The 57,671-nt window shown below is 56.7% G+C and carries 56 protein-coding genes, 2 tRNA genes and 3 pseudogenes (1 of these 61 running past the window's edge); 40 read left to right on the top strand and 21 right to left on the bottom strand.

Annotation, left to right across the window (positions count from 1 at the left end):
* Positions 1-70 carry the start of a fumarylacetoacetate hydrolase family protein gene (locus AC0L8N_RS00605; RefSeq protein WP_473665668.1) on the bottom strand. It extends 761 nt beyond the left edge of the window, so the window shows 70 of its 831 coding nt (coding positions 1-70); the start codon lies at positions 68-70; the stop codon falls past the left edge of the window.
* Between the two features lie 171 nt (positions 71-241).
* Between AC0L8N_RS00605 and AC0L8N_RS00600 the strand changes: the two genes are divergently transcribed.
* The 8 genes from AC0L8N_RS00600 (at position 242) to AC0L8N_RS00565 (ending at position 5,498) form a co-directional block, all read left to right on the top strand.
* Positions 242-790, top strand: a complete 549-nt coding sequence (locus AC0L8N_RS00600; protein ID WP_473665667.1) for a hypothetical protein — start codon at positions 242-244, stop codon at positions 788-790.
* Positions 791-831: 41 nt separating this feature from the next.
* Complete coding sequence (locus AC0L8N_RS00595) at positions 832-1,680, top strand: Na+/H+ antiporter NhaC family protein (RefSeq protein WP_473665666.1); 849 nt, start codon at positions 832-834, stop codon at positions 1,678-1,680.
* A gap of 10 nt (positions 1,681-1,690) precedes the next feature.
* Positions 1,691-2,851 (top strand): MalY/PatB family protein, encoded by a 1,161-nt coding sequence (locus AC0L8N_RS00590; RefSeq protein ID WP_473665665.1) that lies wholly within the window; start codon positions 1,691-1,693, stop codon positions 2,849-2,851.
* Positions 2,852-2,971: 120 nt separating this feature from the next.
* Positions 2,972-3,062 (top strand) — tRNA-Ser (locus tag AC0L8N_RS00585).
* A gap of 102 nt (positions 3,063-3,164) precedes the next feature.
* Entirely contained in the window at positions 3,165-4,058 is an 894-nt protein-coding gene (locus AC0L8N_RS00580; RefSeq protein ID WP_473665664.1) for a hypothetical protein, read from the top strand.
* Positions 4,059-4,073: 15 nt separating this feature from the next.
* Positions 4,074-4,382: a hypothetical protein gene (locus AC0L8N_RS00575; RefSeq protein ID WP_473665663.1), complete on the top strand. Its 309-nt coding sequence runs from the start codon at positions 4,074-4,076 to the stop codon at positions 4,380-4,382.
* 55 nt (positions 4,383-4,437) lie between these two features.
* Positions 4,438-5,031 (top strand): phosphoglycerate mutase family protein, encoded by a 594-nt coding sequence (locus tag AC0L8N_RS00570; RefSeq protein ID WP_473665662.1) that lies wholly within the window; start codon positions 4,438-4,440, stop codon positions 5,029-5,031.
* A 44-nt stretch (positions 5,032-5,075) separates the two neighbouring features.
* On the top strand, positions 5,076-5,498 hold the full coding sequence (locus tag AC0L8N_RS00565) for a secondary thiamine-phosphate synthase enzyme YjbQ (protein WP_473665661.1): 423 nt from the start codon (positions 5,076-5,078) through the stop codon (positions 5,496-5,498).
* Positions 5,499-5,508: 10 nt separating this feature from the next.
* On the opposite strand, the gene AC0L8N_RS00560 is transcribed toward AC0L8N_RS00565, so the two are convergent.
* On the bottom strand, positions 5,509-6,000 hold the full coding sequence (locus tag AC0L8N_RS00560; RefSeq protein WP_473665660.1) for a peroxiredoxin: 492 nt from the start codon (positions 5,998-6,000) through the stop codon (positions 5,509-5,511).
* Entirely contained in the window at positions 6,001-6,480 is a 480-nt protein-coding gene (locus AC0L8N_RS00555; protein WP_473665658.1) for a GNAT family N-acetyltransferase, read from the bottom strand.
* A 77-nt stretch (positions 6,481-6,557) separates the two neighbouring features.
* On the opposite strand from AC0L8N_RS00555, the gene AC0L8N_RS00550 reads away from it, so the two are divergent.
* The 14 genes from AC0L8N_RS00550 to AC0L8N_RS00485 all read left to right on the top strand — a co-directional run bounded on the left by AC0L8N_RS00550 (position 6,558) and on the right by AC0L8N_RS00485 (position 21,785).
* Positions 6,558-8,510, top strand: coding sequence for a S9 family peptidase (locus tag AC0L8N_RS00550; protein ID WP_473665657.1), 1,953 nt, complete (start codon positions 6,558-6,560; stop codon positions 8,508-8,510).
* Between the two features lie 38 nt (positions 8,511-8,548).
* Positions 8,549-10,375 carry a MocR-like pyridoxine biosynthesis transcription factor PdxR gene (gene pdxR, locus AC0L8N_RS00545; protein WP_473665656.1) on the top strand — a complete coding sequence of 609 codons (1,827 nt, stop codon included), beginning with the start codon at positions 8,549-8,551 and terminating at the stop codon, positions 10,373-10,375.
* 99 nt (positions 10,376-10,474) lie between these two features.
* Positions 10,475-10,551: transfer RNA gene (locus tag AC0L8N_RS00540), tRNA-Arg, on the top strand.
* 308 nt (positions 10,552-10,859) lie between these two features.
* Complete coding sequence (locus AC0L8N_RS00535; RefSeq protein WP_473665655.1) at positions 10,860-11,918, top strand: SAM-dependent methyltransferase; 1,059 nt, start codon at positions 10,860-10,862, stop codon at positions 11,916-11,918.
* Positions 11,919-11,921: 3 nt separating this feature from the next.
* On the top strand, positions 11,922-12,470 hold the full coding sequence (locus AC0L8N_RS00530) for a DUF2878 domain-containing protein (protein ID WP_473665654.1): 549 nt from the start codon (positions 11,922-11,924) through the stop codon (positions 12,468-12,470).
* A gap of 5 nt (positions 12,471-12,475) precedes the next feature.
* Entirely contained in the window at positions 12,476-13,252 is a 777-nt protein-coding gene (locus AC0L8N_RS00525) for a DUF1295 domain-containing protein (RefSeq protein ID WP_473665653.1), read from the top strand.
* A 1-nt stretch (position 13,253) separates the two neighbouring features.
* The gene (locus tag AC0L8N_RS00520; protein WP_473665652.1) at positions 13,254-13,895 is read left to right on the top strand and encodes a DUF6134 family protein; all 642 of its coding nucleotides are present in this window, start codon (positions 13,254-13,256) and stop codon (positions 13,893-13,895) included.
* 58 nt (positions 13,896-13,953) lie between these two features.
* Entirely contained in the window at positions 13,954-14,442 is a 489-nt protein-coding gene (locus AC0L8N_RS00515) for a lipocalin family protein (protein ID WP_473665651.1), read from the top strand.
* A gap of 37 nt (positions 14,443-14,479) precedes the next feature.
* Complete coding sequence (locus AC0L8N_RS00510) at positions 14,480-15,757, top strand: NAD(P)/FAD-dependent oxidoreductase (protein ID WP_473665650.1); 1,278 nt, start codon at positions 14,480-14,482, stop codon at positions 15,755-15,757.
* Positions 15,726-16,496 carry a DUF1365 domain-containing protein gene (locus AC0L8N_RS00505; protein WP_473665649.1) on the top strand — a complete coding sequence of 257 codons (771 nt, stop codon included), beginning with the start codon at positions 15,726-15,728 and terminating at the stop codon, positions 16,494-16,496. Before AC0L8N_RS00510 ends, AC0L8N_RS00505 begins: the two co-directional genes overlap by 32 nt.
* Positions 16,493-17,764, top strand: coding sequence for a class I SAM-dependent methyltransferase (locus tag AC0L8N_RS00500; protein WP_473665648.1), 1,272 nt, complete (start codon positions 16,493-16,495; stop codon positions 17,762-17,764). Before AC0L8N_RS00505 ends, AC0L8N_RS00500 begins: the two co-directional genes overlap by 4 nt.
* A gap of 90 nt (positions 17,765-17,854) precedes the next feature.
* A complete protein-coding gene (locus AC0L8N_RS00495) occupies positions 17,855-19,246 on the top strand; it encodes a tetratricopeptide repeat protein (protein ID WP_473665647.1) in 1,392 nt (463 codons plus the stop codon).
* An 83-nt stretch (positions 19,247-19,329) separates the two neighbouring features.
* Positions 19,330-20,049: a dienelactone hydrolase family protein gene (locus tag AC0L8N_RS00490; RefSeq protein WP_473665646.1), complete on the top strand. Its 720-nt coding sequence runs from the start codon at positions 19,330-19,332 to the stop codon at positions 20,047-20,049.
* A 41-nt stretch (positions 20,050-20,090) separates the two neighbouring features.
* Positions 20,091-21,785 carry a M28 family peptidase gene (locus AC0L8N_RS00485; RefSeq protein WP_473665645.1) on the top strand — a complete coding sequence of 565 codons (1,695 nt, stop codon included), beginning with the start codon at positions 20,091-20,093 and terminating at the stop codon, positions 21,783-21,785.
* Between the two features lie 2 nt (positions 21,786-21,787).
* On the opposite strand, the gene AC0L8N_RS00480 is transcribed toward AC0L8N_RS00485, so the two are convergent.
* Complete coding sequence (locus tag AC0L8N_RS00480; RefSeq protein ID WP_473665644.1) at positions 21,788-23,110, bottom strand: APC family permease; 1,323 nt, start codon at positions 23,108-23,110, stop codon at positions 21,788-21,790.
* A gap of 19 nt (positions 23,111-23,129) precedes the next feature.
* Between AC0L8N_RS00480 and AC0L8N_RS00475 the strand changes: the two genes are divergently transcribed.
* Together AC0L8N_RS00475 and AC0L8N_RS00470 are read left to right on the top strand one after the other, a co-directional pair.
* Positions 23,130-23,390, top strand: coding sequence for a hypothetical protein (locus AC0L8N_RS00475; RefSeq protein WP_473665643.1), 261 nt, complete (start codon positions 23,130-23,132; stop codon positions 23,388-23,390).
* Between the two features lie 34 nt (positions 23,391-23,424).
* Positions 23,425-24,579, top strand: a complete 1,155-nt coding sequence (locus AC0L8N_RS00470) for a S9 family peptidase (protein WP_473665642.1) — start codon at positions 23,425-23,427, stop codon at positions 24,577-24,579.
* Positions 24,580-24,619: 40 nt separating this feature from the next.
* On the opposite strand, the gene AC0L8N_RS00465 is transcribed toward AC0L8N_RS00470, so the two are convergent.
* Positions 24,620-24,790 carry a hypothetical protein gene (locus tag AC0L8N_RS00465; RefSeq protein ID WP_473665641.1) on the bottom strand — a complete coding sequence of 57 codons (171 nt, stop codon included), beginning with the start codon at positions 24,788-24,790 and terminating at the stop codon, positions 24,620-24,622.
* Between AC0L8N_RS00465 and AC0L8N_RS00460 the strand changes: the two genes are divergently transcribed.
* From AC0L8N_RS00460 to AC0L8N_RS00440, 5 genes are all read left to right on the top strand, one after another.
* The gene (locus AC0L8N_RS00460) at positions 24,789-25,529 is read left to right on the top strand and encodes a prolyl oligopeptidase family serine peptidase (RefSeq protein WP_473665640.1); all 741 of its coding nucleotides are present in this window, start codon (positions 24,789-24,791) and stop codon (positions 25,527-25,529) included. The two genes, AC0L8N_RS00465 and AC0L8N_RS00460, sit on opposite strands and share 2 nt — an antisense overlap.
* 33 nt (positions 25,530-25,562) lie before the next feature.
* A complete protein-coding gene (locus AC0L8N_RS00455; RefSeq protein ID WP_473665639.1) occupies positions 25,563-26,120 on the top strand; it encodes a protein tyrosine phosphatase family protein in 558 nt (185 codons plus the stop codon).
* A gap of 99 nt (positions 26,121-26,219) precedes the next feature.
* A complete protein-coding gene (locus AC0L8N_RS00450) occupies positions 26,220-27,893 on the top strand; it encodes an amidohydrolase (RefSeq protein WP_473665638.1) in 1,674 nt (557 codons plus the stop codon).
* Complete coding sequence (locus AC0L8N_RS00445; protein WP_473665637.1) at positions 27,868-28,119, top strand: amidohydrolase family protein; 252 nt, start codon at positions 27,868-27,870, stop codon at positions 28,117-28,119. Before AC0L8N_RS00450 ends, AC0L8N_RS00445 begins: the two co-directional genes overlap by 26 nt.
* 37 nt (positions 28,120-28,156) lie before the next feature.
* Positions 28,157-28,741: a deoxynucleoside kinase gene (locus AC0L8N_RS00440; RefSeq protein ID WP_473665675.1), complete on the top strand. Its 585-nt coding sequence runs from the start codon at positions 28,157-28,159 to the stop codon at positions 28,739-28,741.
* Here AC0L8N_RS00440 and AC0L8N_RS00435 read toward each other — a convergent pair.
* The 9 genes and pseudogenes from AC0L8N_RS00435 to AC0L8N_RS00395 form a co-directional block, all read right to left on the bottom strand.
* Positions 28,684-29,532, bottom strand: coding sequence for an energy transducer TonB (locus tag AC0L8N_RS00435; RefSeq protein ID WP_473665636.1), 849 nt, complete (start codon positions 29,530-29,532; stop codon positions 28,684-28,686). The genes AC0L8N_RS00440 and AC0L8N_RS00435 overlap by 58 nt on opposite strands.
* 100 nt (positions 29,533-29,632) lie before the next feature.
* On the bottom strand, positions 29,633-29,806 hold the full coding sequence (locus AC0L8N_RS00430) for a hypothetical protein (RefSeq protein ID WP_473665635.1): 174 nt from the start codon (positions 29,804-29,806) through the stop codon (positions 29,633-29,635).
* Positions 29,807-29,847: 41 nt separating this feature from the next.
* Entirely contained in the window at positions 29,848-30,405 is a 558-nt protein-coding gene (locus tag AC0L8N_RS00425; RefSeq protein ID WP_473665634.1) for a transporter substrate-binding domain-containing protein, read from the bottom strand.
* A gap of 185 nt (positions 30,406-30,590) precedes the next feature.
* Complete coding sequence (locus AC0L8N_RS00420) at positions 30,591-30,782, bottom strand: penicillin acylase family protein (RefSeq protein WP_473665633.1); 192 nt, start codon at positions 30,780-30,782, stop codon at positions 30,591-30,593.
* Positions 30,767-31,060, bottom strand: a complete 294-nt coding sequence (locus AC0L8N_RS00415) for a penicillin acylase family protein (RefSeq protein ID WP_473665632.1) — start codon at positions 31,058-31,060, stop codon at positions 30,767-30,769. The genes AC0L8N_RS00420 and AC0L8N_RS00415 overlap by 16 nt, the downstream gene beginning before the upstream one ends.
* Entirely contained in the window at positions 31,053-32,597 is a 1,545-nt protein-coding gene (locus tag AC0L8N_RS00410; protein ID WP_473665631.1) for a penicillin acylase family protein, read from the bottom strand. The genes AC0L8N_RS00415 and AC0L8N_RS00410 overlap by 8 nt, the downstream gene beginning before the upstream one ends.
* On the bottom strand, positions 32,506-32,898 hold the full coding sequence (locus AC0L8N_RS00405) for a penicillin acylase family protein (protein ID WP_473665630.1): 393 nt from the start codon (positions 32,896-32,898) through the stop codon (positions 32,506-32,508). The genes AC0L8N_RS00410 and AC0L8N_RS00405 overlap by 92 nt, the downstream gene beginning before the upstream one ends.
* A complete protein-coding gene (locus tag AC0L8N_RS00400; protein ID WP_473665629.1) occupies positions 32,895-33,272 on the bottom strand; it encodes a hypothetical protein in 378 nt (125 codons plus the stop codon). Before AC0L8N_RS00400 ends, AC0L8N_RS00405 begins: the two co-directional genes overlap by 4 nt.
* Positions 33,272-34,860: pseudogene (locus AC0L8N_RS00395) on the bottom strand (S41 family peptidase). Before AC0L8N_RS00395 ends, AC0L8N_RS00400 begins: the two are co-directional and overlap by 1 nt.
* A 154-nt stretch (positions 34,861-35,014) precedes the next feature.
* On the opposite strand from AC0L8N_RS00395, the gene AC0L8N_RS00390 reads away from it, so the two are divergent.
* Positions 35,015-35,767 carry a hypothetical protein gene (locus AC0L8N_RS00390; RefSeq protein ID WP_473665628.1) on the top strand — a complete coding sequence of 251 codons (753 nt, stop codon included), beginning with the start codon at positions 35,015-35,017 and terminating at the stop codon, positions 35,765-35,767.
* Here AC0L8N_RS00390 and AC0L8N_RS00385 read toward each other — a convergent pair.
* Together AC0L8N_RS00385 and AC0L8N_RS00380 are read right to left on the bottom strand one after the other, a co-directional pair.
* The gene (locus AC0L8N_RS00385; RefSeq protein ID WP_473665627.1) at positions 35,764-36,798 is read right to left on the bottom strand and encodes a GGDEF domain-containing protein; all 1,035 of its coding nucleotides are present in this window, start codon (positions 36,796-36,798) and stop codon (positions 35,764-35,766) included. The genes AC0L8N_RS00390 and AC0L8N_RS00385 overlap by 4 nt on opposite strands.
* A 380-nt stretch (positions 36,799-37,178) precedes the next feature.
* Complete coding sequence (locus AC0L8N_RS00380) at positions 37,179-37,646, bottom strand: META domain-containing protein (protein ID WP_473665626.1); 468 nt, start codon at positions 37,644-37,646, stop codon at positions 37,179-37,181.
* A gap of 144 nt (positions 37,647-37,790) precedes the next feature.
* On the opposite strand from AC0L8N_RS00380, the gene AC0L8N_RS00375 reads away from it, so the two are divergent.
* The 3 genes from AC0L8N_RS00375 to AC0L8N_RS00365 all read left to right on the top strand — a co-directional run bounded on the left by AC0L8N_RS00375 (position 37,791) and on the right by AC0L8N_RS00365 (position 43,724).
* Complete coding sequence (locus AC0L8N_RS00375; RefSeq protein ID WP_473665625.1) at positions 37,791-38,717, top strand: alpha/beta hydrolase; 927 nt, start codon at positions 37,791-37,793, stop codon at positions 38,715-38,717.
* A 595-nt stretch (positions 38,718-39,312) separates the two neighbouring features.
* A complete protein-coding gene (locus AC0L8N_RS00370; protein ID WP_473665624.1) occupies positions 39,313-40,458 on the top strand; it encodes an efflux RND transporter periplasmic adaptor subunit in 1,146 nt (381 codons plus the stop codon).
* Between the two features lie 5 nt (positions 40,459-40,463).
* Positions 40,464-43,724 (top strand): efflux RND transporter permease subunit, encoded by a 3,261-nt coding sequence (locus AC0L8N_RS00365; protein WP_473665623.1) that lies wholly within the window; start codon positions 40,464-40,466, stop codon positions 43,722-43,724.
* 103 nt (positions 43,725-43,827) lie between these two features.
* Here the strand turns inward: AC0L8N_RS00365 and AC0L8N_RS00360 are convergent, their stop codons facing one another.
* Complete coding sequence (locus tag AC0L8N_RS00360; protein ID WP_473665621.1) at positions 43,828-44,424, bottom strand: rhomboid family intramembrane serine protease; 597 nt, start codon at positions 44,422-44,424, stop codon at positions 43,828-43,830.
* Between the two features lie 270 nt (positions 44,425-44,694).
* Between AC0L8N_RS00360 and AC0L8N_RS00355 the strand changes: the two genes are divergently transcribed.
* Positions 44,695-46,797 carry a prolyl oligopeptidase family serine peptidase gene (locus AC0L8N_RS00355; protein WP_473665620.1) on the top strand — a complete coding sequence of 701 codons (2,103 nt, stop codon included), beginning with the start codon at positions 44,695-44,697 and terminating at the stop codon, positions 46,795-46,797.
* Positions 46,798-47,035: 238 nt separating this feature from the next.
* Positions 47,036-47,968 carry an EamA family transporter RarD gene (gene rarD, locus AC0L8N_RS00350; protein ID WP_473665619.1) on the top strand — a complete coding sequence of 311 codons (933 nt, stop codon included), beginning with the start codon at positions 47,036-47,038 and terminating at the stop codon, positions 47,966-47,968.
* A 58-nt stretch (positions 47,969-48,026) separates the two neighbouring features.
* Here rarD and AC0L8N_RS00345 read toward each other — a convergent pair whose 3' ends face one another.
* Positions 48,027-48,983: a calcium/sodium antiporter gene (locus tag AC0L8N_RS00345; protein WP_473665618.1), complete on the bottom strand. Its 957-nt coding sequence runs from the start codon at positions 48,981-48,983 to the stop codon at positions 48,027-48,029.
* 281 nt (positions 48,984-49,264) lie between these two features.
* Positions 49,265-50,848, bottom strand: a complete 1,584-nt coding sequence (locus AC0L8N_RS00340; protein WP_473665617.1) for a M28 family metallopeptidase — start codon at positions 50,846-50,848, stop codon at positions 49,265-49,267.
* A 252-nt stretch (positions 50,849-51,100) separates the two neighbouring features.
* Between AC0L8N_RS00340 and AC0L8N_RS00335 the strand changes: the two genes are divergently transcribed.
* From AC0L8N_RS00335 to AC0L8N_RS00315, 5 genes are read left to right on the top strand one after another with little or no spacing between them, the layout of a single operon-like run.
* Positions 51,101-51,505, top strand: a complete 405-nt coding sequence (locus tag AC0L8N_RS00335) for a hypothetical protein (RefSeq protein ID WP_473665616.1) — start codon at positions 51,101-51,103, stop codon at positions 51,503-51,505.
* Positions 51,502-51,870 (top strand): hypothetical protein, encoded by a 369-nt coding sequence (locus AC0L8N_RS00330; protein WP_473665615.1) that lies wholly within the window; start codon positions 51,502-51,504, stop codon positions 51,868-51,870. The genes AC0L8N_RS00335 and AC0L8N_RS00330 overlap by 4 nt, the downstream gene beginning before the upstream one ends.
* A 15-nt stretch (positions 51,871-51,885) precedes the next feature.
* Positions 51,886-52,392, top strand: coding sequence for a DUF1993 domain-containing protein (locus AC0L8N_RS00325; RefSeq protein WP_473665614.1), 507 nt, complete (start codon positions 51,886-51,888; stop codon positions 52,390-52,392).
* 17 nt (positions 52,393-52,409) lie between these two features.
* Positions 52,410-53,084 carry a glutathione S-transferase gene (locus tag AC0L8N_RS00320; protein ID WP_473665613.1) on the top strand — a complete coding sequence of 225 codons (675 nt, stop codon included), beginning with the start codon at positions 52,410-52,412 and terminating at the stop codon, positions 53,082-53,084.
* Between the two features lie 26 nt (positions 53,085-53,110).
* On the top strand, positions 53,111-54,070 hold the full coding sequence (locus AC0L8N_RS00315; protein ID WP_473665612.1) for an SDR family oxidoreductase: 960 nt from the start codon (positions 53,111-53,113) through the stop codon (positions 54,068-54,070).
* Between the two features lie 74 nt (positions 54,071-54,144).
* Here AC0L8N_RS00315 and fusA read toward each other — a convergent pair.
* Positions 54,145-56,231 (bottom strand): annotated as a pseudogene (gene fusA, locus AC0L8N_RS00310) (elongation factor G).
* 269 nt (positions 56,232-56,500) lie between these two features.
* Positions 56,501-57,183, bottom strand: a pseudogene (locus tag AC0L8N_RS00305) (zinc metallopeptidase).
* Positions 57,184-57,671: the final 488 nt, after the last annotated feature.

Below are 57,671 nucleotides of genomic sequence, written 5' to 3'. Positions count from 1 at the left end.
TATCGGTTGCCGCCCACGCGTTCGTAAACAGGCCGGAGACGATCAACAGTGCTAACTGTAGTATTCGCATTCATTCCCCCTATACCGCCAGCGTTAACACTCGCGCTGCGACATGCAAGCGATGGCAATACGCTCTCTGTGCGGCAATCGGCATAGTCGAGTTTTCGCCTCGCAAATGCAAGTGATCGGACCGGGTGAAACCAATGAGTCACCGTCTTTCGGTGTTGTAGCGAGATTGTAATTGCCCGAAAAACTCGGCATCGTGAGCGCGGCTTGCGAAGGGGGATCTATGCAGGAGTTGGGTATCTGGGCGTTGCTGCCGCTGTTGACAACGCTGCTGCTTGCGTTCGTGACTCGCTCGGCCCTGATTTCAATGCTGGTCGGGACGTTGGTCGGCACCCTGTTGCTCGGCAGCATGCCGGGGGCAGGGCTGAACCAGCTGTTCCAGTCGTCACTGGGCAATGCGGATTTTATCTGGATCTGCGAAATCGTCGTGCTTATCGGTATCTTGTTCGCCCTGTTTCGCCGTGCCGACGTTTTGAACGCGCTCGCGGCACGTTTCTCGGGTGGGCACGGCAGCCGCCGGAAAGTCGAAGTGTCAGCCTGGTGCATGGGCTTCGTGATAGTTGACGATTACTTCAGCCCGTTGCTGACCGGCTCGGTAATCCGGCCGATGTCAGACAAGGCACGCGTACCGCGAGAAAAGCTCGCGTTTATCCTGGATTCAACCACGGCGTCAGTGTGCATCCTGGTGCCGTTCACCGCCTGGGTGCGTACGTTGCGAGCCTGATCGCCCAGCACGACGCGGTCGCGTCCGTGAATGAAGGGCTGATGATTTACATTTCGGCGATCCCGTACAATTTTTACCCGTTGCTGCTCATCGCCTTTACGTTCTTCATGTGCCTCGGCGTCATCCCTGATTTCGGACCAATGCGCACAGCCGAACGCCGGGTGCGGGAGACCGGGGCGCTTGTCAGGCCGGGCGGCAAGCCGCTGTCCGGTGCGGACGACGGCATGCCTGAGGTCAATCGCAAGTCGGCACCCTCAATAATGTTTGAATTGGCTGCGCCGGTATTCCTCTTGATTGGCTTTGGAGCCTGGTCGCTCATAGTTGGTGGCTCGGTGATGATCGTTGAAGCATTCATGCTCGCGAACGCCTACCTGTTTGCCGTGCTCGCAATACGCGGTGAATTTTCCAGTGTGAGCGATGCGGCTGATGTCATCGTCAACGGGACTCGTAGCGTCATGGAAGCTTTGCTGATTGTATCGCTCGCCTACGCGCTGAATGCGGTTACTGCCGAGTTGCAGGCTGCCAACTACATTATCGACCAATTCGCGGCGTACCTGACACCGGCGACGGTTGTCGCGCTGACTTTTGTGCTGACGTCACTCATTTCCTTTTCGACAGGCACGTCGTGGGGCGCGTTTGCGTTGATGATGCCTGTGGCGTTACCTCTCGCTTTTGAATTCTCGGGCGGAGAAGTTACACCGCTGATTTTCCAGACGGTGGCCGCCGTAGCGGGCGGCGGCATTTTTGGCGACCACTCATCGCCCGTTTCCGATACTTCTGTACTGGCATCCGTTGGCGCGGGCAGTGACCACATCGATCATGTTGTTACGCAATTGCCCTACGCCATATTGATTGCCGTGTTGACGGTCGCGTTGTACCTGATTATTTAAGGGGGTGACGGTGAGTCTCTTCGACACGGAACTTGATCGACGCGGCAGCAACTCATTCAAGTGGGATGGCAATGAGCGTCAGTTCGGACGCAGTGATCTGCTGCCTTTCTGGGTGGCCGATATGGACTTCGCCACACCGGCGCCAATACTCCGTTCGATCGAGGAACGTATCAGACACCCGGTACTTGGTTACGAAGTACGCCCTGCCGAGTACGCCGATACCGTACTGGACTGGGTCGCACGTCGGCACGGCTGGAACGTGCCGCGCGACTGGTTGGTATTTTGCCCGCCAAGTTCAATCGTTGCCATTTACGGTCTGATCATGACCCGGACCAAACCTGGCGACGGCATTATCGTACCAACGCCGACCTACGGACCATTGATCGGGCTGGTTGAAAAGAACGGGCGACGCCTGATCCGCAGTCCGCTGCGGGAAACGGCCACCCGATTCGAACTGGACGTGGAGGGCATGGCCAAACTCGTTGAGCACGATGGAATGATGGTCTTGCTGTGCAGCCCGCACAACCCGACCGGCAGAGTGTTTGACAGCAAAGAACTGGCTGCATTGTGCGACCTCGCCTACGAGCGGCAACTGACCGTGGTTTCGGATGAGGTGCATGCGGACCTGATCAGACCCGGTCGCCGCCATCTGCCGTTTGGCAGTCTTGGCATACAGCGGTCCGCGACTGTATTTTCGCCGAACAAGTCGTTTAATACCGCCGGGTTGCCGCAATCGTCGATAGTGATCCCTGACGCCTCGCTGCGTAAGTCGATGCAGGCTTTCCTGGATACGTTGCAGATCAATCACGACCACACCTTCGGTGGGCCGGCGATGATCAGTGCCTACCGCGAATGTGAAGGCTGGCTGGATGACGCCTTGCGCTACATCGACGGCAATCATGCGCGGGTGGCGCAGTTTTTTAGCGAACAACTGCCATCAGTACGAGTATGGCCGGCGGAGGGGACCTATTTGGCCTGGCTGGACTACCGCGCCCTCGGTATTGATGAGGCAGAGGCACAACGTCGATTGGTGGAAAAAGGCGGCGTCGGCCTGTACCCCGGATCATTGTTCGGTGACGAGGGAGTGGGGTTCTTGCGCATGAACGTAGCTTGTCCGCGCAGTGTTCTGGAGCGGGGGCTGCAGCAGATCCGGAAGGCCCTGCTTGATTAATAGGGTTGCGAATATTCGCCATCACCGGTTGAAACCGGGCGCGCTGTCCCGCACAATTCGCCGCGCTGTCGAAACAGCGTTGTTCCGCACAGCGGAATGGCGCGACAGCCGAGTCGTTACGGAGAGGTGGCAGAGCGGTTGAATGCACTGGTCTTGAAAACCAGCAAGGGTTAATAGCCCTTCGTGGGTTCAAATCCCACCCTCTCCGCCAGACTAATCAAAGAGCCCCTATTGGGGCTCTTTTTTTGTGGCGATGTGCGGCTCCTGTTCGGTGGCAGTGAACGCGGTGGCCACTTGCAGGTCGAACATCGCTATGAATACTTGCCGTGGCAACCTGTACAAACCAACAAATGCACTTCCGGGACTGTGCGCCCTGATGCTGTTGGTTGTCGCGATTCCACAGGTTCACGCGGGTACCAATCCTCAGGCAACGTACGAAGACCTGCAGCTAGCCGGCAATGAGGATCCGGCAGACTGGCTGGCACTGGCTGTAGCGGCGCGCGAAGCAGGCGACCTGGAGTTGGCGACCGAGTCGCTGCAGCGGGCAGAAAGCCATGGACTTGCACCGTTTCGGCTCGGACTTGAGCGTGCTCGCCAGCTCGTTCTCGTGAGTGACCGGGGCGCAGCGCTGGCTGAGTTGCAGGCATTGTTCGACGGCGGTTTCACGGCTGTCGATGCAATCCGCCTGGATCCGCTGCTCAACGGTTTGGCCGGCGAGCCAGGGTATGACGCGCTCATCGCGAGCATGGAAGCCCGGGCATTCCCTTGCGAACAAAATGAACGGTTTCAGGATTTCAATTTTTGGCTCGGCGATTGGGATGTGCACCTTGCAAACGGCACATTTGCCGGCACTAACAGGATTCGTGGCGCTGAACATGGCTGTGTGCTGATCGAGGAGTGGGCATCCGCAACTGGCGGAACCGGCCGCAGCATCAACTACTTCGATGCGGCCAGCGGTGAGTGGGTGCAGATTTGGAACGATGCGGGTGGCTCGCAGATCAATATCCGCGGAGGCCTGACAGAGTACGGCATGCGTTTGACGGGTCAGATACACTACGTAGGCAGTGGTCTGACCGCGGCCTTCAGAGGGCTGTGGACGCCGCTTCCCGACGGCCGGGTACGGCAGTTTTTCGAACAAGAGGCGGCGGACGGAACCGGCTGGACACCGTGGTTTGAAGGTTTCTACAGCCGGCAAAACCCTGATTAGTAAACAGGAGACACCTTGAACTCAGGATACAAACAAGGGCCATTGCCCACCGGTAACCCTTTGGCAAACGCGCTGGTCGTGATTGTCGGGGCCCTGGCTATCGGCGTGTCGCTGGTGCTGGGTATGGTCGCGTTCGTCGTACTAGGTTCCGTCGTACTCGTTCTGGCAGCGATAGTCGCCATCCGTTTATGGTGGTTTCAGCGCGGGCTACGAAAACAGGCACGTACTCGTTCATCCGGTCGCCCCGAGCAAAATCCGGACGGCGTTATTGAGGGCGAATTCAGAATCGTATCGCGTGACGACGAGTCCCCGGAGTCACGATGAATTCCCCGCTTGCTTGCGTAGTCAAAACGACTAAAACACCGTAAGCTCGCAGTCCATGAGCAACGGAAACTCAGAAGCAGACCGGCGCAGCCGGCGACGTAAACGCCGCTTGGTTCTCGGCGTCATATACACCGCAATAGCGGTAGGCTTGGCGTGGTTCTTCGAATCGCAAGCGACTACCACCATCATCTTTGTTCGCCACGCTGAAAAATTGAGCGAGACCGAGACTGACCCGAGTTTGTCGGCCGCTGGCCAACGGCGGGTTGCTGAGCTAACGCGGCAACTGAAAGATGCCGACGTTATTGCCGGGGTCGACGCGATCTATTCAACGCCGTACAAGCGCACTCGCGAGACGGCGCAGCCATTGGCAACGGCGCTGGATCTGCCGGTGACGAGCTACGACCCGGACGACAACGATGCTGTGTTGGCAGATATTCTGGACAAGCACAAAGGCAAGATCATTCTGGTGGTCGGCCACAGCGATACCTTGCCGGGTTTGATTGCTGATTTAGGCGCGAGCAAAAGGGTCCCGCCGATAGCTGATTACGAGTACGACAACCTCTACCTGGTGTCTATTCCCTGGTTTGGCAAGACCAAGACGATCCGCCTGCGGTACGGCGAACCGTACCTTCCTGTGGCAAGTCAGTAGCATTATTAGCTTTAAAGTTAGCTAATAAAATATTGATAAATAACATGTTTTATCAAGACGATTTGACCGTCAAGACCCGCGGCCGGGGTTGCTATGACCTTGCCGGGCAAGTGCTCGCCAGCGTGCGGAGCTCCGGTGTCGTTAACGGAATTTGTCACGTGTTTATCCGTCATACCAGCGCGTCACTGATGTTGTGCGAGAACGCAGACCCCGATGTGCTGCGGGACCTGGAGGCGTGGATGGCGCGCGCGGTGCCCGACGGCGATTCGCTGTTTACGCACACTGCCGAAGGGCCGGATGACATGCCGGCGCACGTTCGGTCTGTACTCACCCAGTCCGACCTGAACCTGCCGGTGCGTAATGGGGTTTGCGCTCTCGGTCAGTGGCAGGGCATCTATCTTTGGGAACACCGGCACGCGCCGCACGAACGGCAGGTGATGCTGACGGTCTTCGGCGACTCAGCCTGATCGGCAGAATTCAGTCCTGGTTGTCGTAGCGACCACTGCGCAGACCGGCCGCTTCCCGCAGCATGACCGCCTTTTGGAGGAATTCGGCGTGCCGACTGATCAGGACATCGGCCAGCACCGCATCCTGAATGGTCCGGTCCTGATTGATAAGAAACGTTGCGCGGCGCACGCCGACGCCGAACGGCCCATCAACGTCGTACATTTTGACCGCTATTTTGTCCTCGTCGGACAATAGCGTGAACGGCAGACGTTGCTCTTTGCGAAAGCGGGCGTGGCTGGCGGTGTCCTGCGGGCTGACCCCGGCCACCTGCAGCCCGACTGCGCGCAAGTCCGTGAACATGTCACGAATCGTACAGGCTTCCTTGGTGCAACCCGGGGTGAAATCGGCCGGATAAAAATACAAAATCAGCGGCCCATCGGCGAGCAGTTGTGAAAGTTCGATGTCCTTACCGGTGTGATCCGGAAGGACGAATTCCGGTGCTTGTGTTCCAGGTTGCAGCATCTAATTCCCCGTATCGCGCGCGGACTTGGTGAAGTCCACCTCCATGACCTGATAGCCGGGCCGGTTCATGCCCAGCGCGAGGTAAGTTTGCTGGGCTGACGTATTGTCGCTTTCCACGTAAAGGCGCAGTCCACAGCTGTGTGGATCCTCGCGCGCCTGGCTTTCAACGTAGCGATAAAGTCTCGCGAAGACGCCTTGCCGACGAAAATCCGGGTGTACATAAACGCTCTGGATCCACCACATGCTGCCGTTGCGCCAATCGCTCCACTCCCATGTAACCATGATCTGGCCGACGATTCGACCGTTGACTTCCGCGACCCAGTAGCGACCCTTGCTCGGGTCTGTCAATGGCGCAGACACGCCGGGCTGCAGGAGACTGAGATCGAGCTGTCGGTCCTCGGTTTCCGTTGCCATGGCAGCATTGAACGCAACCAGTGTTGCAGCATCAGTCGGTCGTGCATCGCGCACATGTATGTCCATACGTCCTCGTCGGTTTCTGAAAAAGAGTGTCTGTGCCGGTATTATGCGTAATTCAGACGGACAACAGAGCACTGAGTATGAATTACGGAACCGGAATTCTGAAAGTAATGGCGACAATGGCTGTTACGAGCATCGTACTCAGCGCCTGCAGTCAGGACAGCGCAGAGAATGATGCCGCTGTCCTCGATACGGTGCCGGAGTTTTCGGCAAGGGCGTTTTACGAGACCACGAGCTATAGCATGGTGAGGTCTTCCGGCTATGCCTTCGCGCCTGATTTGTCGTCGGTGCTGGTGTCGTCCGATGCCAGCGGCGTGTTCAATGCCTGGGAACTGCCGCTGGACGGCAGCTCCGCAAAAGCACTTACCCATTCTGATGACAACGCTATCGCTGCCTTAAGCTGGTTCCCCAATGACCGCCGCATTCTTTATACGTTCGATGGCGGCGGTAACGAATTGCACCATGTCGCGGTCCTTGAGACGGATGGCGAGAGCCGCGACCTGACACCAGGAGATGAGCACAAAGCGCAGTTTCTGCGCTGGTCAGACGATGGCAAGTATTTTTACCTGCTGACCACCGAACGGGATCAGCGAAATTTCGATATCTACCGTTATTCGACAAGCGATTACTCGCGTGAATTGCTATTCCGGAATCCCGGCATGAGCGTTGGCGACATCTCTGCCGATGGCCGTTGGGTGGCACTTGAGAAACCACGGACCAGCGCGGATTCCGATGTGTATATCGTGGACTTGCAGGGCGACGATCCGCAGCCTGTGTTGATTACCCAGCACATGGGCAACGTTGCGCACGGCGTGTATGGCTTTACGCCAGACAGTCTGAATCTGGTTTACAGCACTAACGAGCACGGCGAATTCAATCAAGCCTGGACGTACAACCTTGCCAGTGGCGAAAAGTCTGAACTCGTCAGCGCGCTCTGGGACGTTAGCTACGTTGTGTATTCGCCGTCGGGCCGGTACCGGGTTAGCGGGATCAATGCCGATGCCCGCACGCAGGTGACGATGTATGACACCCAAACTAACGAGGTAATGGAACTGCCGGCGTTGCCCCCGGGCGATGTAGGAAGTATCCGCTTTTCTGCCGACGAAACCCGAATCGCGCTGAGTGTGAATGCGGATAATTCGCCGGCGAATGTGCACATCATTAATTTTGAACAGCGGGTAGCACGGCAGTTGACGGATGCGCTGAACCCGGCAATCCGGTCTGACTATCTGGTCGAAAGCCAGGTTGTTCGTTACTCAAGTTTCGACGGGCTCGAAATCCCATCAATCTTGTACAAGCCACACGGTGCTTCTGCTGAGAACCCGGTACCAGCGCTGGTCTGGGTGCATGGCGGTCCCGGTGGTCAGAGTCGTACCGGCTACAACGCAACTCGCCAGCACCTGGTGAATCACGGATACGCGATTCTGGCCGCAAACAATCGTGGCTCTTCCGGTTATGGCAAAACGTTTTATCACCTCGACGACCGCAAGCACGGCGAAGAGGATCTTAAGGACATCGTGTACGGGCGCAATTACCTGGAATCGCTGGACTGGGTGGACAGCGACCGTATCGGCATTATTGGTGGTTCGTACGGCGGCTACATGGTTGCTGCGGCACTGGCGTTTGAACCCGAAGTGTTCGATGTCGGTATCAATATATTTGGCGTGACGAATTGGGTGCGTACCTTGCAGAGTATTCCGCCGTGGTGGGAATCGTTCAAAGAAGCGTTGTTTGATGAGATGGGCGACCCGGCGACGGACGCCGAACGCCATCGTCAGATATCGCCGCTGTTCCATGCTGAAAACATCAGCAAACCGCTGCTCGTTATTCAGGGCGCGAACGATCCTCGTGTGCTGCAAGTGGAAAGCGACGAGTTGGTTGCTGCCGTGCAGAAAAACGAAGTGCCTGTTGAATACGTGGTATTTCCTGACGAGGGTCACGGCTTTGCCAAGCGCGAGAACCGGATTACGGCGTCAGAGGCCTACGTGAAATTCCTGGATACCTGGTTGAAAGGTAAGCAGACGGCTGACTGACGGAATGACAGAGGAAGCGCGCACCTGGCGCCGTTATTGTGACTGACGCCATAATCTACCTCGACCCGGACAGTCCACTGAATCTGCAGAATCAGATTCGGCAAAAGCTGGTGGATGGAATTTTGAACGGCGCCTTTCCACCGGGCAGCCGCTTGCCGTCGTCGCGCAAGTTGGCGGTTCAACTTGCGGTGGCAAGAAACACTGTCGTTCTTGCGTACCAGCAATTGCTGGCGGAAGGCTATTTGATCAGCCAGCAGCGCAGCGGCATTTTCGTCAATAAGGAAATGCTGAATACGCGCGTCGGCTTTCGCGGCGAAACCGTCGCCGCCAGCCCGGAAGAGGCGGTACGCTGGAAGCGCTGGGTCAAGAGCGAAACCAGTACCGGTCGTGCTCCCCGCGATCTGCCGAATTGGTCAAAGTACCCGTACCCATTTATCGATGGCAAGTTCGACTCGTCATTGTTTCCGCTGGCTGAGTGGCGCGAAGCCAGCCGTCTGGCATTGAGCGTTGCCGACGTTCGTGACTGGTCAACAGGCAGCGGCGATGCCGACGACCCGATGCTGATCGAAGAAATCCGCACCAAAATTCTTCCGCGCCGTGGAATTCAGGCGAAGCCGGATGAAATTCTGATCACGCTGGGTACGCAGCACAGTCTGTATCTGCTGAGCGAATTACTGGCCGACAAGGCGGTTACTGCCGTAATGGAGGAACCGGGCAACACCGCCATGCGTCAGTTATTGGAACGGCGCGGTGCGCGGGTTCGGCAGCAAAGTGTTGATGACAGCGGCATTATCGTAGACAGCACTTTGCAGGAATGTGATCTGGTCTACGTGACGCCGAGCCATCAGATACCGACCACCGTCGCGATGCCTGTAGAACGGCGTAAGAAGCTATTGCGTGCGGCCGGCGAAGAAAATTTTCTTATCGTGGAAGATGATTACGAGTGCGAGACCAGTTATATGGAGCGACCGGCTCCCGCGCTGCGCAGTATGGATAAGGAAGGCCGGGTGCTCTACGTCGCCAGTTTTTCCAAGGTCCTGGCACCGGGTATTCGTATGGGATTTATTGTCGCCAACTCGGAGTTCATTCGTCGGGCCCGAGGGATGCGCAGGGCCATGCTCAATCATCCGCCATTGAACAACCAGCGGACTGCTGCATTCTTTCTGTCGTTAGGTCACTACGATGCCTTGATGATGCGCATGGCCCGGATTTTCCAGGAACGCCGCACGGCATTGCGCGATGCATTGAATTACTACCGTTCCGTATCGCTGGAGATTACGCCGGAAGTGGGGGGGACCACGTGGTGGGTTCGATTGCCTGAAGACTTTAATGTCGACTACCTTGCCAGCGAAGCGGAACGGGAAGGCATCCTGATTGAACCCGTGCGTCACTACTACGCCGATCCGGAAAAAGCACAGAATTGTTTCCGAATGGGGGTCACCAGTTTGCCCATAGAACAAATTCGTCCCGGTGTCGTGAAGCTCACCGAACTAATTCGTAATCTTGCGAGTGGCCGGGTGGAACACCTGGACTCGAGCAGCGGAGAATGGCTGACCGGCGCCGAACTCGCTGCGGCGATGAGTGAACGTATCATTCTGTACAACGTTGTGTACGGCGTTCCGTGCACCATCGAGTTGCACAAAGACGGGCGAATGGTGGGTCGCGCGGGCTACGCGAACGAGGATTGCGATACCGGTCGCTGGTGGGTGGATGGTGACCGTTGGCACCGGCAGTGGCAGCAGTGGGTGTACGGCGAAGAGGCCGCGTATTACGTTGTGATCGATGGGGATCGCATTAAGTGGTTTAACGAAGATCGGCAAATCGTTGATGCTGCTTTCATCCGCACAACGGTGTCGTCGAACTAAGGCGCAGACGGTGCCGTCACGTTGCTACGCTGGAATCAGGGTAGTGGAACGCGATATCCTTCCGCGCTCTTGCGACAACCGCATGTCTTGTTGCTTTTTGCGCCCGTAGCTCAGCTGGATAGAGCACCTGCCTCCTAAGCAGGGGGTCGCAGGTTCGAATCCTGCCGGGCGCACCAATTTTCACGCCATCACACGGTTTCAGGCACTTCGCCGTTCATCCGCTTCGCGGGACTTCTACACTTACTGCAAGGAGTTGCACCCGGACGCGCGGGAGACGTGATTTAGCAATCACCGGGCACCAGTCATCATCGGTACTTGTTGCTCTGAAGCAGGTCAGATTACCCGATAGTGCCCCCAATTGTTTCCCGGCTATGCCAAAGTGTAAGTGATTGTAACAATGCAAGTGCCCGATATTGCTTAGTTTTCCAACCGTTCATAGAGTGGTCGAAAGGTTGCCGGATCGCCGGCCGCAAGGGGCAGTACGATGCAGGCAGACGCCAAAACGAAAACCCACATATCCGAAAGCGGCTTGTTGCCCGACGTCATTATTCGTGCGGGTATACGTCGCCTACTGAAGCAACGCTTGGCAGAGATTCATGCCGACGACTGTGAACTCTCGGCGGCTGCTTTGTCCGGCTTCGTTGAAATGATGAACGGTTCCGCGATTGCGCTGTTGCCTGAGCTGGCCAACGAGCAGCACTACGAAGTACCGGCCGCGTTCTTTGCTGAAATTCTGGGTACGCATCGGAAATACAGTTGCGGTTACTGGGGACACGGTACGGACAATCTCGAGGTTGCTGAGGAGGAGTCCCTGCGCATCAGCTGCGAACGTGCGGCGATTGAAGACGGCATGTCCGTGCTGGACCTCGGTTGTGGCTGGGGATCGCTGAGTCTGTGGATAGCCAGCCGCTACCCACGCTGTCACGTAGTGGCAGTATCCAACTCTCAATCGCAACACGATTACATTGTGGCTGAAGCTGAACGACGCGAACTCACAAATCTTGAGGTTCGGATCAGCGACATGAACGACTTCGATCCCGAGCAGACATTCGATCGTATCGTCTCGGTCGAAATGTTCGAGCACATGAGGAATTACGGCAAATTGTTTGCGCGGATCGCCGCCTGGTTACGACCGGAAGGGCGGTTTTTCATGCATATATTCTGTCATCGCAGTACACCCTACGAGTTTATCGACAAAGGCCCCCGCGACTGGATGAGCCGGCACTTCTTCTCGGGCGGAATCATGCCGAGCAACGATCTGCCGTTGATGTTCCAGGACGATCTCAAACTGACGGAGCGCTGGCGCTGGAATGGTCAGCACTATGCGCGCACCGCGAACGCGTGGCTGTGGCGTATGGACCTCCGTCAGCAAAAGATTATGCCAATCCTTAAAGACACGTATGGCACGGCGCAGGCGCAGACCTGGTGGGTGCGCTGGCGAATGTTTTTCATGGCCTGTGCCGAGCTGTTTGATTACAACAACGGCGAGGAGTGGTACGTCGGCCACTACCTGTTTCAGCGCCGCAAGCAAGGGAGCGACTGAAGCATGGCGTTGCTGTTGAACTTTCTGGCGTTTCAGGTTGCCTGGTTTGCCGCTGTGATCAGTGCGGCCGCGGGCCAACCCTGGATCGGTATGTCGGTCATGGCAGGTGCCGTGATACTGCATATAGTGTTGGTACCCCGACCGGCGGCGGAATTCGGTCTTGTGCTCGTGTGCGGCGTGATTGGTGGCACGTGGGACAGTTTACTGGTGATGTTGGGCTGGGTTAGTTATCCGTCCGGCATGTTGCATGCATCCGCTGCTCCTTACTGGATAGTCGGTATGTGGATGCTGTTCGCGACGACGTTGAACGTATCGCTGGGCTGGTTGAAGCCGCGAGTCTGGCTCGCCGTGCTGTTCGGTATGGCAGGCGGCCCGCTGGCCTACATCACCGGTGCGAAACTGGGTGGCATCGTATTAAGTCAGCCGCTGTTCGCACTTCTTGCACTTGGAGCAGGCTGGGGAATCATGATGCCGTTGCTGCTGATTGTGGCACGGCGGTTTGATGGCGTAACCGAACATGCCGATGCTCGCGCTGGCTGGGCACTCGACTGATGGCAATGGCTTCTCCATTATTGTTGGCGTTGTTAGTGACACTGGGTATCAGTGTCGCGGCCTGGGTCGTCAGCCTTATCCTGAACGACGTAAGTTTCGTTGACAGCCTTTGGTCGCTGTTTTTTCTTGCGGCCGCCGCCGTCTATTTAAGCCAGGCAACGGCTACTGGCCCGGCCGGTCTTCTTGCGTTTGTCTTACTGCTTACTTGGTCCCTGCGTCTCGCTTTGCACATAACCGTTCGCAACTGGGGCCAACCGGAAGATGCTCGTTACCGGGAAATTCGGTCGAACAATGAGCCCAATTTCCGCTTCAAGAGTCTCTACGTTGTGTTTGGCTTGCAGGGCGTACTGGCATTCATTATTTCCTTTCCCTTGTTGTTCGCCGTAAGCAACAGCGCCGGGATCGGTGTTCTTCAATGGGCTGCCACATCGCTCTGGCTGATTGGTTTTGTTTTCGAGGCCGGAGGCGATTGGCAGTTGATGCAGTTTCGCAAGCGGCGCCGTAGTGAAACGGCGGTTCTCGACAGCGGTTTGTGGCGCTACACGCGGCACCCGAATTATTTTGGCGATACTTGCGTATGGTGGTCCTACTGGTTGTTTGCCGTAGCCGCTGGCGGTTGGTGGACCGTATTCTCGCCTTTGCTCATGACCTTTCTCATTCTCAAAGTATCCGGGGTGACATTGCTGGAAAAGACCATCGGCAACAGGCGACCGGAATACGCGAGCTACATCGCTCGCACCAGTGCATTCTTTCCGTGGCCTCCAAAACGCTCGGAGAGCTGAAATGAAATCGATACTCTTCTTTTGTCTTTTCGTCCTGAGCAGTGCAGGCATTCACAGCATCGCGTCGGCGGGTGAAACGGAACGTTGGGAGTTCAGTGTATCCCTCGACGGCTCCGCAATTGGTACTCATCGCTTCGAGCTTGATGAATTCGCCAATACGCGGCAGTTAACCAGTGAGGCGGCATTCGACGTGAAATTCCTGTTCTTCACGGCCTACCGGTATCGCCACGAGAATACGGAGATATGGTCAGACGGATGCCTCGCTGACATCCAGGCACGCACCGTAACCAATGGCAAAAAGCAGGTAGTCAACGGAGCAAGAGAGCAGGGCGCATTCGTTGTCCAAACTGATGAAACAAAAAGTTCGTTGCCGGACTGCGTCATGTCCTTTGCCTACTGGGATCCCGTTTTCTTGCAACAGGCGCGTCTGTTGAATCCACAGACCGGAGAGTACCTGGCAGTTTCCGTGGAGGCGTTGCCGCTGGCAATGCTGCAAGTGCGCGGTGAACAGCAACAAGCGCGTCATTACCGTCTGACTGCAAAAGGAATCGATGTCGAACTGTGGTATTCCGAGGACGATGAATGGCTGGCACTGCAGTCCATTGCCGGTGACGATCGCGTGATTCGCTACGAGTTAATTTGATATGAAGAACTCAAGAGAGGGGCGGCCTTTATGCTGGGTATCGTTTTGGGCAGTGCTGATGTCAATTAGTGCGTGCAGCAGCTCGGGCCAACCATTGGCAACGGTTGAGCATGTTGATCTGGAGCGCTTTATGGGCAGTTGGTATGTCATCGCGAACATACCGACCTTTCTTGAGAAAGAGGCCTACAACGCCGTGGAGACCTACGCGCAGGATACCGACGGCAGTATCGAAACCACGTTCACCTATCGCAAAGGCAGCTTCGATGGCGATCGGAAAGAGTACACGCCTCGCGGCTTCGTTGGTGACGATCCATCCAACGCCGTATGGGGCATGCGCTTCATCTGGCCGATCAAAGCGGACTACCGGATCATTTATCTGGACCAGGACTATTCGGTAACCGTGGTAGGTCGCAACAAGCGCGATTACGTCTGGATAATGGCCCGTGAGCCGGAAATTGACGATGACTTGTATGACGAGTTGATCGCGTTCATAGCGTCTGTCGGTTACGACACTGACAAGGTTCGCAAAGTGCCGCAGCAATGGTGATGAATGCGCGACAGTTGCCGTTCTTCGGGGCATGCCGGTGAAGATCGCCATAGTCGGTAGCGGTATAGCCGGCAACACGGCGGCTTATCTGCTCCGCGCAGAGCATGACATTACCGTCTTCGAGTCCGGTTCCTACGTCGGTGGCCACACGAACACGGTCAGCGTAGAGAGCTCCGTTGGCACGCTTGCGGTCGATACCGGCTTTATTGTTTTCAATGACCGCACGTATCCGCAGTTCAATCAACTATTGTCCGAAATCGGACAGGACTGGCAGCCCAGTGTCATGAGTTTCAGTGTGCAGTCGGCGGATGGCGCGCTCGAATACAACGGCGCGTCGCTTGGCAGCCTGTTTGCTCAGCGTCGCAATCTGCTGCGGCCGTCATTCTGGCGAATGCTGACGGATGTACTGCGTTTCAACAAAGACGCTGTCAATCGCCTGTCGTCGGACAATGCTGAGGAAACAGTCGGTGCCTATTTGGCCAGCAATGATTATTCCGCGGAGTTTATTGATCACTACCTGGTGCCGATGGCGGCTGCAATCTGGTCGGCGGAACAACGCACTGTCCTTGGCATGCCGATGATGTTTCTCGCGCGATTTTTTCACAATCACGGTTTGCTGCAGATCAAGGATCGCCCGCAATGGCGTGTGATAAAGGGTGGCTCAAGTGCGTACGTTGCGCGGCTCACCAGCGGCCACGCGGATCGCATCCGCTTAAATTGTGCCGTGCGTGGCATTACCCGCCGAGCTGACGGCGTGTATATCCGCTCGGAGGCTGCGACTGTGGAGCGGTTTGATGCAGTGTTTATGGCGTGTCACAGCGATCAGGCACTTGCACTCCTTGATGACGCCGACGAGGCGGAGCAGGAAGTGCTTGGCAGTATTGTCTACCAGAAGAACCAGGCCGTATTGCACACGGATGCCCGGCTCATGCCTCGTCGCAAAGCGTGCTGGGCGGCATGGAACTACCACCTGCCAACGACGCCGGGCGGTCCGGCCGCAGTGACCTACAATATGAACATCCTGCAAGGACTGCAGGTTCCAGAGCAGTACCTCGTATCGCTCAACAGTGAGCAAAATATCGATGAAGAACGGGTGTTGCGGCGCATTGACTACGAACATCCTGTCTTCAGTATGGAGTCGCACGCGGCCCAGGCACGCCATGCGGAGCTCAATGCCAATGGCAGAACCTTGTTCTGTGGCGCTTATTGGCGCAATGGTTTTCATGAAGACGGTGTAGCCAGTGCGACAGCCGCCGTGCAGCACTTCGAGGAGGCCCGTGTCGATGGACAGCGGAATCTTCGCAGGGCAGGTTAGGCATGTACGCCATATGCCGGTAGTCCATAGTTTCAGCTATAGCCTGTTCATGATGTATCTGGATCTGGCGGAGTTACCGACGGTCTTTGCCGGGCGCTGGTTCTGGTCTGCGACAGCACCTGCAATAGCCCGTTTTCGCCGTAGTGATCATCTTGGCGACCCGGCAGTACCATTGGCCACAGCGGTGGCATCGCTGGTCGAAGAGCGCACCGGAAGCAGACCGGTTGGTCCCATACGTTTGCTGACACACCTCCGTTATTTTGGCTACTGCTTCAACCCAGCCAGTTTCTATTATTGCTTTGACGAAACAGGCAGTTACGTTGAAACGATAGTTGTCGAAGTGAACAACACGCCCTGGGGTGAGCAGCACTGCTATGTCCTGTCTGCCAGTTTAAGCACGCAGTCTGGTACGACCTTGCGGTTCCGCCCCGACAAGGAAATGCATGTATCGCCATTCATGCCGATGGATCTGGATTACGACTGGCAGTTCACGCAACCGGCTGAGGCATTGCGCGTGTTCATGGCCAACAGTCGGCACGGCGAGCGCTTGTTCGACGCCTCTCTGCTGTTACAGCGCCGGGAAATAAGTGGCGCTGCGCTTGCCCGGGTCTTGATTGTTCACCCGTTGATGACGGCAAGACTGATAACCGCAATCTATTGGCAAGCTCTGAAATTGTGGATCAAACGTGTGCCATTGCACATTCACCCGGCTAAAAAGAACAAGGTGACGACGCGATGAATGACCTGTCCCTGAGCTCTCCCCGTTTTCTGGCCGGTACGCCACGGCCGCGTGGTCTTGACATGCTGGCACGACGCAAGGTGTTGGCACGACTGGAATGCCTGCGGCACGGGCGAATCGTACTTCGAGAATCGGACCGCAGTCGTGTGCTCGGCGATCGGCGACTATCGGCTGAGCTTGCAGTTGAAATTGCTGTTCTGGATCCGCGGTTCTACAGCGACGTGGCCTTTGGCGGTGCCATCGGTGCAGCCGAGGCCTACATTCGTGGGTACTGGGAATCCAGTGATCTGACCGCCGTTGTTCGCCTCCTGTTGCAGAACAGGGACGTACTGGAAAATCTGGAAACAGGGCTTGCACGCCTTACCCAACCATTGCAGAAAGCGTTTCACTGGTTCAACCGGAACAGCCAGACAGGCAGCCGCCGCAATATTTCGGCGCACTACGATCTTGGCAATGACTTCTTCGCGCTCTGGCTCGACCAGCGAATGATGTATTCAGCGGCTTACTTCGAGCGACCGGACATGTCACTGGATGACGCAGCGACCGCCAAGCTCGACCGAATCTGCCGTAAGTTGCGCCTGTCTGAGCGGGACAGGGTGTTGGAAATTGGCACAGGCTGGGGCGGCTTCGCAATTTATGCCGCCAGCCATTACGGCTGCCACGTCACCACGACGACCATTTCGCGCAAGCAATATGAACTGGCCCGCGAGCGTATCTCGGCGTTGGGCCTGCAGGACAAAGTGACGCTATTGCTCAGGGACTACCGGGAATTGGATGGGCAGTTTGACAAGCTGGTCTCCATCGAAATGATCGAGGCGGTTGGCAGTGAGTATTTTGCGACGTACTTCGATGCCTGCTGCCGCTTGCTGAAACCCAGCGGCATAATGTGTTTGCAGTCAATCACGATTGCTGATCAGCGTTACGCGGCAACATTGAAGTCGGTGGATTTCATTCAGCGTTATATTTTTCCCGGTGGCTGCCTGCCGTCTTTGACGGCCATTGCGCATACGCTCACTTCGGCAACGGACATGCGCATCGTTCATTGCGAAGACATTGGTCCGCACTATGCGAAGACCTTGCGTCAGTGGCGCTCGCGTTTTACAGCGCAGCTGGATGCGGTTCGTCAGATGGGCTATTCCGATGAATTCCTGCGGCTATGGCACTACTACCTTTGTTACTGCGAAGGGGCCTTTACAGAACGGGCGATAGGTACGGTACAGCTGCTGATGGCCAGACCCGGCAACCGCGAGATGCCGTGGCAGGGTTGACGTGCGGCGTGCCGGACGTGTCGACTGGTTCATTGTTTTCACGGTATACGCCCAGTAACCTAGTTCCACCGTACCTATCTCCAAGGTGGCATGCTGCGATTAGCGGCACAGATCCAGATGCACTGGCGAATATTCAGTATTTCTCTCGTTGCCGTATCCCTGAGTTCGTTGGCAGCCGCTGACAATAGTGAGGATTTTCAACGCGGTCTGCAGTCCTTCCACAACGGCGAGTTCGAATCGGCGTTAAGCCGCTGGTTGCCACTGGCGGAAGAGGGGGATCTCAGTGCCATGTACAACGTCGGCCTCATTTACGACGAGGGTTTGGGCGTGGCCCCTGACAAATCCCTTGCGTTGCACTGGTACCGTCGGCCGGCAGAAGAAGGCGATGTGTCGGCCCGGTTCAGTATCGCGCCAGCGTCTATCGATTTCGGCGACGGCGTGCCGGAGAACAACATTGAAGCGGCACGCTGGTATGAAGCGGCAGCGAGCCAGGCCGATGAGCAGGCCCAGTTCAATCTTGGGGTGATGTACAGCCACGGTGAAGGCGTCCAGCGAGACATGCAGCGCGCGATGCATTGGTATGGCCTAAGCGCTGACCTCGGCTATGTGCCGGCACAATTCAATCTTGGCTATATTTACGACCTGGGCGACGGTGTGCCGGAAGACAATGAACGCGCGCTGCGCTGGTACCAGCGTGCGGCCGAGGCAGGCGACAGCGATGCGCACTACGCCATAGCATTAATGTACGACGAGGGTGACGGTGTCAGCGAAGACAACCCGGCTGCTGCAGTCTGGTATCAACAGGCGGCCGAGCTCGGCAATGTCCGCGCTCAATTCAATCTCGCCATCATGCATGATGTCGGTGAAGGCTTGCCGGAAGACAATACCGCCGCACTTTACTGGTACGAGCAGGCGGCTGAGCAGGGACACCGCTCCGCCCAGGTGAATCTGGCTATCATGCTGGAAGAGGGAGAAGGTACGGCTGCGGACCTGGTCCGGGCCATGTTTTGGTATCAGCAGGCGGCCGCACAGGGTTCGCCGCGTGCTGAGTACGCCATCGCGCTCATGTATGACGAGGGCAACGGTGTTGCTGAAGACGATGCCCAGGCAGCGGCCTGGTACCGTCGTGCGGCCGAGCAGGGCGATGCAGATGCGCAGAACAACCTCGGCGCCATGCATGACGCCGGCGAAGGAATACCGGAAAACAACGATCTGGCATTGTATTGGTACTCGCTGGCGGCGGAACAGGGCAACGCGGTTGCGCAGAACAATCTGGGCGCCATGTACCTGAACGGGGAAGGCGCCAGCGAAGACAAGGTCGAAGCGTACAAATGGTTCTACATCGCTGAGAATCTGGGCAATGCCGCGGGCAAACAGAACCGCGTCGCCTCGTCGCGAAACATGGTGCTGGCCGACATCCTGCAGGCGCGCCGGGCTGCGCGACAGTGGCTTAATCGCTTTCACGCGGACAGCGCCCCGTAACCTGGCGCTGTGGCCGGCGCGCGGGCACGTGCCGTCTGGTTTGTTAACATAGCGGTCCTTGCGGTCATTGCCAGCGGAACGTTATGCCCATTCAGACCCGGTTTCACGACTACACGGACGGCAGTGTTGGCTTGCGAGCGTGTATTGCCTGGGATGACACCATCTCGGTGCCTCGTCCTGGCGTTTTGATAGCGCATGCGTGGCGGGGAAGAAGCGAGTTCGAAGACCATAAAGCGCGTGAGCTGGCCGCTTTGGGTTATCTGGGCTTTGCACTCGACATGTACGGTGTCGGCAAACTGGGCACGTCGCCTGAACAAAACCGAAGCATGATGCAGCCGCTGATCGATGACCGTGGTGTACTCCAACACCGCATATCGGCGGCATTGGCAGAGCTTCGCGGCTTACCGGAGGTTGACCCCGCAAGGACTGCCGCCGTAGGTTACTGTTTCGGTGGCCTGTGCGTGCTGGATCTTGCGCGCAGTGGTGCGGATGTTAATGGGGTAGTCAGTATGCACGGACTGCTTGGCGCGCCGATAAACTCCGCGACACAGGACATCAGTGCGAAGGTGCTGATTCAGCACGGCTGGGACGACCCTATGGCTACCCCGCAAGATGTTCTTTGCATCACGCAGGAGTTAACTGCCAGAAAAGCGGACTGGCAGTTGCATGCCTTTGGCAATACGCTGCATGCGTTCACCAACCCGGCCGCAGCCGATCCTGCCAACGGCTTACTGTTTGACGCGGATGCCGACCGCCGCAGCTGGCGTGGAATGCAGGATTTCCTGCAGGAAGTGCTCAACTAATACCTACGCAGCAACTGGTTGCGTCAATAATGGGGTACATCGTGAAATTCATATTGAAGCTAGCAGGTACATTCGCCGTTCTGGCACTGGCCGCTTGTGGCGACAAGCCGGGGCCTGATCCGGTTTCGGCTGTTGCTCCGGAGGTCAGTGCGGCGGAAGAGGCTCTAAAGCTGATCACGGCTGATTCGATGCGTGACTACATCATCGAACTGTCAGATGACAAGTACGAAGGCAGAGGCCCCGGCAGTCGCGGCGACCGAATGGCACGCGACTACCTGGTCAAGCAGATGGAAGCACTGGGCTTGCAGCCGGGTGCGGCCGATGGCAGTTGGCAACAGCCTTTCAATCTGGTCGGTGTTACCTCTGAACAACCACCGGTCTGGCGGTTCGAAAAAGACGGGCAGGAAACCACGCTTAAGCAGTGGGACGAATTCATTGTGGCGAGCGGTGTGCAAGCGGATCGGGCTGCAGTGTCGGATGCCGAGCTGGTTTTTGTCGGCTACGGAATTCAGGCGCCCGAGTACGAATGGGATGACTTCAAAGGTATGGACCTGCGCGGCAAGGTGCTGGTCATGATGAACAATGATCCGTCCTGGGATCCGGAATTGTTCGCCGGTGAAACACGTCTGTATTACGGCCGCTGGTCGTACAAATACGAGAGTGCTGCGGCACAGGGCGCGGCAGGGGCGATCATTATCCATACAACACCATCTGCCGGTTATCCATTTCAGGTCGTACAAACGTCGTGGACTGGCGAACAGTTTGAATTGCAGGCCGGGGACGAACCGCGCATGCAGGTCGAGGGCTGGGTAAGTGAAGACGCGGCTCGCAAGGTCATAGCCATGAGCGGCCATGATCTCGACGCGTTGCGCGAGGCGGCCGATAATCGCGACTTCGTGCCCGTACCGTTGGGTGTATCCACGTCCATTGGCATGGACGTCTCCATCAATCGGGTCGAATCCGCCAATGTCTTGGGCTTGATACCGGGCAGCGATCCTGAACTCAGCGACGAGGTGGTGATCTACACTGCGCACCACGATCATCTGGGCATAGGTACTCCGAACGCTGCAGGCGACAATATTTACAATGGTGCGATGGATAACGCGTCCGGCGTCGCGCAGTTACTGGCGATCACGCGCGCAATCAAGGCCTTGCCAAAGGCACCGCGGCGTTCGGTGCTCATAGCCTTTGTTGGCGCCGAAGAGCAAGGTTTACTGGGTTCCATGTATTACGCGGCGAACCCGACGTTTCCGCCCGGAAAAATTGCCGCCAACATCAATTACGATGGCGGCAACATCTGGGGGCATACTCATGACCTGACATTCATCGGGCTTGGAAAGTCAACTATCGATGGCATCGTTGAAGGAATCGCTGCGCAGCAGAACCGGGTTGTAAAAGCCGATCAGTTTTCTGACCGCGGTTATTTTTACCGCTCCGATCAGTTCAGCTTTGCGAAAATCGGTGTTCCGGCATTGTATCTGGATACAGGCACGGAGTTCGTCGACAAACCAGCCGACTGGGGTGAACAGCAAGTCAATCACTACACGGACGTCAATTACCACCAGCCGAGTGACGAGTACGACCCCAGCTGGAATTTCGACGGCATGATCGAAGACGCGAGCCTCGGGTTCTGGACCGGCCTCGCGATAGCGAACAGCGATACGATGCCGAGCTGGAATGCCGGGGACGAGTTTGAAGCGGCGCGTCTGGAAGCGCTGGAAGCCGTCAAGGAGTAGGTTCAGGGACCCGCCTCTCTCACCGAAGGGCGTTGCCGGGCGAACCAGTAAAGCAACAGACCCGCCGCCAGCAAGCCGCCGGTCATGGCCCAGGCATCCAGTGATGACTGGAACATGATCCACAGGCACAGGACGAGTGCGAAACCGGGAATCGTGTAGCCGCCAATAAGCCGGAACGCCTCGGCGCGTTCCTGTTCATCCGCGCGTTGCCGAATGATCGGCAGTGATGCAATGCACAGCGCGTAGGAGATCAGCCGGGTCAAGGAGCTTGCGGCGGCCAGCCAGACAAACGAACCGGTGAGGGCGAAGACGGTGCCCAGCACGCCGAGGAAGAGGATGGAGTTCGCGGGTGTTGCGTGTTTCTCGTGCACTTCACCGAACCAGCGGGGCAACAATCGTTGCTCTGACAGCGCGAACGTCAATCGTGGTACGGCAAGCATAATTGATGCGAGGTTACCGCCGATGGAAAAGACGGCGGCGAGAGCGATGATGATTCCGCCGGCCGTACCAGCCAGCACTTCGCCGACGTCTATCAGTGTCTGACTGCCGTCTGCGTCCGGCAGTACTGAGATGTAAACGAGTACGATCAGAAAGTACAAGACCGCAATCATCGCGATAGTCGACACCAGCGCTCTCGGCATCGCATGTTTGGGGTTTTTCGCTTCACCCGAAATTATCGTCGTTGATTCAAAACCGACGTAGGCATAGATCAGCAGCAAGGTTGTGCCACCCAGGTCGTCAAGGCTGGGAAAGTTGCCCGGGAACAGCGTGTCAGCACTGACGTACTGCAGACCGAGCAGAACCATGAGTACGATGGGCGTCAACTTCATGAACGTCAATATGGCAAGTGCGCGTACGCCGTCACGAACACCGAGATAGTTGGCGTAAGTTAGACCGGCACCGACACTGACAACGAGCACCGCGCGACCAATTCCGTCGCCAAACCAGGGGATGACGGCGCCAAGATAGGTGGCCATTGCGGCGGTGTTGGCAGCAAAGGCTGTCATCCGGCTCAGAAATAACGTCCAGCCGGTGCTGAATCCGACTAAAGGACCAAACGCGGTGGTGGTGTACAGCACGGGTCCGCCAGTCTCTTTGAAGTAGCTGGACAGCTCAGCGAAAGTCAGAACGATAGTAATGACCAACACCCCGACAATCAGGAACAACCAGGGGCTCCACGGCCCGGCCTGCGCGGCGATAGATGCGGGCAGCGCAAAAATTCCCGCGCCAATCACGCCGTTAAGTGCCAGCGCAGTGATACCCAGAAAGCCAATACTTCGCAGCAGCTTTTTGGGGTGGTTTCCGTGAACGGTAGTTGCGGTCATTGTCAGAGCACTGGTTGTATTGGTTCAACGGACCATAGACAACAATCAGGTCGACGCGCAACTGCCAGCGCTCTGGGCGGGTCCGGCAGTACTCACTGCTTGCAACTGGCAAATGCCGCTTGCCAGTGCTGTTGTGCCGTTCTATGGCCTGGCAGTGCGGGGTCATGCTGTAGGCGCCACCCGTGGTTTACGGACGGACAGTTCGTTCGGCGATGGCGGTGACGCAGGGCCGGGGAGTGGCCGGTTTCCCGCGTGTACTTTGCTGCTGGACAGGCGATAATGGGCCGCATCCGACCTCCTTCGGAGCAGTTGCAATGCGAATATTGCCAGCCATATGCCTCGTGCTTACCGCCGTCTTGGCCGCCTGTTCCTCCAACACATCAGAAGTGCCCATGCCCGAAAAAATTCCGCACAAGCTAAACATTCACGGCGACGAGCGTGTCGATGATTATTTCTGGATGAACGATCGCGAAGACCCGCGTGTGATCGACTGGTTGAACAAGCAGAACGAATGGACCGAGAAAAGCATGGCGCCCATGCAGGGCCTCAAAGCGTCATTGTTCGATGAGATGCGCTCGCGGATTAAAGAAGAGGATGCCTCAGCACCTTATAAGGACGGAGACTATTGGTACTACTACCGTTATGAGGAAGGGCACGAGTACCCGGTGTATTGTCGAAAACGTGGCGAGCTGACTGCGCCTGAGGAGGTGCTGCTCGATGTCAACGAACTGGTCGGTGATCATGAGTACTTCGCCGTCCGGAATTTTGCAGTCAGCCCGGATCACAACCTTGCTGCTTACGGTGTGGATACGCAGGGCCGGCGTTTCTACACGATTTACTTTCTTGATCTGGAGTCGGGTCATCTGCTGGATGATCAGATTGTTGATGTCACCAGCAATTTTGAGTGGGCCAATGACAGCAAGACTTTGCTGTACTCCGCTCAGGACCGCGAAACCCTGCGCATGGATCGGGTATACCGACACGTGCTGGGCGCAAAGAACGATACCCTGGTGTATGCAGAAGCGGATGACACGAACTGGTTGTGGGTCGAGAAATCATTGTCGTCGCGCATGTTTTACCTTGTAAGCGCAGCCACCGTGTCGACGGAGGTTCGCTATCTGCCCGCAGACACGCCACAGGCAGAACCACGCGTGTTTTTGCCGCGCGAGCAAGATCACGAATATTTCGTAACGGACGGTGTTGACCGTTTCTTCGTTCTGTCCAATGACGATGCGCAGAATTTTCGAATGTTTGAGGTACCTCTCGACAATACTGCTCGTGACCAATGGCGGGAAGTCGTTCCACACCGGGACGATACCCTTATCGAAGGCTTCGATGTCTTCGAAGACTTTGTTGTGTTGTCATTGCTGCAGAACGGTGTCGTGCAGCTGGAAGTGATGCCGAGAGGCGAGGGCGAGACCTGCCAGGATCCCGTTCGACGAAGATGTGTTTACGGCTTATTCAGATGACAACGTTACCGATCCGGATTACCCACTGGTTTCGCTACGGCTATGAGTCCATGACCACGCCGGAGTCGGTGTACTGGCTTTCGATCTGCAAACGCGTGAACAAAAACTCGTGAAAGAAGACACGGTTCTGGGCGGATTTGATCGTGGCAACCTGCGAGTCGAAGGCTGTTCTTGTGCCGGCGCGGGATGGCGCATTAATACCCGTGTCCATGGTGTACCGCAAAGGCATTAAACTGGATGGCAGCAATCCATTGTTGCAATACGGTTACGGATCATACGGCGTCACGATTCATCCTTCATTCAATTCGGATCGCCTTAGCTTGCTGGATCGCGGCTTTATTTTCGCGGTAGCCCATATTCGCGGTAGCTCGAAGCTGGGGCGCGATTGGTACTACGAAGGTCGCCAGCTCAAGAAGATGAACACGTTTAATGACTTTATCGACGTGTCCAGGTTCCTTATCGACAAAGGTTATACCTCGCCCAAACATCTGTACGCGCGCGGAGGCAGCGCAGGTGGTTTGCTGATGGGCGCGGTCGTCAATATGGCACCGGAGTTGTACAAGGGCATCTCCGCGGCCGTGCCGTTCGTTGATGTTGTAACAACAATGCTGGATGACAGCATCCCGTTGACGTCCGGGGAGTGGGATGAATGGGGCAATCCGAACGAGAGAGAGTATTACGAGTACATGTTGTCGTATTCGCCGTACGATAACGTGGAACGGAAGAACTACCCGAATATGCTTGTAACCACCGGCCTGCACGATTCGCAGGTGCAGTATTGGGAGCCTGCCAAGTGGGTGGCCAAACTCAATGAGTACAAGACCGACGATAACCTGCTGCTGCTACAGACTGATATGCAGGCGGGGCACAGTGGCAAGACCGGGCGCTTCCAGAGCCTGGAGGACACGGCTCTTTACTACTCCTTTCTTCCTGTGGCTCGAAGGTATTAGGGAATAATGCGTGAACCGTGAAAGGACAGTTCAATGACCGCACGAAATATGCTGTTGGCAGTAATTGCTTTATTGGGATCGGCTCACACACTTGCCGATCAACTGAGTGACATTAATAATTTTCGGCAGTATTCGGACACCTTTGCCAGCGCCGGTCAGCCCACTCAGGAGCAATTGTCCGCGTTCAGTGATGCCGGCTTTGAGAGAATTATCTATATAGCATGGTCGGATCAGGCGAAAGCACTGCCGAACGAAGATAGGCTGGTTGCCAACCTGGGCATGGATTATCTGCATATTCCGGTAGATTGGGATGCGCCGACCCTCGGTGACTTCCAGATGTTTGCTGCGGCGATGCAACTGTCGCCAGAACGCAAAACATTGCTGCATTGCCAGGTGAACTTCAGAGCGTCCGCGTTTAGTTTCCTCTACCGGGTTATTTATGGGGGTGTGTCAGTTGAGACTGCCAAGCGCGATCTCAATTCTGTCTGGCGCCCCAACAAGACATGGCGAGACTGGATTTTCGCGGTCCTGGCAGCCCACCAGATATCGCCACAATGCTCGGGCTGTGATTGGAGTATCCCGGCAGAGTAAGGCGGTTGTGCGTGCAACTTGCCTGCAATTGAATGGGCGTCGCAGGTATGCTCCAATCTCCTCGCAGCACCGACTGTCTTTTTCGGTCCGGGGGGATCCATGAAGTACATATCCAAACTGTTCATCAGTAGCGTCTTAGTCTTTTCCATTGCTGTCTCAGCCACCGCGCATTCGCAGGAGGCGGATCTTGTCCTGCGTAATGGTGTTATCTGGACGGTTGACGAGGCTCTGCCAAAAGGTGAAGCCATTGCCACTTTGCGCGACAAGATCATCTACGTCGGCGACGAAGCCGGAGTTTCCAGGCACGTTGGCCCGAACACAAGGGTTATAGATCTTGATGGCAAGCTGGTTGTGCCGGGTTTCAATGACAACCATGTGCACTTCGAGGGCACCGGGCGGTTGTTGTACGGTTTGAACTTGCTGGATGTTTCCGACGCGGCATTGTTCGCTGATCGTATTCGTGAAGTGCATGAGCGCTACGCAGCAGGCACCTGGATCACGGGTGGCGACTGGTCGGCGTACGAGACCTGGGCAGCCAACGACGTGGCGGAAGCCGGACGGCAAGTGAATCCGGATGATCAGTACGGCAACCTGTTTTTGCCGAACAAAGCCATGATCGACAGTTTTACCAAAGACCGCCCGGTACTGGTCCGGCGCTTTGATCGCAAAGTGTATCTGGCGAATAGTGCCGCGCTGGAGCGCGCAGGCATTCGCAAGGGTATGCCGGACCCGGAAGGCATTGCTGTAGAGCGTGATCGCTCCGGCGAACCGACCGGCGCGTTGTTCAATCCGGTAGCGGGTGCGGTCGAATCAACCGTACTCGTACAGGACAATGTTCGCATGCTGTTCGAGGAGCACATCCCGGAACCGTCACGTGAACAACGTACGGCGGAAACTTTGCGTGCGTGGGAGCAAATGAAGTCCGTTGGGGTAACCAGTTACTCCGACGTTACCTCAGCGCCCGTGCAGGTCGATATTTACCAGGAACTCATAGACAAAGGTTTGATGACCGCGCGGGTTCGTTACCGCCCGCCACTGGATCAGTGGGAATCCATGAATAATCTGGGTATCCACGTGGGCTTCGGCGACGAATGGATACGCTACGGTGCAGTTAAAGCCTGGATCGACGGGATCATGGGCAATAGCTCGGCGCGTTTTTACGAACCGTACACGCACAATCCGGCAAGCCGCGGCATATGGCGGGATATCATGTTTCCGTTCGAACGCAGCCCCGATGATCCCGAGGACATGCAAAGCCGGCTCGAACGACTTGCGCTGCAGGCAGATGCACACGATATCCAGTTGACGGTGCATGCGATCGGCGATGAAGCAAACGGCTACCTGATGGATATGGTTGAACGTCTCATTGAGCAAAACGGCGAACGCGACCGGCGTTTCCGGCTAGTTCACGCCCAAGTGATGACCGACCGGGATATCGAACGTGCAGGTCGAATGGGCGTGGTGATGGAAGTTCAGCCTTATCACACCTCGGACGACATGCGCTGGATGGAAGAAAGAATCGGCCGTGATCGCTCGCGCGGTGCTTACGCTTTTCGGCGCATGTGGGATGCCGGTTCAGTCGTCACCTTTGGTTCCGATTCACCGGGTACGAATGCATCACGTTACTACCTGAATCCGCTGCTGGGGATTTATTCGGCGGTTACCCGCAAGACGCTTTCCGGGGCGCCTGGTGCAGTGGTTTCCGCAGGAAAAGTTGACGGTCGAGCAGGCTATTCAGGCGTATACGTTGAATACCGCCTATGCCGCCTATGAGGAAGACATCAAAGGCTCGCTCACCGTAGGCAAGCTGGGCGATTTCGTCGTGCTATCGGACAATTTGCTGACAATGAGCCCTGATGACATCAAAGACGTCAAAGTGCTGACCACGGTGGTGGGCGGCAAGGTGGTTTATGAAATGCCGTCGCGTCCGAGCCTCAGGCGAAATGATCAAGGGGAAGCGGTCGGCGCTTCCCCTTATTTTGTTGCCGGCGCGCTCTAGTCTGTAACTCTCAGTCTTTGTACGGACTCCCGCAGTGATGTCAGCCAACGATCCCGCCATCAGCAAGCGTTCCATCGCGATCGCGGGAAATATTGGCGCGGGTAAATCGACGCTGGTGGAGTTCCTCAGCTCGACCTACGGTATCGCACCGTTTTACGAACCCAGTGAGGACAATCCTTACCTGCCGGATTTCTACAAGGACATGAAACGCTGGGCGTTTCATTCGCAAGTCTATTTTCTGGGCAATAAATTCCGCATCCACCAGGCGCTGGACCGTATGCCGGGTGTCGTAGTGCTCGACCGTACCATTTTCGAAGATGCCGAAATTTTCGCGACGGCTTTGCATGACCTGCGGCATATCGATGACCGGGACTGGGAAACCTACTGCGGCTTTTATCAGGCTATTTTGCAGGCTATCAAACCGCCGGACCTTATGATTTATCTGCGTTGTTCCATGCGGACATTGCGCAAACGCATTCGGCTGCGCGGACGAGAGATGGAGCAGGATGTGCCATTGAGTTACCTCAAGCGCCACGACCGTCTGTACGAAGAATGGATAGAGAGCTACGCGTTGGGAGACAAGTTGATTCTTGAGACAGATCGACTCCGACTACATACATGATCTCGTGTATCGCCTGGACGTGATGCAACGAATTGAAGCGGTGTTGCCGCCCGAGATCCGCAGGCCGGGTTGTTGAGCAGGCAACATGGCGCCCGGGCACACGTCGTCTCACTGCCGAATGGCTCGATAAAACTGGAGGGTACTGGCTCACCATCAGCGTACGCGGGGGTAAACTCACTCTCCGTCAAAGTGGCAATGATCGCGTTGGAACATCGCTCGGTAATAGCTGCGCCGTCCCCGGGAAGTATGCTGAAGTTACTTTGCGTGCCATCAGCCGCTACGTGCGCTTTGGCCCATACCGTGAACCGTACCCGCTGGGGGCATTCCTTTTGCCAGCGCTCCGATGTCAGGCCACGTTGCGCCGCGATGTGCTCGTCGCCATAGGCCTCGATGTTTTCCTGCAGACCCGGGTTGTTCAGTATCCGTATTGTCTCCTCATCGCCGGCTTTGCGAAATTCGACCTGAAACTGAACATAGACACTGATAGCTTTGCCATTCACGCGGGCAGGGGTCATACGTGCTTTTTTCGCCGCGAGGACTATGGCTTTGATGAAGACCTCGTCGCCGGCTGCTTTGACGTAGCAGCCGCTCTCTCCCATTCGCCCGGAGGCTTTAACCTGGGATGCGCATTGCAATAGTGCTGTGGCGTCGCCTCGCAAGTCAGGAAACTCGATACGCGGGAGCAATGCGTCTTCAGGATGATCAAAGGTGGCGGGTACGCGTTCGGCATTGGCCAGCGATGAAAACAACAGGGCAACAATCGAAAAGTAACGGGTCGTTCGTGCTGTCATACAATTTCCGAAGTGCGGCAAAAACAGAGGTGGTCGCTTGCTAAGAGTCGGTTGCAGGCAAAGAGTTCCCGGGAAATGCAGCCCGCGGCAACAGGTCTGGTCACTCACTCAGGGCCTGAAATTCATACATAGCTTCAACGATAGGAGACAGCGTCTCCCCGTAACGACCGAACCAGTTGTGATACACGCGACGGATACGGGCATCCCGGTACAAGGACGCCAATGCGCTGTCGGCCAACAGGCGGAAGTTCGTGTCGCCGCGACGAATCATCACGAATACGGTTCCCGGGAAAAAACCTGGCGAGCCATGACGTACTACGAACCCGCATTGCGAAACACCTGGCCGATGAGCATGGCGCGGTCCGACGCGTAGCCGTCAACTTTGCCATCATTCAATTGCTTCATGCCTTCATCGTGGGTACTGATCAATGCCAGTGTAAAGCGATAGTCGTTCAATCGTCCGTATCGTAGCAAGGCGTCCTCGGTGGTTGTGCCCTTGATAACCGCGATTCGGGTATCGGCAAGGTTCTCGAGAGAGGCGATAGGACGTTGTTTACGTGAGAGTACAGTGCCGCCTGTGATGAAAGTCATCAAGGTGAAGTCGACTTGTTCGCGCCGGCTCATGGTGACTGTCGTGGCACCGCACTCGATATCGACGCGCCCGTCGGCTACAGCACTGATTCGTTCAGAGGGGGCAACGAGCGGGATGAATTCCAGTTTCAGGTCACTACGCCCGAGCTGCTTGCCAACTGCTTCAGCGATGTGCCGGCAAAGATCGATGGAATACCCGGTGGTCTTGCCGTCGGCGTCGATAAACGACATGGGCGGTGCATCAGGTACAAAACCGATACGGAACGTGCCGGTATCGGCCACCCGTTGCAGCGTAGGACTGTTGTAATCGTCTGCGATGACTACTTGTGTCGTCGACCAGCAGTACTGCGAATGTCAGCCAGCGATTCATACGATTCTCCGGACTGCGCGACCGCAATGGCCAAGCGAGTTCTTGCAGTCTGGCAAGGCTCGCCGTTGATGTCCACATAGCCGCCCAGGTTGGCGGCCTATTCCGGGCGCAGTCGAATGGTTTCGACAGTGTTCTCGAGGATTGCGTCCCTTGAATACAGCATTGGGAAAGAGCCCTCGGTGGCCCAGCCTTCCAGCAGGTTGCCGTAAAACGGTGACCGGGGATCACCCGACTGGCCTGGTGCGTTGGTCATTCTCGCAGCGTCCCAATTGCCTACGTCGAGCACCATACGGAAAGAAGCGCCGGAGCGGACGGTAAAGCTCGGGCGGGATTAAATCCCGTGTTGTTGGTCGTATAGCTGCTGCCACCGCGTGCAAGATCGGGATACTGCATGCTGGCTCGCAGTTTTTTGTCGGCAAGCTCAAGAAGCGGGTGCTCAAAGCGAATCCGGTGCAAGTCGCCCCAACGCCAGTTGTCGCTGCTCTTGCCAAGTAGTGCCGCGGTTGCGCTCCACGCGTTGCGCAACGTCACGCTGACAATCGCATCCGTTTGTTCGTCGTCAAGCAAGCGGAGTATTGCCCGTGTGTCCAGACTGAGTGCGGGAGCAGATGTCTTCGAGGAAAGCATCGAACTTAGTGCCGGACCGTAAGTGGCGGTACAGCCAAACGTTATACAACGCGGCCGGCCCCGAATTCGGGGTCAGTGTTGCGTCCCATTCGCGCAACATTGTCGCGGCGGGTTGTCGGTCGTCGGCAGGAATGGCGGCGATGAGCTGCCGAGCGAGCACCGAATGATAATCTCGCTGTAACGCAAGGGAGTTTTCGAGCGTGTGATTGTCATCGCCAGCCAGCACTTCCCACAGCCGTTGGTAACGCCAGGGCGCGGTCCATTCGAAGCCGAGTGGGTACTTGCTGATCGGGTAGCCAGGCGGCAGGTTGTTGGAATTGGCTGACCCGGTGAAGCCGCGTTCCGGATTATATTCGACCGGTAATACATCCATGTCGTAGTAGCCGTCCCATTCATAACGACCGTCGCCGGGCACGGGAAGTAAGCCATCGAATCCTACCCGACGCGGAAACAGTCCTGCGGGCTTATAGCCGATATTGCCGTCGATGTCGGCATACACCTGGTTCTCGGATGGCGCGCCCCAGCGATTCAACGCTGCCAGGAATTCGCGCCAATTATTTGCCCGCATGTATTCGACACTGCCGAAATACGGCGCCATACCCGCATCAAGCCAGGCAGCACGCACAGCGAAGAACTTGGTATCGGTTTCGGAAATGATAGGTCCGTGACGGGCAAAGCGCAGGCGCACGGTGACGTCCTTACCGCCGCGTACTTTTATGGTGTCCTGAAGCTCTGTGACCGCTTCCTGATGTTCCCCGTATCGGTAACTGTTGCCGTCAGCCGATCGCTCGTAGACATAGACGTCTTCCTGGTCAATCGGAAAGATCGTCAAGCCAAATGCAATACGCTCATTGTGGCCAATGGATATGCCGGGCAACGCAGGTTCTCCTGCGCCGATCACGTTCAGGTCGGGGGCAACGAGGTGTGCGATGTAGCGGAGTGAGGGTACGGCGTGGCCCCGATGCGGGTCATCCGCAAGGATTGGTCGGCCGGTGCTGGTTCTCTCCGGTGCTACCACCCAGTTGTTGCTGCCAAGACTGGTGTCTTCGCTGTTTGCTCGTGACAGCAGCACGGCTTGTTTCGCATCGTTGAATACGACGGGTGCGGTAGCCAATTCGTAATCGTTCAAAACGTCATCGGGAATGTCACAGGGATTGAGTCCTTCAGGAACCTGTGTCTTCCATTCCGGTTCCAGTGGCCGCCAGTATTCGCTGGCTGCGAGATTCCCGGAACAGGCTAGGCGGGCTCGTTTTATTTCGCTTGCGGCGTTCCGCCAGAGTCCGTGGCCGCGTATCCGTACCACATCGTCGGCCTGCCATTTTTGTGGTTTGTAGTTAAGTAACTCGAATTCCGGCGGCAGCAGGTCAGGGCGGCTATTGAGTAGATCAATATACGCATTGATACCAGCTGTGAACGCGGTAGCGATCTCCTTGGCGTCGGAGCCGTAGGACAGCCATTCCCTGGTACATATCTCCACGGTACAGGAACAGGCGCGAGGCGCGGTCTTGCGCCACGTAATCCGCGGCCGAGTACGGCCGACAGGCGTCCCAGCCCGCGCAGCCGCCAGAGATCGATTTGCCACCAAGCGGTCCCGGGCAGGCGTTCCGACCCTGGACAAAAAATGCGTCGTAATGCGTACCTGCATAGATGTGCGGTATGCCCCAGCGATCGATCAGGATTTCGGCGGGCTGCTCCAGTCCCTTTGCTGTGAACTGCCGGGGTTCGTCGGCATAGGAAGTTGCCGCAAACAGCAGCACTAACAGGGTCAATACTTTCATTCAGCAACACACTCCGTATCCATCAATAGCCAGCGTAGTCCGGTACGTTCGTGTACCAGCACGCATTGAGGCCCATCAAGCAACAGGCGGAACAACTCAGGTGGTGAACTAACGGCACTGCCGCGAGTGGCGGTGCCGCCAGGCTCGGTCGAGGCGGGATCAAACGCCAGTGCGCTCGTTACAGTGAAAGCGTCATCCGGAAGGGTTACCGCTTTGAGGCCCAGGGCTGCCCCGATAACCTGGCTCAGTTCTCGGCGACTGTCGGCGTCGGCTTGAGAGATCAGTGCTGGCTCCCCTTCGGGCAGTGGTGTGCTGCGACAGCCAGCGCTGACTATCAGCAACAACGGTAAACACAGGTACAGCATTTTTCGCATTAGTGGGTCTCCACGATGCGCATCTCGCGCCACGGCGGTTTCGGCAGGTATAAGTCTTCTTCGGCGTACTCAGCCGAACGCGATTTTTCGAAACCCGGCATGCCGATGGAGCTAGGCGTTGGGCAGCTGCCGCTCTCGCGGTACTGCAGCGCGGCGGCAAAGCGGGATTCGTTGCTGTCACCCAGCGGCTGGCTGAAATCATCCGCCACCTGGCAGCCGGGGAGAACAGTGGTCTGGATGCTGGCATTTTGCGGCGAGAAGCCGTCGGCGTAATCGCCAAAACCCTGCTCGTTTTCACCCCGGAACTGAATGGTGAAATAGGTCGTTCCACAATTGTCCGTGGGGTAGAAGCCGAACTGGTTCGCCGCAAGTCCGGGAACCGATCTGAATAACCTCGATGCCTATACCGCGCAAACCATTGATGACTGACTCGCTCGCCGAGCATGTCCCGGATCCGGTCAGTACGAAAACCCGCGAGAGATTGAGGGTCGGCAATGACTGGCCGTTCGTACTGGTATCGAAAAAGGGCATTGGCGTGATGGCCTCACCAGTGACCGGGTTCGTCGTCGTGTGTTTGTCGTTGAAACTCATCGTTTCAAAGGCACCATTTGCCCGTGGCTGGATTACCGGCGATCATGTACGCCAGTTCGCTGGCGATGTAGAGAAAGCCACCGCCGTTATAGCGCAGATCGATTACCAGATCCGTGACGTTGTCATTGGCCAATTGGGTGATCGCGTCAATCAGGCCCTGTTCGGCCGGAGCGATGTGATCATTGAACAACAGGTAACCAACATTGCCGCTGCTGGTTGTCACCGAGCGGACGTTTTGTACCGGCGTCGACGTTACCGTTTGTGCGGTCAGGTTGATGTTTCGTATGGTCCCATCCGGGTCACGAACTTCGAATTGATGAGCCTCACCCGCGGTCGCTGGCGACAGTCCGTTGTTCAGTGTATCGACATCAGTGCCATTGGCTACATCGACATTGTCGATTGTCAGGATTTCCGCACCGCGTAGCAGACCGGCATCACTGGCTGGCGTATTCGGGTCCGTGTAGGCGACGAACAATTGCCGCGGCGGTGAGCGGGAGAGTAGCGCCCATTGTACGCCGTAGCCTACACCGGCACCGGTCTGCGACTGCGCAAACCACTCTGCGGTGTCCTGCGTGAAATGGTATTGATCTTTGTCGGTGCCGGAGGTTGTTGTGGCGCTGGTCTTCAGACCCGCAAAATACTCGGGCGTGCTGTACAGGGCCGGATTGCGGTCAACGATTTCCCGGTACCAGAGGTAGGTGTCAAAACTGTAGGAACGCAGAAAGTTGTTCTCGTCCGTGCGGGTACCGCTTCTGTCCGCGTAAGCTCGACCAGTGGCGGGGTTTATGCCACTGCGGGGATTGACACACAAAGACTGGAAATCGCTCGCTGGCTCGAAAACACCCTGAACCCAGCTACCGATGCCCGGCCCGCTGCCACCACCGTTCCCACCATCACTACCGCCTCCACCACAAGCGGCAAGCGCAAGCAGCGTGACGAAGCTCAGTGCAATGGCCCGGCTGCGTTGCGACCGGAAGGTGTGGCGTGTCTCGGTCATGGTGATGAATTGAGTAAGGACGCCGTCATCATACCGGCAAGGGTCTGGCCGGGCGAGTCCGCGGTCTTTGTGTCGGAAGGTTGCAGGGCCGTGGACTGGCACTTAGGCTTGATCGCCTCAGTCAGACGAGGAGAGCGTTCTGCAGCATCAAGACTTGGCGCCAATCACGATAGACGCACGCTTTTGCGGGCCGGAGAATTCGGCGAATGGCGGTTATACAGCGGGGCGCCTGGCGTCGGGGATGACCGGCAGCGTTGAAGTGACGCTCCGTAAACCGCCGCCGTTGCAGGTGCCGTTGACTGTCAAAGAGAATGCCGACGGTAGCCGTGGTTTGTACAAGGAGGATGCGCTAATAGCCAGCGCGCGGCTCGCTCCGGTCACCATCCGCGATTTGGCTGTGCCGTCGTTTTCTGAGGCGGTCGCGGCCGCCCGGCGTACATTTCCCGACCACGCTCATCAGGTTCCGGGTTGTTTTGTCTGCGGTCCGAACCGCGTACCGGGTGACGGATTGCGCCTGCATGCAGGTCCACTGGATGCCGGGGACCATGACTGGACGGGCCCGGTTGCCTGTTCCTGGGTACCCGCCGCTGATCTCGGCGATCAGGATTCCAGGGTACGCAGCGAATTCGTGTGGTCTGCGCTCGATTGCCCGACGGCGTATGCCTGCGCGTCGACAGCGGGAATGCGTTTGCTGCTACTTGGCCGACAGACTGTTGAGATAGTTCGTCTGCCCGAGGTTGGGGAGCGATGCATAGTGGTTGCGCAACGCGGTGCAAACGAAGGCCGGAAATTCTTCGCAGATGCCTGCCTGTACTCCCACAATGGCGAGACGATGGCGCGCTGCAACGCGGTGTGGATTTCGGTGAGTGAAGACGTGCTGAAAGCTGGCACCAGAAAAGCCGGCTAGCGCAATGGGGAAACTTTCGGACGAACGGTCTTCAATTCAATATGAGCGGTGCGGGTTTGATTGCGGCCGGCGCGTTTAGCATCGTACAACGCCTCGTCCGCGCGTCGCAGCCACTCGTCGGCTGATTCACCGCCATCAAGTTGCGCGACCCCGAGTGAAATGGTGACGGGCCGGTCTTTGGCGAGTTCATTGGCTTCGACCAGCGTCCGGAGCTGCTCCGCCAATCGAGTTGCTTTGTCGATGCCCAGGTCGTCAACGACAATCACGAACTCTTCGCCGCCTATGCGGTAAAGGCTGTCGGTTACCCGGATCCGCAAATTGATGATGTCCGTAAGCTGAATCAGGATCTGGTCGCCCGCGGCGTGACCAAATTCGTCATTGATTGCCTTGAAATGGTCCAGGTCCAAAAAGATCACCGAGGCGGTCGCCGAGGTGCGCTCATGATTGGCGATAATCTCGGCTATCTTTTGGTCCAGTGCACGACGATTGCCAGCGCCGGTCAACGGGTCGCACGTTGCCAGGCTCATCAATTGCTGGCGCTGGTTGCGTGTAAGCGCGGCAAACGCGTAGGCAAAAACAGATGTCATGGTCATCGTGATGCTCGCCGTCGCCAACAAGAATATGCTTACATTGCCGTACAGGGCAGGGATGCTTGCCAGGATGGATATAACGGACAAGACGACGGCTTCTTCCGGTTTAAGCAGATAATAAGCGACAACCAGGGACGGGTACGCCCAGTAGAGCTGTTGCGGACCCACCAGATAGAGCGTGCCGAGAAACCCCGCCAGGCAAAGCAGGGTGATGCAAATACTGGTTACTCTTACTTTGCTTGAGCGCAGCACAAAAAGGCCCAGCGTAGAAAAGCCGGCGACGACCGCCAGATCCAGCAAGCCAATCCAGATCTCGGCATTCGCGAAGCGCACGATGGCGAACGGCAGAACGCCGAAAGCACCTGCTCCGCACAACATCAGCGGCAGGTATTCCTCCAGCGAACGGCGTTTCCTGATGGCTTTTTGTTGCTCTTTAATCACGTCAGTGTTTGCGGTGATACCGCCTCCCGTTGTTCCCGGTTGTGCGTGTTCTTGTTTTTGTGTGCTTGTCTTGAAATGGCCGGGAGCGCTAAGCATTAACCTGTTTTATGTACGGTCAAGCAAAGCTATGCCGATCTTCCGGCCAGTCACCAAGTCCTGCTGTCCCGCTCAAATCGGGCTTCGGAGCAACGTCCAGCAACCTGCCAATATTACGAATCAGGCCGCGCATACGCCGTTACCGGAGTCTCATTCCGGGCTTTCCGCTTGGCCCGGGTATGTTCTCCGGGGGCCTCACGGGCTGGACTTCAAGCATGTTCGTACAGCGTCTGACTGGTCGCTCAGCGTCGCACGGAGCTCGAATACGCTCCCTGCAGCACCGTTCAACGGCTTTCCGGGGGCAGCTCAGCACCCGTGAAGCTAGCTAGTGGCTCACCCGCTGTATTGAGTATCACTAGAGTCCGATCGTAAATCTGCAATCGCCGGGTCGCCGCCAGTACTTCCATAAGCGACGTATCAGCCAGCATCACCTCATCTCGGCAGGCTTTTTTGGTTCCTCCCAGTATACCGGCCGAGAAAATGCCGTCGTTCATCTCGTACGTGCCGCTAAAGCGGTTACAGGCGCCTTGCACGTATAGTCTCAGATCTTCAGTAAAGATAAGGCGGATATCCTGATTGCCGCCGAGCCCATTTTGCGTGGCGTCAAGCAGTCGCCATTCTTTAGCGGCCAGGTCAGCGCTGGAAGGCGCCGCCAGCGTGGCCGCTTTTTGTTCGCCGACCGAGCGCAGGTTCACCAGTGCGAAGCCAGCAAGAAAGAGAAGAAAGAAAGCGAATCCGGTAATGCCTTTCATGGGACTGGTCCTTGCGCGTGGTACGGTTCGATTGCGACGACCAGTTTAGCGCACGCGCGCGCCCTTTGATTGGTGAGCGTCCGGGTCTGATATACCATGCGGCGACACGGTATTCCCCCTTGCCGGCCTATTCGGAGAGCCCTCATGCAATTTCGTACACGAACAATGGTGCCGGGATACGCACGGCTGGCTTTGCTGTTTTTGTTTGCTGCGAATCTTGGTTTCGCAGCGGACCTGCAGCGACACACTGTGCTGGCAGACGGTCATCCGCTGGCGGTTTGGGAAAAGAGCGCAGTAGGGGCGTCGCACGCAATTCTGCTGGTGCATGGCAGGACCTGGAGCGCGCTACCCGATTTCGATTTGCAGGTCGACGGGGAAGAACTTTCGCTTATGGATGGCCTGGTCACGGGCGGCTATGCCGTTTACGCCATTGATCTGCGTGGCTACGGTGAATCCCCGCGCGATGATTCGGGGTGGTTAACACCGAATCGGGCTGCGGATGACGTTGCGCGGGTTATCGACTGGATTGCCGACCGACACCGCAATGGCGGCAAGCCGCACCTGTTCGGCTGGTCGATGGGTTCGACGGTAACGCAGCTTATGGCGCAGCGTCATCCGGGCAAGATTGCATCGTTGACCCTGTTCGGTTACTGGCACGATCTCGACACGAGGCTGCCGGCCGACGAAGACGGCATTGTGCCGGCCCGGCAGACAAACACGGCGGCAGCGGCGGCCAGTGATTTCATTACGCCGGGTTCAATCAGTCAGCGTGCTATTGACGCCTACGTTGCCGCCGCACTGGCCGCCGATCCGGTACGAACGGACGTGCGGCGAATGGACCAGTACAACGCACTTGACCCTGCTCTAGTCAGCGTACCGACGTTGGTAATTCAGGGTGAGTACGATCCGATTGCGCCGACTGATCGCCAGGCAAAATTGTTCCAGCGGCTGGCAACGGGGCACAAGCAGTGGGTGGTTGTGCCGGGCGGCGATCATGCGGCTTTTCTGGAGGCGCCGCGCGCGTATTTCCTGTGTGAACTGCTGGCGTTCATGGACGGCGCTACACCCTAGGTCGCAGCCACTCAGACTGCTCGCGGTAACGCGGGGTTTTACCGGTCAGGTGCTGCAACTTCTGCCTGATTTGAATCAGGCTCTTGCAACCAGCATTGCCAGTATCAGCTGACCGGGCAACGCCACGCTGGTGAAAAGACAGAAAAGTTGGTTTCTGATCGCGAGCTTTGTGTGGCGTTCGCCAGCGAGGTTCTTCCGGGTTCCGTTCGAAATGTCGACCTGCTTGTCACGTGTATGCCGGCACTAATAACATGCAGGCATTGTATTTGGTCTTCAGGTGCATCCATTGACGGCACTTTTGCTCTCTTTAGAGGGCCGTCGCCTGCCGATGTGTGAGCCATTGAGCGCAACGCGGCAGGCGATATCGGAGTACCATCGCTGGCGCTATGGCCGGAAAGTGCAGGATGGATGGAACCTCTGCGCATTGGCTGGTCTATTGGCTCCATGATTACCGAGCGGTGACGGCAGCAGGTAGTCAATAATCAGAATCCGGGGGCTACGCGTACAGAGTGCTACGGCACCCCGGTCCGGGTCGGTACCTACACGCCAGCGTTGTCATTGTCACGCTGCCTGGAAGCAGATAACTGGAATAAGTATGCCACGCAAACTACAACGCGCGATTCTGATCCTGGCCATCCTTGGCTCGGCCGGTCTCCTCTCATTCTTGCTGGTCACCTCAAAAGCACCTCCCGAGAAAAAGACGGAGGTCGCACTGGCAACGCTCGTTGATGTACTCGAGCTGCAAGGTATCGATGAGCAGTTCAGTATTCGTACTCAGGGCACTGTCAAGCCGCGGACTGAAACGGTCCTGAGCGCGGAAGTGGCTGGAAGCATTGTCAGCATTTCGCCGAAGTTTGTTGCCGGTGGCTTGTTTGCCCGTGACGAAGAGTTGATGCGTATTGATCCTACGCGTTACGAAGTCGCCGTGCAGCAGGCGGAAGCACTACTTGCACAGCGACAAATTGAGTTTGACGGTGCGGAGAAGCTGCGTAGTCAAGGGTATCGGGCCGAGGCGGAGTTAGCGTCAGCCGCTACGGCGTTGGCCGCCGCACGCGCCGGTTTGGTTACTGCTCGACGAGATCTGGAAAAGACCCGTATTCGTGTCCCGTACGCGGGCATGGTTCGAGCAAAAGAAACGGACATTGGCTATTTCGTCAATCCAGGTAGCCGGCTCGGTGTTGTGTTTGCGACTGACTATGCCGAGGTTCGATTACCGCTAACGGATGCCGACCTCGCATTTGTTGATTTACCTTCCGAATCAGGAGGGACTGCCGGCCCGATAGTGCGCTTGACCGCTGTGCAACGCGGAGTTGCGGAGAGTTGGCAGGCACGAATCGTACGTACAGAAGGCGTAGTGGACGAGCAAACCAGAGTTACCTATGTCGTCGCTCGCGTGGACGACCCTTACCAGCGGAAAGCGAATCCAACCTCGGTCAGTGCATTGCCCATGGGGACATTCGTTGCTGCAAGCATCGAGGGCCGTACTCTGCAAAACGTTGTGCGCGTACCAAGGTCCGCGTTGCGCGGTGGTGACCAGCTATTGTTTGTGGACGACGACGAGCGCCTGCGTATACGCACAGTCGACGTACTGCGAGCCGACGCAACGTCCGCGTGGTTGCGTAACGCTGAACTGGACGGCAAGCGTATCAACCTGACGCCGATTGAATCACCTGTCAATGGGATGCAGGTGCGGGTCAGCGGCCGCAACGGCGCCGACGTCGCCGCCAATTCGGAGGACTGAAAGTCATGAAGCCCAGCATGACCACGTCAAAAACCGGCGCGATTGCCTGGTTTGCCTCCAATCATGTTGCCGCGAACCTGTTGATGCTGATGATCGTCGTCTTCGGGGTTGCCTCCGCATTTACGATACGCAAACAGACTACGCCGGACTTCGAGCTGAACAATGTGCAGATTCGCGTGCCGTACCTTGGCGCTGCCCCGCAGGAGGTCGAGGAAGGCGTCGTCATCAAGATTGAGGAGGCGATTCAGGACGTCGAGGGCATCGTCAAAATCAATTCGAATGCGTACGAAAGTATGGGCATTGTGACGGCCGAAATAGAATCGGGCGCTGACCTAAATGAAGTACTGAGTGAAATCAAAGTACGGGTCGATGCAATCTCGACGTTTCCGGCTCTGACAGAAAAGCCCGTAGTTGCGAAACAAGAAGTACCGATTCACGTCGTGTTCCTGTCGGTATACGGCGATATGGATGAGTTCGCTCGCAAGACCCTGGCCCAACAGGTGCGTGAAGAGTTGATGGCATTGCCGTCGGTGAATCAGGTGCAGGTGCTTGGCGACCGGCCGTACGAAATCAGCGTCGAAGTGTCGGAGCAGACATTGCGCGAGTACGGACTGACGATGAGTGAAATATCGCAGGCGATCCAAAGCAGTTCTGTTGATTTGCCCGGCGGCTCGATCAAGAGTACGAGTGGCGACATCTTGCTGCGTACGGAAGGCCAGGCGTACACCGGCGATGAATTTGATCAGATAATTCTGCGCACCTTTGCTGACGGTACTCGTTTGACGTTGGGCGACATTGCCACCGTTCGTGACGCGTTCGCCGAGTCAATGGATTTCGGCCGTTTCGATGGTGAGCCAACTGCCGTGCTTCGGGTACTCGCAAGCGGAGGCCAGAACGAGCTGGAAACGGCCGCGGTGGTAGAGCAATACACCGCCGAAAAACGGGAGAGCCTGCCAGTCGGTGTGCAGATCGATACCTGGGTGGATCGCTCGCACTACCTCAAGGGTCGTCTCGACATGATGATGACCAACATGTTTCAGGGCGCACTACTTGTCTTCATTATCCTTGCTTTGTTTCTGCGGTTGAAAGTGGCGTTCTGGGTAATCGTGGGTATTCCCGTTACATTCTTTGGCGCCTTGTGGTTACTCCCTTACGGGCCCTGGCCCGTCACCGTCAACATGATCAGTCTGTTCGGTTTCATACTTGTGCTCGGTATCGTGGTCGATGACGCCATTATTATCGGCGAGAGCATTTACACGAAAGTTCGCGCGGACGGGCACACGCTGGACAACGTGATTGACGGCACGCGTCGAGTGGCTGTTGCGGCTACCTTTGGCGTTCTGACCACTATCGCAGCGTTTGCGCCGTTATTGTTTCTGGAAGGAATTTTCGCGCCATTTTTCGAAGCCATGTCGATGGTGGTTGTTCTGTGCCTGCTGTTCTCATTGGTTGAATCGAAACTGATTTTGCCGTCGCACCTCGCGCGTGCGTCAATCAAACCGATTGATGAGTCCGCTATTTTCCGGCCGTACAGCGAGATGCGTCCACTGGAGCGTGTGTCGCGGTTTTTTCAGCGCATTCAACGGCGGATTCAACATGGTTTGCAGTTCGTGATTCAACGATGGTACTTGCCGATGCTCGGCAGGGCGGTCGACAACCGCGGATTGACGATAAGTATTTTTGTCGCTGTGCTGATCGTGACGATAGGCCTGATGAATGGGGGAGTTGCCCGCGTCGTCATGTTTCCGGATGTGCCTGGCGACTTTATTCAGGCCGAACTGACGATGAACAGCGGCACCGCGCCTGAGCGGCGCAACGAAGTGTTGCTACAGATAGAACAAGCGCTGCTCGATATTAACGCGGAGTATGCCAGCGAGCATCCCGAGTCTATGGAACCAGTGCATCACGTGGGTGTATTCACGAACGGCGATACCAGTGGAGTGTTGTTTGTCGAATTACCGCTCGATGAGAATCGGCCGCTGGAAGGTCGGGCGGTCACCGATTTGTGGCGCGAAAGAGTCGGAGAAATTCCCGGTGTCAAAGAGCTGGATTTCTCATCGGGGGATAACATTGGCGGCGGCGCGGCGCTAAGTTTCAATCTGACCGGTAGCAACTACGAGTCACTGGAGCGCGCAGCATCAGAATTGGAAGAGCATCTGTCGGGGTTCGATGGAGTGTTCGACGTTCGTAATTCAGTGGACCACGGTGCGGAAGAAATCCGGCTTACGATCAAGCCGGAAGCTGAAGCGTTGGGCTTGACGATGTCGTCTCTGGGACGGCAGGTGCGGCAGGCATTTTACGGCGAAGAGGCGCAACGAATTCAGCGTGGCAAAGACGAAGTCAAAGTCATGGTGCGTTATCCGCGCGAGGACCGCCGATCAATAGCCGATTTGGAGAATATGCGCATTCGAACGCCGGCGGGAGACGAAATACCGTTTGGTGATGTTGCCGAGATTGAGTTCGCGCAGGGCTATTCCAGTATCAATCGGCAGAACCGCAAACGGGTTGTCGCAGTGTCCGCCGATATTGACCCGGACATCGTCGAGCCGGGTGTGATGATCCAACAAATTGCAGAGGATTACATACCAGGCCTTGTGTCCCGACATGCCGGGGTGAGCTTCGAACTGGATGGCGCCAGTCGTGAAGAAATGGAACTCGGCGAGAGTCTCGCTAAAGCGTCGGCCGCGGCTTTCTTTCTGATTTTCGCATTGATCGCGATACCGCTGCGTTCCTACAGCCAGCCGCTGATTATCATGTCGGTCATTCCCTTCGGTTTGGTCGGTGCAGTGATTGGCCACATACTGCTCGATACGGCGATCAGCATGTTTTCCCTGTTTGGTCTGGTTGCTCTTGCAGGGGTTGTGGTGAACGACAGCCTGATCATGATCGACTTCGTAAACTCCGCGCGGAAAGAAGGCCGGTCAGCGCGGGATGCGGTAATACAGTCAGGTGCACAGCGCTTCAGGGCAATTGTCCTGACCTCACTGACCACGGCGTTCGGTTTGTTACCGATTATTTTCGAGCGGAGTGTGCAGGCCCAGTTTGTCATTCCTATGGCTATATCGCTGAGTTTCGGCATCTTGTTTGCGACTGTCATCACCTTGTTTCTGGTTCCTGCGTTATACCTCGCGCAAATCGACTTTCGGCGGGGGACGCGGTTCCTTGTTGACCTGTTGCTGGGTCGTGAAAAGTCGACAGTTACGGAGCCAATGAATTCAGGATTGCCGCCGACACCGGCCACCAGGAGCTCCCACGATGGAAGTTAGTCCGTAGAACGCGTTCTGCAAAACCCTAAAGCGCTGTTGGCTGCGGACGGGGACTATGACGAATACTGTGGCTCCGCTCCTGGCCGCCGTGATGGTAGCCGGGCTAGAAGAACATTTGCAGCAACGCGCGGAACGCCGCAGGGTCGACAACTGCTACGAAGGCCAGCCCACTTAGTGCGCCACACAGATGAGCGTCGTGATTGATACGGCCACGCGCCTGCTTCCCCGCCCACCAGGACCACGCGACATAGAGCACTGCGAAAATGGCGGCGGGTATTGGGATGGGCAGAGGAAAGATGATGAGGGTGCGCGCCGGGTAGTAGACGATGTAGGCAAATAAAACGGCCGACACGGCGCCTGACGCGCCAAGTGACGCGTAATGCTGGTTGTTCTGATGCTTGAAATAACTGCAGGAATGGCTGACGACCAAGCCTACAAAATACAGCAGTAGAAAATAACCGGTACCCAGCGTCTGTTCCAGCTGAAACGCAAAGAAGAAAAAGGTCACCATATTGAACAGCAGGTGGCCAAGGTCAGCGTGGATGAAGCCACTGGTAATGATGGTTTCGTAACGTTTGGCCCGCAAAAACCAATAGGGGCGAAACAAGCCCTTCTCGATAATGGCTGGAACGCGGTAAAGCCCGAGCAGACTGATAGCAATAGTCAGTGCCAGGATTGCTGTTGCGGCGGGTTCGGTCATGTCGGGTCCTGTAATGTCGAGACTGTTAGCGTAAAGCAGCGATGAGCACGCTGGAAGAGCGGATTTCAGGCCCTCAGGGATTGTCGCCCCACACCGTGCCCCGTAGACTGCGCCGGCGCGATAGCGGGTATTAACCGGTATCGGCGTGAGTGCCGCTATGCGGCGGCGATCAAGTCTGCATCAAACCGACTCCAAGGTCGCTTGTTGCACGATCTGCTGCTGGATAGGTAACAACCATGTCCCATCGACCAGAACGCAGCGAGCAACATTGTGGATTATCCCGTCAGCTTCAGAAGTGATCACACCGACATCTTGCACGGAACTATTGTTGCGGATCCGTACCGCTGGCTTGAAGGCGATGTTCGTGATCACGCCGAGGTTGCGGCATGGGTTGGCAAGCAGAACGAGATCACCGAAGCGTTTCTACGGGACATAGGTGAGCGCGAGCGTATTGCCAACCGACTCCGCGCGCTGTGGGATTACGAACGATTTGGTTTGCCGGTGAAAAAGGGCGGTAGGTACTTTTTCGAATGCAATACGGGCCTGCTGAATCAAAACCTGATCTATGTGCAGGACGATCTGCACTCAGAACCGGAACTCGTTCTGGACCCGAATACGCTGTCAACGGACGGTACCGTTGCGGTCGCGTCCTGGTTCCCGAGTCCAGACGGGCGTTTTCTCGCGGTGCTACTGCAAGATGGCGGCACGGACTGGCGAGCTGCGCGGGTACTGGATATTCGCAGCGGCGAGTTCCTTGGCGACAGGTTGCAGTGGCTCAAGTTCACAGGCCTGGCCTGGCATCCGAATGGCCGTGGTTTCTACTACAGCCGCTACCCAGCGCCTGAGGATGGGGCGACGTTTCAGTCGCTGAATACAAATCAAGCCCTCTATTTTCATATACTCGGTGAGGCACAGGAAAGCGACCACTGTGTCTATTCGTGCCCGGAGCACCCGGACTGGGGCTACGCTGCGGAAGTTAGCGACGACAAACGGTTTCTGCTTATTACCGTCTGGAAAGGCACCGATAACCGGTTTCAACTCGCGTTGCTGGATTTGCGGAATGACTCTGCAGAACCGCAGATGCTGGTCGAAGGGTTCGAACACGATTTTTCTCTGGCCGGAAGTCGCGGCTCGGAATTGTTCTTCCGCACAACCTGTGATGCGCCGCGCGGCCGGTTGATAGCGATAGATACGGAACAGCCGAACCGGAGCGAGTGGCGGGAGATCATTGCCGAGACAGACAATGTACTGACTGCGGTTAGTTGTGTGGCAGATAATTTTATTCTGCAGTACATGCAGGATGCCCGGTCCCTCGTCAATATTCATGAACTGGACGGGAGCTTTGCCAGCAGTCTCCGTTTGCCTGGCATTGGCAGCGCGTTTGGCTTCGCGGGAGACGCGGAGGGCGCAGAGACTTTTTACAGCTATTCCAGTCTTGCGACCCCGGCGACCATATTTCACCTCGATGCAAGTAGCCGAACGTCGACCGTGTTCAAACGTCCCAGCGTTGATTTCAATAGTGATGACTATGTCGTAGAGCAGCGGTTTGTTAATTCGACAGACGGAACGCAGGTTCCGATGTTCATTGCTCACCACAAGAACACAGACCTTAACGGCGCGAATCCAACCGTGCTCTATGGCTATGGTGGGTTCAATATCGCTGTCACGCCGGAGTTTTCTGCTGCTCGTCTTGCCTGGATGGAGATGGGGGGTGTCTGGGCAGTTGCGAACATTCGCGGCGGCGGAGAGTACGGCGAGGACTGGCACAAGGCCGGCACCGGGTTGCAGAAACAGAATGTCTTCGCGGATTTTATCGCCGCGGCGGAAGAACTGGTTGAGTTGAAATACACTAAGCCTGACAAGCTTGCGATATTCGGTGGGAGCAATGGCGGTCTACTGGTTGGCGCCGTTTGCAATCAACGCCCGGAGTTGTTCGCCGCCGCAATGCCGGCGGTTGGGGTTATGGACATGTTGCGCTTTCATCGCTTCACGGCGGGTCGCTTCTGGGTCGATGACTACGGCTCACCGGACGACCCGGATCTGTTTCCGGCGTTGCTTGCGTATTCGCCGTACCACAACATTAAGCCTGGCACTGACTACCCGGCGGTGTTGATTTCAACCGCCGATACGGATGACCGCGTGGTGCCCGCACACAGCTTCAAGTATGCCGCCGCGCTGCAAGCAGCGCAGTCGGGTGACCGACCGGTACTGATTCGAATCGAGACCCGGGCCGGTCACGGTGCGGGAACCCCTACTGACAAGGTCATCGCAGAATACGCGGATCGCTGGGGGTTTCTGCTGCGCGTCCTTGGCATGCAGTTGCCGGACGGATTCGGAACATCGCCCGGCAATGACGCTCGTTCCCGGAAATAGGAGAGGCACCTTCCGCTGCGTGGCAAGCGCCAGTAGCTTGGATGACCGACGGTATAGCGACGGTCGGTTCAGAATACTCAGGTTCGCGGCGTTAGCGGACCTCGGTCCTTGGTGGTCTGATCAGTCCTGCTGAGCCGGTGATTGTATATAGCCAGTGGCCGGTGCAGCGCGTTTAATGCAATGCTGTTGCTGCTGGCGCAGCATGTCTGTCTGACACCCGACGAACTTTGAGCAAGCAATGAGTAGCAGTACCGGCGCAGTAACCGAGACTCCCGAAGCAAGCGCACGTAATGGTGTGATCGCGGCGTTGGCCGCATTCAGTATGTGGGGCTTCCTGCCGATTTATTTTAAAGTGACGCAGCACGTGCCCGCGCTTGAGATACTGGCGCACCGCATAGTCTGGGCTGTTCCGTTCGGCGCTTTGATCATCGTATTGCGTCGACAATGGCCAGAAGTCAGACGAGCAATACGGCACCGCCGTACGTTGTTACTCTTGATGGCTGCGTCAATGTTCATTGCCGTCAACTGGCTGGTATATATCTGGGCGGTTCAGCAATCGCAGATATTTCAGGCGAGTCTTGGCTACTACATCAACCCGTTGATATACGTGGTCATCGGCGTATTCCTGTTTGGCGAAACGTTGCGCCGGGTGCAGATTCTGGCGGTCGTATTGGCTACGATTGGTGTTGCTGTCCTGACCGTCAGTGGTGGGCAGTTCCCGTTAATCTCGATAGTGCTGGCGACATCGTTTACGTTTTACGGCGTCATTCGCAAGAAAACGGATGTTGGCGCAATGCCAGGCTTGTTCATCGAAACGTCCATTTTATTGCCCCTGGCACTTGGCTACGCGATTTATCTCGCCAACGCGGGTACGGCGGTCTTTGCTAATATCGGCACGAGTCAATCGATGTTGTTAGTACTCGCTGGGCCGTTGACCGTGTTGCCGTTGCTTTGTTTCGCACTGGCTGCCCGACGCCTCACGTTGTCGACTGTTGGCTTTATGCAGTTCCTGGCACCGACCCTGCAGTTTCTCGTTGGCGTTGCTTATGGCGAAACCTTGAGTACGGCACACCTCATTTGCTTTGCGTTTATCTGGTCTGCCGTTCTGTTGTTCAGTCTGGACGCATGGCGCAGCAGTCGCGTGCGCGTACCCATAACCCAACCGGGCTAGCCGATCCGTCCCTCAGTTCTATCGTAGCAAAGCAATGTGCGGTGTTTCGGGATTGGTTTCAACTGCGCAAAATGACGTACGCCAGGTATAGCCCGTACAGCGCTACGAACAGGATGCCGTGAGGGCGTTGAATAGTTCGCTGCCGGCCAGTCACCAGGGCGACAATAAGCATCACGCTGGCACCGGTAACCAATAGCAAGTCGGCGTTGTTTACGACTTCGAACGGCAGTTCGACGATCGCCGAGGTAAAGCCCAAAATCCAAAGCAGATTGAAAATGTTAGAGCCAACCACGTTGCCGACGGCAATGTCGGTTTCACCACGGCGAGCAGCAACTGCCGATGCGACCAGTTCGGGCGTAGACGTGCCGACAGCGACGACGGTCAGACCGATCAGGGCGTCATCCACCTCCAGCAACGTGGCAATGCCGAGAGCACCATCAACGACCCACTGCCCCCCCAGGTAAAGGCCGGCGACGCCGAACAAGATATAGACGGTGGAGCGGGTCACAGTGAGGTCGGGGCGAACCTCGGTTGCGAAACTGTCGGGCGTGCGGCTCATCTTGTAGACGTAGAGCAGGAATAGCGCAAAAAACAACAGCAATATGGCACCGTCATAACGACTGATGGTTAATGCCGGGTTGTCGGTGAACAGTGCCGCGTTGGCCAGAAATCCGACGAGCAGAGCAGCGGTAAGCGAGAACGGTATTTCCGATACCACCGTAGAATCTTTGACCGGTAATGGGCGGATTATCGCGGCGACGCCAAGCACCAGTAATACGTTGGCGATGTTACTGCCGATAATATTGCCAATCGCCAGGTCCGGGTTATGGCGCAAGCCGGAGATAAGGGTGACCAGCAACTCCGGCATGGAAGTGCCAAACGAGACGATAGTGAGGCCTACGACCAACGGTGAGATGCCGTAGCGGGTTGCCAGGTCGGATGCTCCCTGCACCAGCCAGTCAGCACTTTTTACGAGCAGCAGCAGGCCGGCAAGCAAGGTGACAATGTCGAGCAAGACTTGGCTCCCTGAAAATGGAAAGGACTAGTGGATCATACTTGACGGCGTGGTTGCCGACAGTCGTTTTCTACGTATGGATCCCGGTGTTCGGTCCGGCTCACCGGCGCTTATTGCGCGGCACGGTCCTGATCGGTCGGGGAGTCGGGCGGCGCAGAAACAGTTGCACATGATTGGCCATACGTCGTCTTCGCCTGGTCCGTGGAATAGGCCTGGACATGACAGTCGTTAGAGTGGCGAGAACGACTGATGACGACGATTCGTTCCAGGTTAGTGACCGATCATTCAGCGCTGCTGCTTGCCATTCGGTTGCGGCCGAATTTCTCGCCGAAAAAATCGCCTGGTAGCCATGTGGGTTCCGCGTCGTCGTTGGCTACGGCGAGGCCAATACGCACATTGGCCCGTGCGAAACGTAGCGCCGATGGCCAGTCGAATGGTCGGCTCATATCGTCGCTGGGTTGGTGGTAGTGCGTGGCGAGGTGGTCGCGGAAGGCTTTTTCGCCATCGATATCCGTATCCGTCGAGCTGAATCCAGGGATCAGATAGACCGCCGGCACACCCTGGCGGACGAAGGAATATTGATCGCTGCGAATGAAAATGACTTCTTCAGGGATAGGGTCTGGCGTCAACGTGAAATTCTCGGCAGCGATGGCCGAGTCGATGGTAGCGCCGAGCGTCGTGTGTTCTGCGCCGAACGCAATGATGTCTGCAACAGGATACAAAAATAACGGCATATCCAGATTCACGTTCGCGGTCAGGGCTGAATGCGGCACCGTCGGGTAGTGAGCAAAGTAGTCGGAGCCCAGTAGTCCGCGTTCCTCGCCGGTCAGAGCGATGAACATGATGGAGCGCTTTGGTGGCTGCTCCAGTGCCGCGAATGCCCGTGCGGCCTCGATCATCAAGGACACGCCCATCGCGTTGTCGTAGGCGCCATTGTAAATCTCGTCGCCATCTACGGCCGCACCGGTGCCAACGTGATCGAGATGCGCACTGTACACAACGTACTGGCTTTTCAGCTCCGGATCGCTACCGGGCAGTATGCCGATCACGTTCGGGCTGGTCGTGTGCTCATGATTGGTTTTGCGGGACAGCGAAACTTCAACACCCAGCGCGGTAGAACGTGGCTGGCCGTTCTCTGCCGCATCCAGCGCTTGTTCAAAACTGATCGGTGTGGTGTCGAAGAGGGCGGTTGCGGCTTCTACACTGAGCGTGGCAGCGCCCAGCAGCTCGGGATTAAAGCCCGCTGCTTCACCCGACAAATTGACCCACGCCATGCCTGGCCGTCGGCCGGCGTTCATGGTCAGGCGTTTCCACGGGTACTGTTTCTGGCGTAAACGAGACTGCAGGCTAATCGAGCCTATCGCGCCACGTTTGACCATCTCTTGCGATTTGGTACGGCCTGATGAGTAAAAAGCTCGCTCGTTGTGGTCGAAGGTATCGGGTGCGCCGCTGAAGATGGCAACGATTTTGCCGTTGACATCGATGCCTTCGTAGTCGGAATAGCCGATTTCCGGCGCGTGTATGCCATAGCCTACGTACACGACCTCTCCGCGTACAAAGGTCTCATCCCGTACCTGATCACCGCCCATGATGAAGTCTTCTTTCCACTTAAGCCCGGCGTCGCCACTGTCCTGGTGCAGTGTGACGGTAGCCTTGTCGACGTCGATACGATTGGCGAGCAGCGGTACTTCCTGAAACCAGGTATTGTCCTCGCCACCCGGAGTAAGTCCGAGTGCCTCGAATTCGTTCGCAACGTAATTTGCGGCCGCGACGTAATTCGATGTACCGGTCATTCGTCCCTGCATTTCATCCGAGGCGAGGTACTCGACGTGCGCCTGCAGTGCATTCGTCGTAATGGTGTCCAAGGCGGTGTCCGGGCTGACAGGCGCTTCGGTTTGTTCGTTATCAGGCGCGCAGCCACAAATAAGGGCAAGAACAAGCAGCGGAGAGAATTGCCTGAGCACGCTCATAGTAGAACCTTCCAAGTGAAAGTAGTTGCAAATGCTAGCATTTTTCCCTCGTCGCGTAAGTAACCGAAAGGAACTAACTCCGGGAGTCCAGCGGGTGATAACGTGCGTATTGCGGCCTTTGCCGCGACAGGTTGAGGAGCTGGGTCATTGAAGTCAGGAATCATCGCAGCGGTCGCCTTATTTGGTGCTCTGTTGTTCGCGGCCGGTTTCAGCATGGGAGCGTCGATTGGCGACCTGCTGGATCCCGCTAAAGTAGCGCCGCACATCTACCAGGTGAAACTCGACAACCGTCAGGTTCGGGTACTGGACACTACCGTGCGGAACGGGGAGCTGCCGCCCCTCCATCAGCACCCGGACAGACTCACCGTTTTCCTGAATTCCTGCGCGTGGCTGGAAACGACTGGCCGCGGTGAACGCCGAATGCAATCGTTCACGACCGGCGATGTGGTCTGGGAGCCCGGTATGATGCATGGGGGCGAGCCGGCGAACGTCGTCCACGATTGTCACCTGCTTGAAATTGAATTGAAAAAACAACGCGAGGGAGTGGAATGAAGAAAGCCTTCACATTGCAATACTCACTGGAAACACTGTGCGTGCTATTGGCACTTCTAAGTGGCATAGCGGTGCTGCACCAGTTCATTATCGGTAAGCACTTCATCATCCCCACTGTGATACTTATCGTGCCGATCATTACCGGCAACATTGCGCGCTTCGGCTACCGTGATTATCGCTGGGCGAAACACCTTGCGTTCTGGATCGGTGTGTTAATGACGGCTCACTGGTTCTTTGCCTTGTTTTACGCGCAATCTTTGCGCGCAATGTTGGGTGGTGCTTTCGAGCCCGTGGCGGGCGCAATCACGTTGCTGCTGGCGTACCTTACTTTTCAATATTTTCGTCGAAACCAATTGTCGACCTGAACCGGAGCTCCATTAATGAGTATTTCTGTATATGACCAAACGGTCGGCGCCATGTCCCGTATGCTGCTCAACCTCGACGCAATCATCGATAAGGCGGAAGCGTATGCCGAGGATAACTCGATAGATCCGAATGCATTGCTGCAAGCACGGTTGTTTCCGAACATGCTGAATCTCATCTCGCAGATCAGAATCGCGACCGATATTGGCAAAGGGGCGGCAGCCCGCTTGTCGGGCAGTGATGTACCAGTCTGGGAAGACAAAGAAGCAACATTTGCGGATCTGCATGCACGTATACGCCAGTCACTCGATTACTTTGCCAGCTTCAAACCGGAGCAGTTCGACGGCGCGGAAGAACGCGCGATTACCTTGAAGGTCGGGGGGCAGACCCTGGAATTTACCGGCCAGTCCTACGTGCTTGGGTTTGTATTGCCGAACTTCTATTTTCACATTTCGACGGCGTACAACATCCTGCGCCACAATGGCCTCGCGATAGGCAAACGCGACTTTCTTGGAGCACGCTGAAACCGCGGAGTCTGTCGATGGTAGTCCTGCATCATCTGGAAAACTCCCGCTCACACCGCATCCTTTGGTTGCTTGAGGAGCTTGAGGTTCATTACGAATTGAAGACCTACCGGCGTGATCCGGAGACTTCGCTGGCTCCACCTGAGCTGCTTGCCGTGCATCCGCTGGGCAAAGCGCCGGTGATTACTCATGACGGTCGCACTATCGCGGAATCGGGCGCGATCATTGAATACCTCCTTGAGCAGTTTGATAGCGAGAGTGCCCTCTTGCCGGCAAAATCAACTGCGGCCTATCAACAGTACCGATACTGGATGCACTTTGCGGAAGGTAGCTTTATGCCACTAATGGTGATGTCGCTGATTTTCAACCGGCTGGAGAAAGCCAGGATGCCGTTTTTCGCGAAACCCATCGCGAAGAGTATTGCCGGGAAAGTCAGGCAGTCTTATTTGCAGCCCAACACGAAACGCGCGCTGGATTATATGGAGGCAACGTTGGCGGCAAGTGAATGGTTTGCGGGACCGGATTTTTCGGCAGCTGACATTCAAATGAGCTTTCCGGTTGAGGCCACAGCAAGCCGCGCCGGGCTTGGCGATCGGTATCCGGCTTTACAGGCGTTTCTTACTCGAATTCACGCGCGTCCGGCTTATCGTCGGGCCCTTGAACAGGGCGGCGAACTCGCGCTGATGAGTTAGTTATAGGTAGTTTGACAGGAGTTGTTATGAAGCTTGGACTCGCAATTGTGTTTTTCTTCGGCTTGATTTTTAACGTCGCAGTCTGCGCAGATTCAGAGATGCCACAAAAGGCAGTTCTGGTGACTGGTGCGAGTTCAGGCATTGGTTTAAATATCACCAGGCGTCTTGTCGCGGACGGTTACTTTGTCTATGCGGGCGCGCGCAAGGATCAGGACCTTGCCGACCTGAATGAGATAGATAACGTTCAGGCTGTGAAACTGGACGTTACTTATCCCGAACACATTGATGCGGCGGTCGCGAGAATTACTGACGCAGGTCGCGGCTTGTACGGCGTGGTCAATAACGCCGGTGTTGCGGTGATGGGTCCCTTGATCGAGACGGACATTGAGGAGCTGGAGTGGCTGTTCGACGTCAATGTGTACGGCCCGTACCGGGTAACCAAAGCCTTCGCGCCGTTGTTGCTCGAGTCCGGCGGACGGGTGGTCAATATCACTTCGATTTCCGGAATTCTCAGTGGCGCGTTCCTTGGCCACTACAGCATGAGCAAGCATGCACTCGAGGCATACACCGATGCGTTGGCCAATGAAATGCTACCTTTGGGTGTGCATGTCAGCGCCGTAGAGCCGGGCAATTACAACTCGAATATCGGTGCAACTGTGCGCCGTCGACTGGAAGACGGCAGTTTCGATATTGAGGGATCTTTGTTCAAGGATCGCTTGCAGTTTCTGAGCGGCGCAGTGGCTGATCGTTCCCGGTATCAGGAACCGCATGCGGTGTCGGCCGCGGTTGTGCACGCGCTGTTCGATCCGCGGCCGCAACGCCGCTATATGGTGACGCCATCTCAGGGTGAAGCCGAGATGACCATTCAAAAGGCCATCGAAGAGACTGTACAGCTCAATCAGAACAACGCTTACAGTTTTGACCGTGATCAGTTGGTGCAGATGCTGGATGCGGCTCTGCAACGAGCCCGCCTCCAACAGGAGTGATAGCGGACCGGATGTCCAAGGCCAAAAAAAACGCCCGCGTATAGCGGGCGTTCTCTTTTGCGTTGTCGCTAAGTCTATTTCTTGGCTTTGCGTTCTTTCGTTTCTTTGACGACGGCTTCCGCCACGTTCGCCGGGCACGCAGAGTAGTGGTCGAATTCCATAGAGAACTGACCGCGACCCGAGGTCATGGTGCGCAGGTGGCCAATGTAGCCGAACATTTCGGCCAGCGGTGCCTGCGCCTTGACGCGAACGCCGGTTGGGCCGGTGTCCTGAGACTTGATCATGCCGCGACGGCGATTGAGGTCACCAATGACATCGCCGACATGTTCGTCAGGCGTGAAAACGTCAATTTTCATGATCGGCTCAAGCAACTGCGGACCGGCTTTCGGTATCGACTGGCGGTAGGCTGCACGTGTTGCCAGTTCGAACGCCATGGCTGAGGAGTCAACTGCGTGGTAGGAACCGTCGAGCAGGATGAAACGGACGTCCAGCATCGGGAAGCCGGCAAGGGTACCCTCGGACAGGCAAGCACCGAACGCTTTCTCGATCGCACTCCAGTATTCCGCGGGGAACGTTACCGCCCGTTACTTTCGATTCAAACTCGTAACCAGCGTTGGTTTCCGCCGGTTCGATGCGGTAATCAATCTTACCGAACTGACCGGAGCCACCTGTCTGCTTCTTATGGGTGTAGGAATCGTCAACCGCCTTGGTGATGGTCTCGCGATAAGCCACCTGCGGTTTGCCCACTTCCACTTCCACATGATGCGTGCGACGAAGGATATCGACCTTAATGTCCAGATGCAGCTCGCCCATGCCCATCATGATGGTTTCGCCGGAGTCTTCGTCGGTCATGATGCGGAACGACGGATCTTCCTGAACCATCTTGTTCAGTGCGACACCCATTTTCTCGTTGCCTGCTTTGTCTTTCGGCGCAATGGCAATTGAGATCACGGGATCCGGGAACACCATCGGCTCCAGCGTTGCCGGTTTGTTCGGGTCGGCAAGTGTGTGGCCGGTCTGGGTATTCTTCATGCCGAGCAGGGCGATGATGTCACCCGCCTGTGCGGTCTCGAGCTCGGTGCGCGAGTTCGCGTGCATCTCGACAATACGGCCAATGCGTTCGGTCTTGCCCGTGAACGTGTTGAGTACGGTGTCGCCTTTCTTGATTTGGCCCGAGTAGATACGGGTGAAGGTCAGGGCACCATACCGGTCGTCCATGATTTTGAACGCGAGGGCACGCAGTGGCTTGTTGACGTCCACAATGGCATAGCCGCCCGTTTCGTTGCCTTCCAGGTCAATTTCCGGCTGAGGATCAACTTCGGTCGGGTTCGGCAGGTAGTCAACAACTGCATTAAGTACGTTCTGTACACCTTTGTTTTTAAAGGAAGAACCGCAGTAAGTCGGGAAGAAGTCGAGACCAATCGTGCCCTTGCGGATGCAACGCTTGAGGTCTGCAATGGAGGGCTCTTCACCTTCCAGGTATTTCTCCAGCAACGCGTCGTCCTGCTCGAGGGCAGTTTCGATCAATTTTTCACGCCACTCGTCAACCTGCGCCTGCATGTCAGCGGGCACATCCTGTTCGGTGTACGCGGTGGGGTCGCCGAGACTCATCCCAGACCCAGGCTTTGCGGGTCAGAAGGTCAACGACACCCTTGAAGTTTTCTTCGATACCGATTGGCAAAACCATAACCAGCGGACTTGCAGCCAGTACGTCTTTAACCTGCTGCACGACGCGCATGAAATCCGCGCCGATGCGATCCAGCTTGTTGACGTAAATGATGCGCGCAACGCCGGCGTCATTTGCGTACCGCCAGTTGGTCTCCGACTGAGGTTCCACACCGCCGGATCCGCAGAACACGCCGATGCCGCCGTCCAGGACTTTCAATGAACGATAGACCTCAATGGTGAAATCCACGTGTCCAGGCGTATCGATGACGTTCAGACGATGGCCGTTCCACTCACAGCTCGTGGCAGCGGACTGGATCGTGATACCACGTTCCTGTTCCTGCTCCATGAAGTCAGTGGTGGCAGCGCCGTCATGCACCTCACCGGTCTTGTGAATCTTGCCGGTCAGCTTAAGGATGCGTTCAGTCGTGGTTGTCTTGCCGGCGTCGACGTGGGCGAAGATGCCGATGTTGCGGTAGATGTTGAGATCTCTCATGTCAGTACTTTTTTAGTCGTCAAATTGTAAGGACCACTCGCAGCAACGGCCCGGCCCGGCAGAGTGCATTCACACTGCCTGGCGCTTGTCGGGAGGCCAGTTTGTCGCCATGGGCGGCTTGCATGTTCGGCGCCGAAGAGGGGCTGGTTCGCCAGCCCGCGCAACTGTTGCGGGGCCAAATCGGCCGTCGGGCGCGGATAATATCAGCCACATGCCACTATAACCACCGGAAAATATGTGGGCTGCCCGCGCATTCCGGCTCGGAGCGCTCAGCGACGCAGGATAGCCAGCCAGCGAGCCATGTTCAGCAGGCTCATCAGGGATGCCGCCACGTAAGTGAGCGCCGCGGCCGTCAGCAGCCGGTGGGCGTGCGGATGGTCGGCGGGCTTGAGAATCGATTCCCGCTTCAGCAATGGCAGGGCCCGGCCGAAACTGGCGTCAAACTCTGTCGGCAAGGTGACCAGATGCACCAGGATGCTGGTCGCGAGCGTCAGGAGCCCTCCCAGAAACATCAGCATACCAAGGGCCGGCGCGCGGGTCAGGGCACGAGAAATGGCGATACCATCAGGACGAGCGCGCCGACCCGTTCGACCGGGCGCATCATTCGCACCAGCCGGCCGCGCCAGCGCAGGGGGCGATAGCCCTCGGCGTCCTGAATGGCGTGACCGACCTCGTGGGCGGCGACGGTGATGGCGGTCAATGAGTGACCGTCGTACTTGTCATCGGTGAGCCGCACCGCTTTTGCGGATGAGGTCGTAGTGATCGCCGTTCTGGGTGCGCTCAACAGTCACGGTGTTCAGACCGGACAGATCGAGCAGGTGCCGCGCGAGCTCGGCGCCACTGCCGCCATAACGATTGGCCGGTGTTCAGTAACGCGTTAGCACGCGTTGACCCAAATGCCGGGTCCGAAAACCAGCAGGAGCACGAGCAGGGCGAGTAGGAGGTAGATCATGGCGGGCGATTGTAGCCCACGTTCACAGCGGGCGGCGGTTCCGGATTATTCACTCCAGCCTGTCGGTACGGTGGCCGGTTACCGGATCGCGGCACTCGCTGGCCAGTCACTGCGTTAATTCGTCAGGGTGTTGCGAGCGGCGAATAGCTGTAGGCACCGTCTTGTCTGACTGTGGACTATGTCAAACCGATGTCGCAATTTGCAGAATTTCGGTCAAAAAGTGACGAAAATTTGCAGTGATCGGCGGCTGTTTTGTAGCTAGCCGGGGCAGCGGCTTTCGACCAGAGCCTTGTTATGCAGTGCAATCCCGGGCACTGCCGGTCTGGCACAACGTTTGCAACCCAAATTGATATTGCCGGACCGAGATAAATCCAGAACAAGGGGATCCGAAACAATGTCTGCACAATTGATTCAAGACTGGACCGAAAGCCAGGTACTGCTGAAATTCGGCGCGCACAAAGATGTGAAGTACAAGGTTTCACCCGTGC

Source organism: Woeseia sp. D3-10, from assembly GCF_055809415.1.
The sequence above is the reverse complement of the archived record's forward strand: the minus strand, read 5'-3'. Positions and strand labels throughout refer to the sequence as shown.

Excerpts from the sequence above, each read along its gene's own strand:
- AC0L8N_RS00595 (WP_473665666.1), top strand. The coding sequence starts at position 832 with ATGATTTACATTTCGGCGATCCCGTACAATTTTTACCCGTTGCTGCTC.
- AC0L8N_RS00580 (WP_473665664.1), top strand. The coding sequence starts at position 3,165 with ATGAATACTTGCCGTGGCAACCTGTACAAACCAACAAATGCACTTCCG.
- AC0L8N_RS00570 (WP_473665662.1), top strand. The coding sequence starts at position 4,438 with ATGAGCAACGGAAACTCAGAAGCAGACCGGCGCAGCCGGCGACGTAAA.
- AC0L8N_RS00565 (WP_473665661.1), top strand. The coding sequence starts at position 5,076 with ATGTTTTATCAAGACGATTTGACCGTCAAGACCCGCGGCCGGGGTTGC.
- AC0L8N_RS00560 (WP_473665660.1), bottom strand. The coding sequence starts at position 6,000 with ATGCTGCAACCTGGAACACAAGCACCGGAATTCGTCCTTCCGGATCAC.
- AC0L8N_RS00555 (WP_473665658.1), bottom strand. The coding sequence starts at position 6,480 with ATGGACATACATGTGCGCGATGCACGACCGACTGATGCTGCAACACTG.
- AC0L8N_RS00550 (WP_473665657.1), top strand. The coding sequence starts at position 6,558 with ATGAATTACGGAACCGGAATTCTGAAAGTAATGGCGACAATGGCTGTT.
- AC0L8N_RS00535 (WP_473665655.1), top strand. The coding sequence starts at position 10,860 with ATGCAGGCAGACGCCAAAACGAAAACCCACATATCCGAAAGCGGCTTG.
- AC0L8N_RS00530 (WP_473665654.1), top strand. The coding sequence starts at position 11,922 with ATGGCGTTGCTGTTGAACTTTCTGGCGTTTCAGGTTGCCTGGTTTGCC.
- AC0L8N_RS00525 (WP_473665653.1), top strand. The coding sequence starts at position 12,476 with ATGGCTTCTCCATTATTGTTGGCGTTGTTAGTGACACTGGGTATCAGT.
- AC0L8N_RS00520 (WP_473665652.1), top strand. The coding sequence starts at position 13,254 with ATGAAATCGATACTCTTCTTTTGTCTTTTCGTCCTGAGCAGTGCAGGC.
- AC0L8N_RS00515 (WP_473665651.1), top strand. The coding sequence starts at position 13,954 with ATGTCAATTAGTGCGTGCAGCAGCTCGGGCCAACCATTGGCAACGGTT.
- AC0L8N_RS00505 (WP_473665649.1), top strand. The coding sequence starts at position 15,726 with ATGGACAGCGGAATCTTCGCAGGGCAGGTTAGGCATGTACGCCATATG.
- AC0L8N_RS00500 (WP_473665648.1), top strand. The coding sequence starts at position 16,493 with ATGAATGACCTGTCCCTGAGCTCTCCCCGTTTTCTGGCCGGTACGCCA.
- AC0L8N_RS00495 (WP_473665647.1), top strand. The coding sequence starts at position 17,855 with ATGCTGCGATTAGCGGCACAGATCCAGATGCACTGGCGAATATTCAGT.
- AC0L8N_RS00490 (WP_473665646.1), top strand. The coding sequence starts at position 19,330 with ATGCCCATTCAGACCCGGTTTCACGACTACACGGACGGCAGTGTTGGC.
- AC0L8N_RS00480 (WP_473665644.1), bottom strand. The coding sequence starts at position 23,110 with ATGACCGCAACTACCGTTCACGGAAACCACCCCAAAAAGCTGCTGCGA.
- AC0L8N_RS00470 (WP_473665642.1), top strand. The coding sequence starts at position 23,425 with ATGCGAATATTGCCAGCCATATGCCTCGTGCTTACCGCCGTCTTGGCC.
- AC0L8N_RS00460 (WP_473665640.1), top strand. The coding sequence starts at position 24,789 with ATGGTGTACCGCAAAGGCATTAAACTGGATGGCAGCAATCCATTGTTG.
- AC0L8N_RS00465 (WP_473665641.1), bottom strand. The coding sequence starts at position 24,790 with ATGGACACGGGTATTAATGCGCCATCCCGCGCCGGCACAAGAACAGCC.
- AC0L8N_RS00455 (WP_473665639.1), top strand. The coding sequence starts at position 25,563 with ATGACCGCACGAAATATGCTGTTGGCAGTAATTGCTTTATTGGGATCG.
- AC0L8N_RS00450 (WP_473665638.1), top strand. The coding sequence starts at position 26,220 with ATGAAGTACATATCCAAACTGTTCATCAGTAGCGTCTTAGTCTTTTCC.
- AC0L8N_RS00440 (WP_473665675.1), top strand. The coding sequence starts at position 28,157 with ATGTCAGCCAACGATCCCGCCATCAGCAAGCGTTCCATCGCGATCGCG.
- AC0L8N_RS00435 (WP_473665636.1), bottom strand. The coding sequence starts at position 29,532 with ATGACAGCACGAACGACCCGTTACTTTTCGATTGTTGCCCTGTTGTTT.
- AC0L8N_RS00420 (WP_473665633.1), bottom strand. The coding sequence starts at position 30,782 with ATGGTGCTCGACGTAGGCAATTGGGACGCTGCGAGAATGACCAACGCA.
- AC0L8N_RS00405 (WP_473665630.1), bottom strand. The coding sequence starts at position 32,898 with ATGAAAGTATTGACCCTGTTAGTGCTGCTGTTTGCGGCAACTTCCTAT.
- AC0L8N_RS00400 (WP_473665629.1), bottom strand. The coding sequence starts at position 33,272 with ATGCGAAAAATGCTGTACCTGTGTTTACCGTTGTTGCTGATAGTCAGC.
- AC0L8N_RS00380 (WP_473665626.1), bottom strand. The coding sequence starts at position 37,646 with ATGAAAGGCATTACCGGATTCGCTTTCTTTCTTCTCTTTCTTGCTGGC.
- AC0L8N_RS00375 (WP_473665625.1), top strand. The coding sequence starts at position 37,791 with ATGCAATTTCGTACACGAACAATGGTGCCGGGATACGCACGGCTGGCT.
- AC0L8N_RS00370 (WP_473665624.1), top strand. The coding sequence starts at position 39,313 with ATGCCACGCAAACTACAACGCGCGATTCTGATCCTGGCCATCCTTGGC.
- AC0L8N_RS00365 (WP_473665623.1), top strand. The coding sequence starts at position 40,464 with ATGAAGCCCAGCATGACCACGTCAAAAACCGGCGCGATTGCCTGGTTT.
- AC0L8N_RS00360 (WP_473665621.1), bottom strand. The coding sequence starts at position 44,424 with ATGACCGAACCCGCCGCAACAGCAATCCTGGCACTGACTATTGCTATC.
- rarD (WP_473665619.1), top strand. The coding sequence starts at position 47,036 with ATGAGTAGCAGTACCGGCGCAGTAACCGAGACTCCCGAAGCAAGCGCA.
- AC0L8N_RS00330 (WP_473665615.1), top strand. The coding sequence starts at position 51,502 with ATGAAGAAAGCCTTCACATTGCAATACTCACTGGAAACACTGTGCGTG.
- AC0L8N_RS00325 (WP_473665614.1), top strand. The coding sequence starts at position 51,886 with ATGAGTATTTCTGTATATGACCAAACGGTCGGCGCCATGTCCCGTATG.
- AC0L8N_RS00320 (WP_473665613.1), top strand. The coding sequence starts at position 52,410 with ATGGTAGTCCTGCATCATCTGGAAAACTCCCGCTCACACCGCATCCTT.
- AC0L8N_RS00315 (WP_473665612.1), top strand. The coding sequence starts at position 53,111 with ATGAAGCTTGGACTCGCAATTGTGTTTTTCTTCGGCTTGATTTTTAAC.